This window comes from Priestia sp. YIM B13552 (genome assembly GCF_042787775.1).
GTDB classification, from domain to species: Bacteria; Bacillota; Bacilli; order Bacillales; family Bacillaceae_H; genus Priestia; species Priestia megaterium_E.
Map to the genome: position 1 here is coordinate 1 of NZ_JBHZOU010000007.1, position 57,671 is coordinate 57,671.

At 38.8% G+C, this 57,671-nt stretch carries 50 protein-coding genes, 1 rRNA gene and 1 riboswitch (1 of these 52 running past the window's edge); of the genes, 43 read left to right on the plus strand and 8 right to left on the minus strand.

Features of this window, described 5'->3' with window-relative positions; genetic code table 11:
- Positions 1 to 138: 138 nt before the first annotated feature.
- The 14 genes from rrf (at position 139) to purD (ending at position 13,751) form a co-directional block, all read left to right on the plus strand.
- Positions 139 to 254: ribosomal RNA gene (rrf, locus tag ACFX40_RS22740) — 5S ribosomal RNA — on the plus strand.
- Between the two features lie 167 nt (positions 255 to 421).
- Entirely contained in the window at positions 422 to 622 is a 201-nt protein-coding gene (locus ACFX40_RS22745; protein WP_014461942.1) for an NETI motif-containing protein, read from the plus strand.
- Positions 623 to 706: 84 nt separating this feature from the next.
- Positions 707 to 808, plus strand: a riboswitch (purine riboswitch).
- A gap of 128 nt (positions 809 to 936) precedes the next feature.
- A complete protein-coding gene (gene purE, locus ACFX40_RS22750) occupies positions 937 to 1,425 on the plus strand; it encodes a 5-(carboxyamino)imidazole ribonucleotide mutase (RefSeq protein ID WP_013055034.1) in 489 nt (162 codons plus the stop codon).
- Positions 1,418 to 2,563: a 5-(carboxyamino)imidazole ribonucleotide synthase gene (purK, locus tag ACFX40_RS22755; RefSeq protein WP_028410201.1), complete on the plus strand. Its 1,146-nt coding sequence runs from the start codon at positions 1,418 to 1,420 to the stop codon at positions 2,561 to 2,563. Before purE ends, purK begins: the two co-directional genes overlap by 8 nt.
- Complete coding sequence (gene purB / locus ACFX40_RS22760; protein ID WP_013055036.1) at positions 2,560 to 3,852, plus strand: adenylosuccinate lyase; 1,293 nt, start codon at positions 2,560 to 2,562, stop codon at positions 3,850 to 3,852. Before purK ends, purB begins: the two co-directional genes overlap by 4 nt.
- Positions 3,853 to 3,926: 74 nt before the next feature.
- The gene (gene purC, locus ACFX40_RS22765; protein ID WP_013055037.1) at positions 3,927 to 4,634 is read left to right on the plus strand and encodes a phosphoribosylaminoimidazolesuccinocarboxamide synthase; all 708 of its coding nucleotides are present in this window, start codon (positions 3,927 to 3,929) and stop codon (positions 4,632 to 4,634) included.
- A gap of 7 nt (positions 4,635 to 4,641) precedes the next feature.
- Positions 4,642 to 4,893, plus strand: coding sequence for a phosphoribosylformylglycinamidine synthase subunit PurS (gene purS, locus ACFX40_RS22770; protein WP_013055038.1), 252 nt, complete (start codon positions 4,642 to 4,644; stop codon positions 4,891 to 4,893).
- Complete coding sequence (gene purQ, locus ACFX40_RS22775; protein WP_013055039.1) at positions 4,890 to 5,576, plus strand: phosphoribosylformylglycinamidine synthase subunit PurQ; 687 nt, start codon at positions 4,890 to 4,892, stop codon at positions 5,574 to 5,576. The genes purS and purQ overlap by 4 nt, the downstream gene beginning before the upstream one ends.
- A complete protein-coding gene (purL, locus tag ACFX40_RS22780) occupies positions 5,560 to 7,791 on the plus strand; it encodes a phosphoribosylformylglycinamidine synthase subunit PurL (protein ID WP_028410200.1) in 2,232 nt (743 codons plus the stop codon). The genes purQ and purL overlap by 17 nt, the downstream gene beginning before the upstream one ends.
- On the plus strand, positions 7,767 to 9,182 hold the full coding sequence (gene purF, locus ACFX40_RS22785; RefSeq protein WP_013055041.1) for an amidophosphoribosyltransferase: 1,416 nt from the start codon (positions 7,767 to 7,769) through the stop codon (positions 9,180 to 9,182). The genes purL and purF overlap by 25 nt, the downstream gene beginning before the upstream one ends.
- 26 nt (positions 9,183 to 9,208) lie before the next feature.
- Complete coding sequence (gene purM, locus ACFX40_RS22790; protein ID WP_013081441.1) at positions 9,209 to 10,246, plus strand: phosphoribosylformylglycinamidine cyclo-ligase; 1,038 nt, start codon at positions 9,209 to 9,211, stop codon at positions 10,244 to 10,246.
- A complete protein-coding gene (gene purN, locus ACFX40_RS22795) occupies positions 10,243 to 10,821 on the plus strand; it encodes a phosphoribosylglycinamide formyltransferase (RefSeq protein ID WP_014461934.1) in 579 nt (192 codons plus the stop codon). The genes purM and purN overlap by 4 nt, the downstream gene beginning before the upstream one ends.
- Before the next feature lie 103 nt (positions 10,822 to 10,924).
- Positions 10,925 to 12,463: a bifunctional phosphoribosylaminoimidazolecarboxamide formyltransferase/IMP cyclohydrolase gene (purH, locus tag ACFX40_RS22800; protein ID WP_013081443.1), complete on the plus strand. Its 1,539-nt coding sequence runs from the start codon at positions 10,925 to 10,927 to the stop codon at positions 12,461 to 12,463.
- A 13-nt stretch (positions 12,464 to 12,476) separates the two neighbouring features.
- The gene (gene purD, locus ACFX40_RS22805) at positions 12,477 to 13,751 is read left to right on the plus strand and encodes a phosphoribosylamine--glycine ligase (RefSeq protein WP_263036039.1); all 1,275 of its coding nucleotides are present in this window, start codon (positions 12,477 to 12,479) and stop codon (positions 13,749 to 13,751) included.
- 30 nt (positions 13,752 to 13,781) lie between these two features.
- On the opposite strand, the gene ACFX40_RS22810 is transcribed toward purD, so the two are convergent.
- On the minus strand, positions 13,782 to 14,039 hold the full coding sequence (locus ACFX40_RS22810; protein WP_016762773.1) for a YgaP family membrane protein: 258 nt from the start codon (positions 14,037 to 14,039) through the stop codon (positions 13,782 to 13,784).
- 102 nt (positions 14,040 to 14,141) lie between these two features.
- On the opposite strand from ACFX40_RS22810, the gene ACFX40_RS22815 reads away from it, so the two are divergent.
- Positions 14,142 to 15,890, plus strand: coding sequence for an adenine deaminase C-terminal domain-containing protein (locus ACFX40_RS22815; RefSeq protein WP_377256428.1), 1,749 nt, complete (start codon positions 14,142 to 14,144; stop codon positions 15,888 to 15,890).
- A gap of 147 nt (positions 15,891 to 16,037) precedes the next feature.
- Positions 16,038 to 16,343 carry a YerC/YecD family TrpR-related protein gene (locus ACFX40_RS22820; protein ID WP_013055048.1) on the plus strand — a complete coding sequence of 102 codons (306 nt, stop codon included), beginning with the start codon at positions 16,038 to 16,040 and terminating at the stop codon, positions 16,341 to 16,343.
- Positions 16,344 to 16,380: 37 nt separating this feature from the next.
- On the opposite strand, the gene ACFX40_RS22825 is transcribed toward ACFX40_RS22820, so the two are convergent.
- Positions 16,381 to 17,763, minus strand: a complete 1,383-nt coding sequence (locus tag ACFX40_RS22825) for a glycine--tRNA ligase (RefSeq protein WP_013055049.1) — start codon at positions 17,761 to 17,763, stop codon at positions 16,381 to 16,383.
- 511 nt (positions 17,764 to 18,274) lie between these two features.
- On the opposite strand from ACFX40_RS22825, the gene pcrB reads away from it, so the two are divergent.
- Genes pcrB through ACFX40_RS22845 form a run of 4 tightly spaced genes read left to right on the plus strand, consistent with a single transcriptional unit; the run spans position 18,275 to position 24,485 of the window.
- A complete protein-coding gene (gene pcrB, locus ACFX40_RS22830; protein WP_016762776.1) occupies positions 18,275 to 18,973 on the plus strand; it encodes a heptaprenylglyceryl phosphate synthase in 699 nt (232 codons plus the stop codon).
- A 28-nt stretch (positions 18,974 to 19,001) separates the two neighbouring features.
- Positions 19,002 to 21,251, plus strand: coding sequence for a DNA helicase PcrA (pcrA, locus tag ACFX40_RS22835; RefSeq protein WP_013081449.1), 2,250 nt, complete (start codon positions 19,002 to 19,004; stop codon positions 21,249 to 21,251).
- A 20-nt stretch (positions 21,252 to 21,271) separates the two neighbouring features.
- Positions 21,272 to 23,278 carry an NAD-dependent DNA ligase LigA gene (ligA, locus tag ACFX40_RS22840; protein ID WP_098334522.1) on the plus strand — a complete coding sequence of 669 codons (2,007 nt, stop codon included), beginning with the start codon at positions 21,272 to 21,274 and terminating at the stop codon, positions 23,276 to 23,278.
- Between the two features lie 13 nt (positions 23,279 to 23,291).
- Positions 23,292 to 24,485, plus strand: coding sequence for a CamS family sex pheromone protein (locus ACFX40_RS22845; RefSeq protein ID WP_014461929.1), 1,194 nt, complete (start codon positions 23,292 to 23,294; stop codon positions 24,483 to 24,485).
- A gap of 55 nt (positions 24,486 to 24,540) precedes the next feature.
- Here ACFX40_RS22845 and ACFX40_RS22850 read toward each other — a convergent pair whose 3' ends face one another.
- Entirely contained in the window at positions 24,541 to 25,026 is a 486-nt protein-coding gene (locus ACFX40_RS22850; protein WP_098248761.1) for a DUF3920 family protein, read from the minus strand.
- A gap of 365 nt (positions 25,027 to 25,391) precedes the next feature.
- Here ACFX40_RS22850 and gatC point away from each other — a divergent pair, with 365 nt between their 5' ends.
- The 12 genes from gatC (at position 25,392) to ACFX40_RS22910 (ending at position 41,529) form a co-directional block, all read left to right on the plus strand.
- A complete protein-coding gene (gene gatC / locus ACFX40_RS22855) occupies positions 25,392 to 25,682 on the plus strand; it encodes an Asp-tRNA(Asn)/Glu-tRNA(Gln) amidotransferase subunit GatC (RefSeq protein ID WP_013055055.1) in 291 nt (96 codons plus the stop codon).
- A 16-nt stretch (positions 25,683 to 25,698) separates the two neighbouring features.
- A complete protein-coding gene (gatA, locus tag ACFX40_RS22860; RefSeq protein ID WP_013055056.1) occupies positions 25,699 to 27,156 on the plus strand; it encodes an Asp-tRNA(Asn)/Glu-tRNA(Gln) amidotransferase subunit GatA in 1,458 nt (485 codons plus the stop codon).
- Positions 27,157 to 27,170: 14 nt separating this feature from the next.
- Complete coding sequence (gene gatB, locus ACFX40_RS22865; RefSeq protein WP_013055057.1) at positions 27,171 to 28,601, plus strand: Asp-tRNA(Asn)/Glu-tRNA(Gln) amidotransferase subunit GatB; 1,431 nt, start codon at positions 27,171 to 27,173, stop codon at positions 28,599 to 28,601.
- 234 nt (positions 28,602 to 28,835) lie between these two features.
- The gene (locus ACFX40_RS22870) at positions 28,836 to 29,768 is read left to right on the plus strand and encodes a diacylglycerol kinase (RefSeq protein ID WP_098332816.1); all 933 of its coding nucleotides are present in this window, start codon (positions 28,836 to 28,838) and stop codon (positions 29,766 to 29,768) included.
- A 95-nt stretch (positions 29,769 to 29,863) separates the two neighbouring features.
- Entirely contained in the window at positions 29,864 to 31,237 is a 1,374-nt protein-coding gene (rlmD, locus tag ACFX40_RS22875) for a 23S rRNA (uracil(1939)-C(5))-methyltransferase RlmD (protein ID WP_377256431.1), read from the plus strand.
- A gap of 194 nt (positions 31,238 to 31,431) precedes the next feature.
- A complete protein-coding gene (locus ACFX40_RS22880; protein ID WP_377256434.1) occupies positions 31,432 to 33,603 on the plus strand; it encodes a S8 family serine peptidase in 2,172 nt (723 codons plus the stop codon).
- A gap of 84 nt (positions 33,604 to 33,687) precedes the next feature.
- Entirely contained in the window at positions 33,688 to 34,335 is a 648-nt protein-coding gene (locus ACFX40_RS22885) for a hypothetical protein (protein ID WP_377256437.1), read from the plus strand.
- A gap of 216 nt (positions 34,336 to 34,551) precedes the next feature.
- Positions 34,552 to 35,367 (plus strand): YitT family protein, encoded by an 816-nt coding sequence (locus ACFX40_RS22890; protein WP_013055060.1) that lies wholly within the window; start codon positions 34,552 to 34,554, stop codon positions 35,365 to 35,367.
- Between the two features lie 195 nt (positions 35,368 to 35,562).
- Positions 35,563 to 38,301 carry a GTPase domain-containing protein gene (locus ACFX40_RS22895; RefSeq protein WP_377256440.1) on the plus strand — a complete coding sequence of 913 codons (2,739 nt, stop codon included), beginning with the start codon at positions 35,563 to 35,565 and terminating at the stop codon, positions 38,299 to 38,301.
- Between the two features lie 13 nt (positions 38,302 to 38,314).
- Positions 38,315 to 38,545 (plus strand): helix-turn-helix domain-containing protein, encoded by a 231-nt coding sequence (locus ACFX40_RS22900; protein WP_013055062.1) that lies wholly within the window; start codon positions 38,315 to 38,317, stop codon positions 38,543 to 38,545.
- A 171-nt stretch (positions 38,546 to 38,716) separates the two neighbouring features.
- Positions 38,717 to 39,700: a BMP family ABC transporter substrate-binding protein gene (locus tag ACFX40_RS22905; protein ID WP_377256443.1), complete on the plus strand. Its 984-nt coding sequence runs from the start codon at positions 38,717 to 38,719 to the stop codon at positions 39,698 to 39,700.
- A gap of 23 nt (positions 39,701 to 39,723) precedes the next feature.
- Positions 39,724 to 41,529, plus strand: a complete 1,806-nt coding sequence (locus tag ACFX40_RS22910) for an ATP-binding protein (protein WP_098433735.1) — start codon at positions 39,724 to 39,726, stop codon at positions 41,527 to 41,529.
- A 27-nt stretch (positions 41,530 to 41,556) separates the two neighbouring features.
- Here the strand turns inward: ACFX40_RS22910 and map are convergent, their stop codons facing one another.
- Positions 41,557 to 42,303 carry a type I methionyl aminopeptidase gene (gene map, locus ACFX40_RS22915; protein ID WP_025752900.1) on the minus strand — a complete coding sequence of 249 codons (747 nt, stop codon included), beginning with the start codon at positions 42,301 to 42,303 and terminating at the stop codon, positions 41,557 to 41,559.
- Between the two features lie 333 nt (positions 42,304 to 42,636).
- On the opposite strand from map, the gene ACFX40_RS22920 reads away from it, so the two are divergent.
- From ACFX40_RS22920 to ACFX40_RS22935, 4 genes are all read left to right on the plus strand, one after another.
- Positions 42,637 to 43,701, plus strand: a complete 1,065-nt coding sequence (locus tag ACFX40_RS22920; protein WP_025752899.1) for a lactonase family protein — start codon at positions 42,637 to 42,639, stop codon at positions 43,699 to 43,701.
- Positions 43,702 to 43,952: 251 nt separating this feature from the next.
- Positions 43,953 to 44,966, plus strand: a complete 1,014-nt coding sequence (locus tag ACFX40_RS22925) for a nitronate monooxygenase (RefSeq protein WP_028410190.1) — start codon at positions 43,953 to 43,955, stop codon at positions 44,964 to 44,966.
- Positions 44,967 to 45,029: 63 nt separating this feature from the next.
- Complete coding sequence (locus ACFX40_RS22930; protein ID WP_098248768.1) at positions 45,030 to 45,851, plus strand: MerR family transcriptional regulator; 822 nt, start codon at positions 45,030 to 45,032, stop codon at positions 45,849 to 45,851.
- A 67-nt stretch (positions 45,852 to 45,918) separates the two neighbouring features.
- Positions 45,919 to 47,139, plus strand: coding sequence for a multidrug effflux MFS transporter (locus tag ACFX40_RS22935; protein WP_060746090.1), 1,221 nt, complete (start codon positions 45,919 to 45,921; stop codon positions 47,137 to 47,139).
- A 40-nt stretch (positions 47,140 to 47,179) separates the two neighbouring features.
- Here the strand turns inward: ACFX40_RS22935 and ACFX40_RS22940 are convergent, their stop codons facing one another.
- Complete coding sequence (locus ACFX40_RS22940) at positions 47,180 to 47,974, minus strand: hypothetical protein (protein WP_098433736.1); 795 nt, start codon at positions 47,972 to 47,974, stop codon at positions 47,180 to 47,182.
- A gap of 214 nt (positions 47,975 to 48,188) precedes the next feature.
- On the opposite strand from ACFX40_RS22940, the gene ACFX40_RS22945 reads away from it, so the two are divergent.
- The 7 genes from ACFX40_RS22945 to ACFX40_RS22975 all read left to right on the plus strand — a co-directional run bounded on the left by ACFX40_RS22945 (position 48,189) and on the right by ACFX40_RS22975 (position 55,123).
- The gene (locus tag ACFX40_RS22945; RefSeq protein WP_098433737.1) at positions 48,189 to 48,710 is read left to right on the plus strand and encodes a M15 family metallopeptidase; all 522 of its coding nucleotides are present in this window, start codon (positions 48,189 to 48,191) and stop codon (positions 48,708 to 48,710) included.
- 485 nt (positions 48,711 to 49,195) lie between these two features.
- Positions 49,196 to 49,924 (plus strand): amino acid ABC transporter ATP-binding protein, encoded by a 729-nt coding sequence (locus tag ACFX40_RS22950; protein ID WP_028410185.1) that lies wholly within the window; start codon positions 49,196 to 49,198, stop codon positions 49,922 to 49,924.
- A 21-nt stretch (positions 49,925 to 49,945) separates the two neighbouring features.
- Entirely contained in the window at positions 49,946 to 50,761 is an 816-nt protein-coding gene (locus ACFX40_RS22955; protein WP_028410184.1) for a transporter substrate-binding domain-containing protein, read from the plus strand.
- Positions 50,762 to 50,835: 74 nt separating this feature from the next.
- Positions 50,836 to 51,474 carry an amino acid ABC transporter permease gene (locus tag ACFX40_RS22960; protein ID WP_098248772.1) on the plus strand — a complete coding sequence of 213 codons (639 nt, stop codon included), beginning with the start codon at positions 50,836 to 50,838 and terminating at the stop codon, positions 51,472 to 51,474.
- A gap of 14 nt (positions 51,475 to 51,488) precedes the next feature.
- A complete protein-coding gene (locus tag ACFX40_RS22965; protein ID WP_098248773.1) occupies positions 51,489 to 52,139 on the plus strand; it encodes an amino acid ABC transporter permease in 651 nt (216 codons plus the stop codon).
- Positions 52,140 to 52,362: 223 nt separating this feature from the next.
- Positions 52,363 to 53,718 carry an amino acid permease gene (locus tag ACFX40_RS22970; protein ID WP_013055076.1) on the plus strand — a complete coding sequence of 452 codons (1,356 nt, stop codon included), beginning with the start codon at positions 52,363 to 52,365 and terminating at the stop codon, positions 53,716 to 53,718.
- A 127-nt stretch (positions 53,719 to 53,845) separates the two neighbouring features.
- Complete coding sequence (locus tag ACFX40_RS22975; protein WP_050688447.1) at positions 53,846 to 55,123, plus strand: DUF445 domain-containing protein; 1,278 nt, start codon at positions 53,846 to 53,848, stop codon at positions 55,121 to 55,123.
- A 38-nt stretch (positions 55,124 to 55,161) separates the two neighbouring features.
- Here the strand turns inward: ACFX40_RS22975 and ACFX40_RS22980 are convergent, their stop codons facing one another.
- From ACFX40_RS22980 to ACFX40_RS22990, 3 genes are all read right to left on the minus strand, one after another.
- Positions 55,162 to 55,701, minus strand: coding sequence for a PepSY domain-containing protein (locus tag ACFX40_RS22980; protein WP_050688448.1), 540 nt, complete (start codon positions 55,699 to 55,701; stop codon positions 55,162 to 55,164).
- 133 nt (positions 55,702 to 55,834) lie between these two features.
- Positions 55,835 to 56,410, minus strand: coding sequence for a PepSY domain-containing protein (locus ACFX40_RS22985; RefSeq protein WP_221841207.1), 576 nt, complete (start codon positions 56,408 to 56,410; stop codon positions 55,835 to 55,837).
- A 72-nt stretch (positions 56,411 to 56,482) separates the two neighbouring features.
- Positions 56,483 to 57,671, minus strand: partial view of a HAMP domain-containing sensor histidine kinase gene (locus tag ACFX40_RS22990; protein WP_377256449.1) — the 3' portion only. The gene runs 158 nt beyond the window's last position; only the last 1,189 of its 1,347 coding nucleotides appear in the window; its start codon lies beyond the right edge, outside the window; the stop codon is at positions 56,483 to 56,485.

Sequence of the window (57,671 nt, forward strand, 5' to 3'; positions counted from 1 at the left end):
CAGGTTGATAGGTCAGAGGTGGAAGCGTGGCGACATGTGTAGCTGACTGATACTAATCGATCGAGGACTTAACCAAACTTTAAAAGCGTAAGCTTTACTCAGCAAACTGTTATCTAGTTTTGAGAGAACAATCTCTTGTCTGGTGGCGATAGCGAAGAGGTCACACCCGTTCCCATACCGAACACGGAAGTTAAGCTCTTTAGCGCCAATGGTAGTTGGGACTTTGTCCCTGTGAGAGTAGGACGTTGCCAGGCCAATAAAAAGACTAGTCATTCAATGACTAGTCTTTTTTTGTTTCTAAAAATTACAGCGTGAATTTAACTTTTAAATTATGTTACACTATAGTGGATTCATTTAATTTTTTATTATAAAAGTTCTTTTTGACGTTGTAAGAAACTTCTTTCAAACTGGAGGCTGCATTTTGGGTAAGAAATCAAAAAAAGTACTATACGAATTACAGGAAAATGAAACAATCGCAAGTTGTTTAGATCGGATGAAAAAAGATGGGTATATGCCCGTTCGACGCATGGAAAAGCCTATCTTTGAAGAAAAAGAAATAAATGGTAAAAAAGAGTATGTTCCGGTAAAGCAACAGATTGTTTTCGAAGGGAAAAGTCTCTAAATACGAACATTTTAATGATAAAAATAGTAAACATTCGATTTTTGGGTTGACTTTTTTCTGGTTTGGCTGTTATTATTAAGTTGTCAATTGAGATATCCGAAACCTCATATAATAGTGGGAATATGGCCCACGAGTTTCTACCCGATGACCGTAAATCATTGGACTATGAGGAGAGTACAATTACTAAATAGGTAAACATGATTCCTTTTCAAAAGGAATGTTGATACATGAAACCTAGGGTAGTTGTGGCTTTCCTTTAGTGAGCCATAACGTACCCTAGGTTTTTTTATAACGTGAAAAAGGAGCTTTTATTCATGAATGTAAAAGTTGCTGTTGTAATGGGCAGTCAGTCAGACTGGAGCACTATGAAATATGCGTGTGACATTTTAGATGAATTAAATATTGAATATGAAAAGAAAGTTGTATCAGCACATCGAACGCCGGATTATATGTTTGAGTACGCTGAAACTGCTAAAGAACGAGGGATTAAAGTTATTATTGCTGGCGCTGGTGGCGCTGCTCACTTACCTGGTATGATTGCTGCAAAAACAATTTTACCTGTAATAGGTGTACCGGTTAAATCAAGTAACTTAAACGGTTTAGATTCACTTTTATCGATTGTTCAAATGCCGGGCGGCGTACCGGTAGCTACAGTAGCTATTGGAAAAGCTGGTTCTACGAACGCAGGCCTGCTAGCAGCACAAATCTTAGCAACACAGGATCCAACGTTAAGTGATCAACTTGAAAATCGTAGAGAGTCTATTAAATCATCCGTGTTAGAAAGTAGTGATCAACTTGTCTAATTTACTTATACCTCCTGGTAAAACAATTGGAATCGTAGGCGGTGGACAGCTAGGAAGAATGATTGCACTATCTGCTAAAGAAATGGGTTATTACATTGCAGTGCTTGAACCAACAGAAGATTCTCCTTGCGGTCAAGTAGCAGATATTAAAGTCATTGGCAACTATGATGATAGAAAAGCGGTTGAACAGCTTGCTGAAGTGTCAGATGTCATCACCTATGAATTTGAAAACGTTGATGTTGAGATGATGAAATGGCTAGAAACAAAATGCTACGTGCCACAAGGCAGTCATTTACTAGCCGTTACACAAAATCGTCGTTTAGAAAAAGAAATGATTACAAAGCTTAATCTAGACGTTCCTGATTACGCAATCGTTACGACTGAAGAAGAACTTTTAAAAGCTGTCGAAACAATTGGTTATCCATGTGTCGTAAAAACTTGCCGAGGCGGATATGACGGTAAAGGGCAAGTTCTAGTGAAAAATGAGAATAATATTCGTGAAGCAGCTGAGCTATTATCACAGTCGGAATGCATTGTAGAACAGTGGATGAACTTAGATAAAGAAGTATCAGTTATTGTACACCGCAATGCAAAAGGCGAAACGGTATGTTTACCAGTAGCTGAGAACATTCATAAGCATCATATTTTGCACCAAACGATTGTTCCGGCACGTATTACAGCAGATCAAGAAGCGAAAGCTCTTCAATATGCGCAAGAAATAGCAAAAGGATTAGATTTAGTTGGTACATTAGCAGTTGAGATGTTCCTAACTGAAGAAGGTCAGCTTTATATAAATGAAATGGCACCTAGACCTCATAATTCAGGTCATTATTCAATCAATGCTTGTGATCTTTCTCAATTTCAGCAGCATGTAAGAGCCATTTGTAACTGGACCCTAGCACAGCCGACTTTATTAAAACCTGCTGTTATGGTTAACCTATTAGGGGAACATATTGAGAACACAATGGCAAAAATCGAATGTTTAGATGATATGCACTTGCATTTGTACGGAAAAAAAGTTGCAAAAGAGAAGAGAAAAATGGGACATATCACGGTATTAGCTGATAAGATAGATGAGGCGATAGAAAAAGCCGAATCTCTAGGAATTTGGGAAAGAACGGAGGAAGTAACAACATGATTGAACGTTATACAAGACCAGAAATGGCAGCTATTTGGACAGAAGAAAATAAATTTAAAGCTTGGTTAGAAGTTGAAATTCTAGCTTGCGAAGCATGGTCAGAATTAGGACATATTCCGAAAGAAGATGTGAAGTTAATTCGTCAAAATGCATCTTTTGATATTAACCGCATCAATGAAATTGAATTAGAAACGCGTCATGACGTAGTAGCTTTCACTCGTGCAGTATCTGAAACGCTTGGTGAAGAGCGCAAGTGGGTACACTACGGTTTGACTTCAACTGACGTAGTTGATACAGCTCTATCTTATTTATTAAAGCAAGCTAATGAAATCTTGCTAAGTGACGTAGAGCGCTTTGTAGAAGTACTAAAGGAAAAAGCTCAAGAACATAAGTATACGGTTATGATGGGACGTACGCACGGTGTACACGCTGAGCCAACGACATTTGGTTTGAAAATGGGATTATGGTACGAAGAAATGAAGCGTAACCTAGAGCGTTTAAAACGTGCTGCAGCTGAAGTGGAATTCGGTAAAATGTCAGGAGCAGTTGGAACGTTCGCTAACATCGATCCTTTCGTTGAAAAATACGTATGTGAGAAGTTAGGAATTTCACCAGCACCAATCTCTACGCAAACATTACAGCGTGACCGTCATGCACACTATATGTCAGTACTAGCGTTAATTGCGACATCTATTGAGAAATTTGCAGTAGAAGTTCGCGGTCTTCAAAAGAGTGAAACACGTGAGGTTGAAGAGTACTTTGCAAAAGGTCAAAAAGGATCATCTGCAATGCCTCATAAACGTAATCCAATCGGTTCTGAGAACGTAACGGGACTTGCTCGCTTAATTCGTGGCTATATGGTTACAGCTTATGATAATGTACCGCTTTGGCATGAGCGTGACATCTCTCATTCATCAGCAGAGCGTGTCATCTTACCTGATGCAACGATTGCTTTAAATTACATGTTAAATCGTTTTGCAAACATTGTTAAAAACTTAACAGTATTCCCTGACAATATGAAGCGCAACATGGATCGTACACTAGGATTAATTTACTCACAGCGTGTACTGTTAACACTAATCAATAAAGGCATGGTACGCGAAGAAGCATACGACTTAGTACAGCCAAAAGCAATGGAAGCATGGGAAACGCAAGTTCCTTTCCGTTCTTTAATTGAAGGCGAAGAGCGCATTACTCGCCACTTATCACCAGAAGAGATTGAAGATTGCTTCGATCATAAGCACCATTTAAAAAATGTAGATATGATCTTTGAACGTTTAGGTCTTTAATAAAAAAGGCAAGGCACGTCCTTGCCTTTATCTAAGAAAGTGTATCTGAATATTCTGTATGTAGAGGTGACAGCATGGAAAAGCAAGAGTTACTTTATGAAGGAAAAGCGAAAAAAATTTACGCTACTGATGAGCAAGATGTATTGTGGGTTGCTTATAAAAATGAAGCTACAGCATTCAACGGTCAGAAAAAAGCGGAGATTAGCGGAAAAGCACAGTTGAACAATCAAATTAGTAGTTTACTATTTTCAATGTTACATGAGCAAGGGATTACAACTCACTTTGTGAAGCAGCTTTCAGATCATGAACAAGCGGTTAAGAAAGTAGAAATTGTCCCGCTTGAAGTTGTTGTACGAAATGCTACAGCAGGAAGCCTTGCGAAGCGAATTGGCGTAGAAGAAGGTATTCGTTTTGAACAGCCAATCGTTGAACTTTATTACAAAGACGATGCGCTTGGTGATCCATTAATTCTTGCAGAACATGCGATTTTCCTTAAGGCTGCAACTCAAGAAGAGATTGATAGTTTAAAGGCACAAGCACTTCAAATCAACGAAATATTATCGAAATTTTTCAAAGATAAAGATATTTTCTTAGTAGATTTTAAATTAGAATTCGGCCGTACTTCTCAAGGCGACATTATTTTAGCGGATGAAATTTCACCTGACACTTGCCGCTTCTGGGATGTTCATACGAACGAAAAATTAGATAAAGATGTATTCCGCAGAGATTTAGGCGGTTTAACAGAAGCGTACGAAAAAATCTTACAGCGAATCGGAGGATAACCCAACCATGTATAAAGTAAAAGTATTTGTCACATTAAGAGAAAGTGTATTAGACCCTCAAGGAGTAGCCGTTAAAAATTCATTGCACCGTATGTCTTATGAAGAAGTAGAAGAAGTACGCATCGGTAAATTTTTAGAGCTAACAATCGACAGCACAGATTCATTAGATGAACGCGTAAAAGAAATGTGTGAAAAGCTTTTAGTTAATACAGTAATTGAAGATTACCGTTACGAGGTTGAGGAGGTTGTCGTACAGTGAAATTTGCTGTAATTGTTTTTCCAGGATCAAACTGTGACGTCGATATGTATCATGCTATCAAAGATGAGCTTGGTGAAGAAGTAGATTACGTTTGGCACGATACAGAATCATTAGATCAATATGATGGTATCTTGCTTCCAGGTGGTTTCTCATATGGAGATTACCTTCGTTCAGGTGCTATCGCTCGTTTCTCAAATGTAATGGACGCTGTAAAAAAAGCAGCAAGCCAAGGAAAGCCAGTACTAGGTGTATGTAATGGATTCCAAATTTTATTAGAAGCAGGATTACTGCCAGGTGCTATGCGCCGTAATGAAAACTTAAAATTCATCTGTAAAACAGTGAATTTGAAAGTAGCTAATAACGAAACAATGTTTACAAATGCTTATGGCAAAGATGAAGTAATTGCTATTCCAGTGGCACACGGTGAAGGCAACTACTATTGTGATGAACACACGTTACAAAAATTGATTGAAAACAACCAGATTCTTTTCCAATACGCAGGTGATAATCCAAACGGAAGTCTTCAAGATATTGCAGGGATTACGAACGAAACAGGCAACGTATTAGGAATGATGCCTCACCCAGAAAGAGCGGTAAGCGATCTTTTAGGAAGCGCGGACGGACTTAAATTATTTCAATCAATCGTAAAGCAGTGGAGGGAACAAAATGTCGTTACTTCTTGAACCAAATGTAGAGCAAATTAAAGAACAAAAGTTATATCGAGACATGGGATTAACAGACGAAGAGTTTGCGAATGTAGAGCAGCTGCTTGGTCGTACTCCTAATTATACAGAAACAGGCTTATTCTCTGTTATGTGGTCAGAGCACTGCAGTTATAAAAACTCTAAGCCTGTACTGAAAAAATTCCCTATCACGGGTGAAAAAGTATTACAAGGTCCTGGTGAAGGAGCTGGTATCGTTGATATTGGTGACAACCAAGCCGTTGTATTTAAAATCGAAAGTCATAACCATCCATCAGCGATTGAACCTTATCAAGGAGCAGCAACTGGTGTAGGTGGTATCATTCGTGACGTCTTTTCAATGGGAGCAAGACCGATTGCACTTTTAAACTCTTTGCGTTTTGGTGAATTAACATCTCCAAAGGTTCGTCATTTGTTTGAGGAAGTAGTAGCGGGAATCGCAGGTTATGGTAACTGTGTAGGAATCCCAACAGTAGGCGGAGAAATTCAGTTTGAAGCTTCATATGAAGGAAATCCGCTTGTTAACGCTATGTGTGTGGGTTTAATTAATCACGAAGACATTCAAAAAGGTCAAGCTAAAGGCGTTGGCAACACGGTTATGTACGTAGGAGCAAAAACAGGCCGCGACGGCATCCACGGCGCAACATTTGCTTCTGAAGAACTATCTGATCAGTCAGATGAAAAACGTCCTGCTGTACAAGTAGGAGATCCATTTATGGAAAAACTTCTTCTTGAAGCTTGCTTAGAACTTATCAAGTGTGACGCTTTAGTCGGTATTCAAGATATGGGTGCTGCGGGCTTAACAAGTTCTTCAGCAGAGATGGCAAGTAAAGCGGGTTCTGGTATTGAAATGAACCTTGATCTTGTACCTCAGCGTGAAACAGGTATGACACCATATGAAATGATGCTTTCAGAATCTCAAGAGCGCATGCTTATCGTTGTTGAAAAAGGCCGTGAAAATGAAATCGTAGAAATCGTAGAAAAATATGGATTAGAAGCTGTTTCAGTTGGTCACGTAACCGACGATAAGCGCCTTCGTTTAACTCACAACGGAGAAGTAGTAGCAGATGTTCCTGTAGATGCATTAGCAGAAGATGCACCGGTATACCACAAGCCATCTCAAGAACCAGCATACTATCGTGAGTTCCAAGAGCAGTCAGCATATGCTCCTACTGTTGAAAATCACAGTGATATGTTAGTAACACTTTTAAAACAGCCTACTATTGCAAACAAAGAGTGGGTTTACAACCAATATGACTATCAAGTACGTACAAACACAGTTGTATCTCCTGGATCTGATGCGGCGGTTGTTCGTGTACGTGATACAAATAAAGCATTAGCGATGACAACAGACTGCAACTCTCGCTATTTATACCTAGACCCAGAAGTAGGCGGCCGTATTGCAGTAGCAGAAGCTGCTCGTAACCTTGTATGTTCAGGTGCCCAGCCTCTTGCAATTACAGACTGCTTAAACTTCGGTAACCCTGAAAAACCAGAAATCTTCTGGCAAATTGAAAAAGCAACAGACGGTATGAGTGACGCTTGCCGTGAGCTATCGACTCCGGTTATCGGCGGTAACGTATCTCTTTACAATGAAACAAAAGGTGAAGCAATTTACCCAACTCCTGTTATCGGAATGGTTGGTTTGATCGACGATCTCAACCATATTACAACTCAATATGCGAAGCAAAAAGATGACTTAATCTATGTGATTGGTAAAGCTGAAGCAGAATTCGCAGGTACTGAGCTTCAAAAAGTACTAGAAAACGGTACGGTATTTGGGCATTCACCTAAATTAGATTTAGCAGTTGAAAAAACACGTCAAGATCAGCTTCTTCAAGCAATTCGTGAAGGCGCAGTTCAATCTGCTCACGATATTGCAGAAGGAGGATTCGCGGTAGCACTAGCTGAAAAAGTGATGAACGGCAGCGGATTAGGTGTGGACGTAACGGTAGACGGCGAAGCAACAGCAGAGCTATTCAGTGAAACACAATCGCGTTTTATCGTAACGGTTTCTCCAGAGAATAAAGAAAAATTCGAAATGCTTGTACAAGATGTAACATTAGTAGGACGCGTAACAGAAGACGCAACATTAACTGTTAAACATCAAGAAAATGTTCTTGTTCAATTATCAGTTGAAGAATTAACTACTGCTTGGAAAGGAGCGCTTCCATGCTTGCTGAAATCAAAGGCTTAAACGAAGAATGTGGCGTATTCGGTGTATGGGGACATGAAAATGCAAGCCAGATTGCTTATTACGGTTTGCATAGCTTGCAGCACCGCGGACAAGAAGGCGCTGGTATTGCTGTAACAGACGGAGAAAAAGTGACAGTAATGAAAGGTGTCGGTCTTGTTAACGAAGTATTTGGCCACGGAGAGTTAGAGCAACTAAACGGTAAAGCAGCAATTGGACACGTTCGTTATGCAACAGCTGGAGGCGGAGGGTTTGAAAATGTTCAACCCCTTCACTTCCGCTCTCATAGCGGAAGCCTTGCGTTAGCTCATAATGGAAACTTGGTTAATGCAAATGCATTAAAGCATCAGCTGGAAAACCAAGGGAGTATTTTTCAATCAACATCGGATACAGAAGTACTTGCTCATTTAATTAAACGAAGCGGCTATGAAGATATGAAAGATAAAGTAAAAAATGCTTTATCAATGGTTAAAGGCGCATACGCATTCGTTATCTTAACAGAAGATACGATGATGGTTGCACTTGACCCTCACGGATTGCGTCCGTTATCAATTGGACGATTAGGTGATGCTTATGTAGTAGCTTCTGAAACATGTGCGTTCGATATCGTTGGAGCAGTTCATGAGCGTGATGTAGAGCCGGGTGAATTACTTATTATTAACGATGAAGGTATTCAATCAGAACGTTTCACATTAAATGTAAACCGTGCAATTTGCAGTATGGAATATATTTATTTCTCAAGACCAGATAGCAATATTGATGGAATCAATGTTCACTCTGCTCGTAAAAACCTTGGGAAACAACTTGCAGTTGAGTCACCGATTGAGGCAGACGTTGTAACAGGCGTTCCCGATTCAAGTATTTCAGCAGCGATCGGTTTTGCAGAACAGTCAGGAATTCCATACGAATTAGGTTTAATTAAGAATCGATACGTAGGCCGTACATTCATTCAGCCTTCACAAGAATTGCGTGAACAAGGTGTAAAAATGAAGCTGTCTCCTGTACGTAAAATTGTAGAGGGTAAACGTGTTGTCATGGTAGATGATTCTATCGTTCGCGGCACAACAAGCCGTCGCATTGTTCGTATGCTTCGAGAAGCAGGAGCAACTGAAGTACATGTACGCATCAGTTCACCCCCTATCAAAAATCCATGTTTTTATGGAATTGACACGTCGTCATCCTCTGAGCTAATTGCTGCTACACGCTCTGTTGAAGAAATTCGTGAATTGATTGAAGCTGATTCACTTGTTTTCTTAAGCAACGAAGGGTTAGTAGATGCAATCGGCAGACAGTATGAAGGCAACGGCGGACAGTGTATGGCATGTTTCACTGGAAAGTATCCAACTGAAATTTATCCAGATACTGTACACCCTCATGAAAAGGTAACTTGTTAGTTTTAACGTAAAAAAGGAGTGACAACATGTCATATTCATATAAACAAGCTGGAGTTGACTTAGAAGCAGGATATGAAGCTGTTTCACGTATTAAAAAGCACGTAGAACGCACTGCTCGTGCAGGTATTATGGGAACAGTCGGCGGCTTTGGCGGAATGTTCGATTTATCTACATTGAATTTAAAAGAGCCTGTTCTTGTTTCTGGTACAGATGGAGTAGGAACAAAATTGAAACTTGCTTTTCAAATGGATAAGCATGACACAATCGGTGTGGATGCAGTGGCCATGTGTGTAAACGACGTTTTAGCACAAGGAGCAGAGCCACTTTACTTCTTAGATTATATTGCTTGCGGGAAAGCAGTTCCTGAAAAAATTGAATCGATTGTAAAAGGAATTGCAGACGGCTGTGAACAATCTAACTGTGCGTTAATTGGCGGAGAAACAGCTGAAATGCCAGGTTTATACGAAGAAGATGAATATGATCTTGCAGGGTTTACAGTAGGAGCAGTAGAAAAGTCAGAAATTATTACTGGAGATGAGATTAAAGCTGGACAGCTGTTGATCGGTATTTCATCTAGCGGTATTCACAGCAACGGCTACTCTCTTGTACGTAAAATCGTTGATGATCAAGGATTAAATCTTCAAGAAACTTACGCTGGTTTTAACGAAAAGCTTGGAGTTGAGTTATTAACGCCAACAAAAATATACGTGAAGCCGGTCCTAAAAGCATTACATGCAGCTAAGATTGCAGGTATGGCTCATATTACTGGAGGCGGGTTTGTTGAAAATATACCTCGTATGCTTCCTGAAGGTTTAGGTGTAGAAATCGATTACGGTTCTTGGCCAATTCCATACGTGTTTGATTTCCTTGAAGAGCAAGGCAAGCTAGACCGTAAAGAAATGTTCGAAGTATTCAACATGGGAATCGGATTTGTTTTAGCTGTTGAACCTGAAGATATGAATAAAGTCATTGAAGCAATTGAAAACGAAGGCGAAAAAGCATTTGTTATCGGACGTGTAAAAGAAGGAACAGGTGTTGAATTTGCTGGAGGGACGTTTGCATGATAAATATTGCAGTGTTTGCTTCTGGAAACGGCAGTAACTTTCAATCCATCTACGAAGCAACTCAGTCAGGTCGATTAAAAGCAAATATTGCGCTTGTTGTTTGCAATAAACCCGATGCATACGTAATTGAACGAGCAAAAGCATGTGGAATACCATGCTTTGTTTGTTCGCCTAAAAACTATGAAAATAAAGAAGCGTATGAAGCAGCAATTCTTGCAGAGCTTACATCAGCTAAAGTAGAATTTCTTGTTTTAGCAGGATATATGCGATTAGTTGGTTCGACGTTGCTTAAGCCATACAAAAATCGTATTGTTAATATTCATCCGTCGCTTTTACCTGCATTTCCTGGGATTGATGCTATTGGTCAAGCTTTTGATGCAGGAGTAAAAGTGATTGGAATTACCGTGCATTTTGTAGATGAAGGAATGGATACAGGACCAATTATTGATCAGCAGGCTATTCGCATTGAAAAAGGCGATACAAGAGAAACCGTTGAGGCCCGCATTCATGAAATTGAACATCAATTTTATCCCGCGGTACTAAATGAATTATTTGAACAAGCCGCAGTTAAATAAATAGGATGTAACCTTGTCAAAAAAGTTTTAATCCTTTACTATGGTAGAGTAGTAGTGAAAGAAAGATTTTAAATGAGAGATCGGATCAGGAGGAGTTTACAAAATGACAGCAAAACGCGCACTTATTAGCGTATCTGATAAAGAAGGTATTGTTTCATTTGCACAAGAATTAAAGGACTTAGGAGTAGAAATTATTTCAACTGGCGGTACAAAACGTACGCTAGAAGAAAACGGCATTGACGTTATCGGAATTTCTGAAGTAACTGATTTTCCAGAAATTTTAGACGGTCGTTTAAAAACATTGCATCCTAACGTTCACGGTGCTTTATTAGCGTTACGCGATAATGAAGAGCATCAAGCACAAATGAAAGAGCATAATATCTCGCCAATCGACTTTGTAGTTGTAAACTTATATCCATTTAAAAAGACAATTGAAAAAGAGGATGTAACGCTTGCTGAAGCGATTGAGAATATTGACATCGGTGGACCTACAATGCTTCGTTCAGCTGCGAAAAACTATCGTTCTGTCTCAGTTGTAGTAGATCCAAGCGATTACGCAACCGTAGTAGAAGAGTTAAAAGCTGATGGCAATGTTTCATTTGAAACTAATCAACGATTAGCAGCAAAAGTATTCCGTCACACGGCAGCTTATGATGCATTAATCGCTGAATACTTAACAAACATTACAGGTGAAACAACTCCTGAGAAATTAACAGTAACGTATGAGCGTGTTCAAGGCTTACGATACGGAGAAAATCCGCACCAACAAGCTTCTTTCTATAAAAAGCCGTTAACACAAAAAGGTTCTATTGCAACAGCTACGCAGCTCCATGGAAAAGAGTTATCATACAATAATATCAACGATGCAAATGCAGCTCTTCAAATCGTAAAAGAATTCAAAGAGCCGGCTATCGTAGCGATCAAACATATGAATCCTTGCGGTGTAGGTGTGGGTGAAACAATTGCTCAAGCTTATCAAAAAGCATACGAAGCAGATCCTACATCTATCTTTGGCGGTATCGTAGCAGCTAACCGTCCTATCGACCGTGAAACGGCTATTCAGTTAAAAGAAATTTTCTTAGAAATCATCATTGCTCCTGCGTTCGATCAAGAAGCATTAGATGTATTAACAGCTAAGAAAAACCTTCGTTTACTAACGATCGAACTTGATGAAAAGGCAGAAAAAGAAGCTTTCTTAACATCTGTAAAAGGCGGCGTGCTTGTTCAGGATGAAGATGTATTCGGATTTGATGATGCAACGATTACTGTTCCAACGAAACGTGAGCCAACAGAAAAAGAGTGGGCAGATTTAAAATTAGCATGGAAAGTTGTTAAAAATGTTAAGTCTAATGCTATTGTACTTGCAAAAGATGACATGACAATTGGCGTAGGAGCGGGTCAAATGAATCGCGTAGGCGCTGCAAAAATTGCGATTGAACAAGCTGGTGAAAAAGCACAAGGTTCAGCTTTAGGTTCAGATGCGTTCTTCCCAATGGGGGATACAGTAGAAGCAGCAGCTAAAGCAGGAATCACAGCTATTATTCAGCCAGGCGGATCAATTCGTGATGAAGAGTCAATTGCAAAAGCAGATGAATACGGCATTGCAATGGTATTTACAGGCGTAAGACATTTTAAACATTAATGAGGTGAAGAACGTGAATGTTTTAGTTATTGGAAAAGGCGGAAGAGAGCATACAATTGCATGGAAAGCTTCAAAAAGTCCACTTGTTAACGAAGTGTTTGTAGCACCAGGAAATCCGGGCATGAGAGATGTGGCAACGATTGTACCAATCGATGAAAGCAGCCAAGAAGAACTTGTGCTATTTGCAAAAGAAAACAAGATTGGATTAACAATTGTTGGACCAGAAAATCCGCTAATTGAAGGCATTGTTGATCGATTTGAACAAGAAGGTCTTCCAGTCTTTGGACCGCGCAAACAAGCAGCGATGATTGAAGGAAGCAAAAGCTTTGCAAAAGAGCTCATGAAAAAGTATGATATTCCAACCGCAGCGTATGAAACATTTACGTCTTACGAGGAAGCAAAAGCATATGTGGAAAAGCAAGGCGCTCCAATTGTTATTAAAGCAGACGGCTTAGCGGCTGGTAAAGGTGTAACTGTTGCTTTAACAGTGGAAGAAGCTGTAGATACATTACGTGATTTTCTAGTTGACCAAAAATTTAAAGAAGCAAGTGCAAAAGTAGTTGTAGAAGAATTTTTGGATGGTGAAGAATTTTCATTAATGGCATTTGTACGCGGTACAAATGTATATCCAATGGTAATTGCACAAGATCATAAGCGTGCTTTTGACGGCGATCAAGGTCCAAACACAGGAGGCATGGGGGCTTACTCTCCTGTTCCACAAATCAGTGATGCAGAAGTACAAGAGGCTGTAGAAAACATCTTACTTCCAATGGCTAAAGGATTAGCTGAAGAAGGATGTGAGTATACAGGAATTCTATATGCTGGTCTGATTCAAACACAAAAAGGACCAAAAGTTATCGAATTTAATGCGCGTTTTGGAGATCCTGAAACACAGGTCGTACTGCCGCGTATGAAAAGCGATTTAGTCGACGTGCTTCTTCGCATTTTGAAAGAAGAAAAAGTAGAAATTGAATGGGATGATGAAGCGGCTATCGGAATCGTATTAGCAGCAGCAGGCTACCCAGAAGATTATCAAAAGGGTGCGCCAATTAACGGTTTGGATGCGGTTAGTGAAGACGCGCTTGTTTTCCACGCTGGTACAGCTTTAGAAAACGACACATACGTTTCAAACGGCGGCCGTGTTCTATTAGTAGGTGCTAAAGGAGCAACTCTTCAAGAAGCGCAGCAAGAAGTATACAAGCAAATGGCTCATATCGATGTAGAAAAAGGCTTTTTCTATCGCAAAGACATCGGTCATCGTGCATTAACAAAAGCAGCTTTAAAATAAAAAAGGAGAGCCCAGGCTCTCCTTTTTACCTTATGAAGGATTATACGTTTCTTCATTTCCATTTGGATGGTGTTCATGTTCATCATGTTTTTGACATGAATCATATGCGTACGTAAGGGGGCAAAAACGCGTGATGCCTTCTGCAACTTTTAAAGCTCCCATTAACCCTAAGAAGATGTATGAATCTTTGTACGGTCTGCGAGATAAACGAGATGTTGTCCAAGAAAGAAGGGTAAAGCCCAGTGTAAGTCGAATTAATGCGTTAACAATACCGATATTTGGTTTCATGTTTTATCACCTTTATTCATAAAATTAATAACAGTTTCTGAATGCGTTTACATCACGGATGTGTTACGATAAAAATACATAGTAAATTAGGGGGAATTTAGCATGCCGGAACAAAGATACCGCTGGAAAAGCAAACATATTAGACAGCAGCTCTTAGTATTAAACGGTCAAAAAGCACCAACTATTGTCTTAAAAGATGCAACATATTTGAACGCTCGAATGAAGCAGTGGAAAAAAGCACATATTTGGGTTTACCAAGATCGTATTGTATACGTTGGCTCAGAGATGCCTAAGCACACAGACGCTTCTACAGAGATTATAGACTGCAGTGATAAATATGTGGTTCCTGGGTATATTGAGCCGCATGTTCACCCGTTTCAGTTATATAATCCCCAGACTTTTTCCAAATATGCAGCCAAGCATGGAACAACGACTTTATTTAATGATAATTTAATTCTCGCTTTACAGCTTGAACAAAAAACGGCATTTTCATTGATTGAAGAAATGAAAACGTTACCACAATCGCTGTACTGGTGGTGCAGATTTGATTCCCAGACGGAAATTGATGAAGAGGCTGACATCTTCTCACACACGAACATTACTTCTTGGCTACAAAATGAAGCTGTCTTACAAGGAGGCGAACTGACAAGTTGGCCGAAGCTTTTAGACGGAGATGATTTAATGCTTCACTGGGTTCAAGAGACAAAAAGGATGAGAAAGCACATTGAAGGACATTTCCCGGGGGCATCAGCATTTACCTTGGCAAAAATGAAATTGCTCGGAGCAGACAGCGATCATGAGTCTATGACGGGGGAAGATGTTGTTGCTCGGTTAACACAAGGTTATGACGTTGCTTTACGCCACTCTTCAATTCGGCCGGATTTGCCAAAATTGCTTCAGGAGTTAAAAGAGCTGCAGGTAGATTATTTTGACCATATTACGATGAATACAGACGGTTCTCCGCCTTCTTTTTACCAAAATGGCGTGTCAGATATGTTAATTACATTAGCTATTTCAGAAGGGGTTCCCCTGTTAGATGCTTATAATATGGTGTCTGTAAATATTGCTCGCTATTATAACATGGAACATTTGCACGGGCATGTAGCAACAGGCTGTGTGGCTAATATTAATATTTTAGAAGATCCTATGCGGCCTACTCCAGTCTCTGTGCTAGCAAAAGGAAAGTGGATGAAAAAAGAAGGCAAAGAACAAGCATTAGCCTCAGCAGAATTTCCTTGGGAAAAGTTTGGTTTTTCCCCGTTAAAGTTGGACTTTGATTTAACGATGGACGATTTTCAATTTTCAATGCCAGTAGGCGTAAAAATGAAAAATGCTGTTATTATGGAGCCGTATTCAATTCACTTGAATGTGAGCGGAGATGTATTAGCCTCTGATCATGATGAAAGTTTTTTAGTGCTGGTGGACCGAGAAGGCAAGTGGCGGATCAATACCCTGTTAAAAGGATTTGCGACAAATGTATCGGGACTGGCGAGTTCATTTTCAAATACAGGTGATTTTATTTTAATTGGAAAATCGAAAAAAGATATGATGTGTGCATTTAAACGTATGAAAGAAATTGGAGGGGGTATTGTCATTACCGAAGATGAGAAAGTAGTATACGAACTGGATCTTCCGTTAAAAGGAGTCATGTCGAATCTGCCGATGGAGGAATTAAGTAAACGAGAGGTAGAACTCAAGAAAGTGCTGTGTGAGCGAGGATACAAACACGATGATCCTGTCTATTCACTGCTGTTCTTTTCGTCTACACATTTGCCTTATATTCGTATCACGCCAGTAGGAATTTATGATGTTATGAATAAAAAAGTACTTTTTCCGTCTATAATGCGTTAAAATATAAAAGTATCAAAGGAATTTGAAATTTGTATGAAATTGGCTGTCTTCATACAGAATGAATGTATGTGCAAACAAATATAGAAACTGTATTTTATAGATAGAAACAACCAGTAAAGAAAGCCAATGATAAAGGAGTTCGATACGATGCAAATCAACAAACTACGAGGAAAAGAATTAGATCAGCTATTTCAAGCGATTTTATCATTAGAAAACATTGAAGAATGCTATCAATTTTTTGATGACCTATGTACAGTTAATGAAATTCAATCATTAGCACAGCGCTTAGAAGTGGCAAGAATGCTGAGAGAAGGCAACACGTACCATAAAATTGAGACGGAAACTGGAGCAAGCACAGCGACTATTTCCCGTGTTAAACGCTGCTTGAATTATGGAAGCGATGCGTATCAAATGGTGTTAGAACGCCTTCAAGAAGATTCAAATCAAAAGTAAAGCGTATGGCTGAAGCAGCCATACGCTTATTTTTTAATTAAAACTGAGTTGCTTCTTCAATGATATTTTTAAGGTCGCTAATTGCTACACGTTTTTGTTCCATTGTGTCGCGGTTACGGATTGTTACTTGATTGTCTTCTAATGAATCGAAGTCGAATGTAATACAGAACGGCGTACCGATTTCATCATGGCGACGGTAACGTTTACCGATTGAACCAGCATCATCATAGTCAATCATAAAGTATTTTGCTAAATCTTCAAAGACAGCGCGAGCTTCATTAGAAAGCTTTTTAGAAAGTGGTAATACAGCAGCTTTAAATGGTGCTAAAGCAGGGTGAAGCTGCATAACTGTACGAGAAGATCCATCTTCTAACGTTTCTTCTTCATATGCATCAATCATATAAGCTAATGTTACACGGTCAGCACCTAAAGAAGGCTCGATGCAGTAAGGTACATAGCGTTCGTTTGTTTCTTGATCAACATATTGGAAGTCTTCTCCAGAGTGTTCCATGTGCTGTTTTAAGTCATAGTCTGTACGAGAAGCTACGCCCCATAGTTCGCCCCAGCCGAATGGGAACTTGTATTCAAAGTCTGTTGTTGCATTACTGTAGTGAGAAAGTTCATCATCATCATGGTCGCGAAGACGAACGTTTTCTTCTTTCATACCAAGAGAAAGAAGCCATTTGTTACATGTTTCTTTCCAGTAGTTAAACCACTCTAATTCAGTGCCTGGTTTACAGAAGAATTCAAGTTCCATTTGTTCAAATTCACGCGTACGGAATGTGAAGTTACCAGGTGTAATTTCGTTACGGAAGCTTTTACCCACTTGGCCGATACCGAACGGAAGCTTTTTACGCATTGAGCGCTGAACGTTTTTAAAGTTTACGAAAATACCTTGAGCTGTTTCAGGACGAAGGTAAATTTCATTTGTTGATGTTTCAGTAACACCTTGGTGCGTTTTGAACATTAAGTTAAATTGACGAATTTCAGTGAAGTTAGCTGAACCACACTCAGGACATGTAATTTCATGTTCTTTAATTAAGTCAGCCATTGCATCGAATGAAAGGCCGTCTACGATCATTTCAATGCCTTTTTCTTGAAGTTTTTCTTCAATTAATTTATCGGCACGATGACGGGCTTTACAATCCTTACAGTCGATCATTGGGTCATTAAAGTTTCCTAAGTGACCAGAAGCTTCCCATGTTTTTGGATTCATTAAAATCGCAGCGTCTAAACCAACGTTGTATGGAGATTCTTGAATGAATTTTTTCCACCATGCTTTTTTAATATTGTTTTTTAATTCTACGCCAAGCGGGCCGTAATCCCATGTATTTGCAAGACCGCCGTAAATTTCAGATCCTTGAAATACAAAGCCGCGGTGTTTAGCGTGAGATACGATTTGATCCATTGTTTTTGACATTCTAATTCCTCCTGTAAATGGTAGTGATTCAAGCGAAACAAAAAGAGCGGGTACAAAAAAACTCTCGTCCCTGGGCATATCAACAATATGCCCAGGGACGAGAGTTTTTCCCGCGGTTCCACCCTGGTTGATACAAAATGTATCCACCTTCGTCTGTATATACTCCAGATTGCCTTTTCCTTAAACCATTCTCTAGGCTCCCACCGTCCCTAGTTCGCTTTGTGAAGAGGATTTAAGTACTATTGATCCTTCAGCGTATATCATATGAATTTTAGTAGCTATATATTAGCATATCCTATGCAGAGAAACAATAACCTTGTGCAAAATGGGCTTTTTTTGTGATGTTTTCTTCCGGATTTGAGGGTGAAACCATATCTTTTGTACATATTTTTTGAAAACAAAAAACGTGATGAAAAGTTCGGTTTTCCTTTCATTTCACCCTCTTAGTTTTGTTATAATGAACAAATGGACGAGCGCGAACTTTTAAGTGTAAAGAAATGGAGGAACATATATGTATGATATTAAAGAGTGGAGACATGTCTTTAAATTAGATCCTAATAAAGAGATTTCAGATGCAGATTTGGAGAAAATTTGCGAATCCGGCACGGATGCGGTTCTTGTCGGAGGATCTGATGGAGTGACTCTAGACAATGTACTGCAGCTGTTAATGCGTATTCGCCGCTACACGGTGCCGTGTGCGCTTGAAGTATCAACAATTGACTCTGTAACACCTGGGTTTGATTCTTATTTTATTCCGACCGTTTTAAACAGCAAGGATCCAAAGTGGATTGTTGATTTACATCACGCGGCGATGAAGGAATACGGAGAGATCATGGACTGGGATGAAATTTTTGTAGAAGGATACTGCGTACTTAACCCCGAAGCAAAAGTAGCTGCGCTAACGGAAGCGAAAACAGATTTGGATGCAGAAGACGTTGTAGCGTATGCTCGTATGGCTGAACGCATGTTTCATTTGCCCGTTTTCTATCTAGAATACAGCGGAACGTATGGAGATCCTGAATTAGTGGCAGAAGTGAAAAATTCGCTAAATGAGACGAAGTTATTTTACGGCGGAGGTATTGAGACAAAAGAGCAAGCGAGTGAGATGGGAGAGCTAGCCGATACGGTTATTGTAGGAAATGTTATTTATACAAATTTATCGGAAGCGTTAAAAACTGTAAAAGCAGTAAAAAAGAATATTGCACAGTGAAAAATAAATAAAGTAGAATAGAGAATATATGTTCGATATAGGCGGTGAAAACGTGAATTTTTTAAGTGAAAAATTATTAACAGGATTAAACCCTCAGCAACAAGAGGCAGTTAAAACAACAGACGGACCACTATTACTTATGGCCGGTGCAGGAAGTGGAAAAACACGTGTATTAACGCATCGAATTGCGTTTTTAATGGCAGAAAAAGAAGTTGCACCTTGGAATATTTTAGCCATTACTTTTACAAACAAAGCAGCTCGTGAAATGAGAGAGCGTGTTTCAAATATCGTTGGCGGAGTGGCAGAAGATATCTGGATTTCAACGTTCCACTCGATGTGCGTGCGTATTTTACGAAGAGATATTGATCGTATTGGCTTTAATCGTAACTTTACGATTTTAGATTCAACGGATCAGCTGTCCGTTATTAAAAATATTTTAAAAGATCAAAACATCGATCCGAAAAAATTCGATCCGCGCTCGTTATTAGGAAGCATTAGTTCAGCTAAAAATGAACTGAAAGTAGCGGAAGAATTTGATAAAACAGCAGCGGGACCGTATGAAGAAGTTGTAAGCAAAGTCTACAAAGAGTATGAAAAGCGTTTAAAGAAAAACCAAGCGCTTGATTTTGATGATTTGATTATGACAACGATTCAGCTATTTAAACGAGTTCCTGAAGTGTTAACTTACTATCAGCGCAAGTTTCAATATATTCATGTGGACGAGTATCAAGATACAAACCATGCACAGTATATGCTGGTTCGCTTGCTAGCTGCAAGATTTGAAAATGTATGCGTAGTAGGGGATTCAGATCAGTCTATTTACCGCTGGCGCGGGGCTGATATTACAAATATCTTGTCATTTGAAAAAGATTACCCAAAAGCGAAAACCATTTTGCTTGAACAAAATTATCGTTCAACTAAAACGATTTTGGCTGCGGCAAACGGCGTCATTGCAAACAATATGAATCGTAAAGTGAAAAACTTATGGACGGAAAACGATGAAGGCCAGAAGATTTACCATTACCAAGCAATGAGTGAGCATGATGAGGCACAGTTTGTAGCACGTAAAATTAAAGAAGCAGTAGACAGCGGAAAGCGTAAATACAGTGATTTTGCCATTTTGTATCGTACAAATGCACAGTCTCGTGTGATGGAGGAAGTGCTGTTAAAATCCAATATTAATTATACAATTGTCGGCGGCATTAAGTTCTACGACCGCAAAGAGATTAAAGATTTACTTGCGTACTTGCGCTTAATTGCCAACCAAGATGATGACATTAGCTTAGCTCGTATTGTGAACGTTCCAAAGCGCGGAGTTGGAGCTACTTCAGTCGATAAAGTGGCCAATTACGGAAACGTTCATGACATTTCGATTTTCAAAGCACTGGATGAAGTAGAATTAATGGGGTTAACAGGCAAAGCAACAAAAGCCCTTCGTGATTTCCAATCGATGATTTCGAACTTAGCTCAAATGCAAGACTATATGTCTGTTACAGAGCTTGTGGAACAAGTATTAGAAAGAACAGGATACCGTGAAGCGCTTAAAGTGGAAAAAACAATTGAAGCACAAAGCCGCTTAGAGAATATTGATGAGTTTTTATCTGTCACAAAAACGTTTGAAGAAGCAAGTGAAGATAAAAGCTTAGTAGCATTTTTAACCGATTTAGCACTTGTTGCTGATATCGATAAGCTTGACGACGAGGAAGAAGAAGAGAACGAACAAGTGATTCTGATGACGCTTCACTCGGCAAAAGGTCTAGAGTTCCCGGTTGTTTTTCTAATGGGTATGGAAGAAGGCGTATTCCCTCATAGCCGATCATTATTCGAAGATAATGAAATGGAAGAGGAACGACGCTTAGCCTATGTAGGCATTACGCGTGCTGAACAAGAATTATATTTATTAAATGCTCAAATGCGCACACTATTTGGTAAAACAAACGTTAATCCAAAATCGCGCTTCATTGGAGAAATCCCAAGCGAGCTTGTGGAATCTTTAAATGAAGCAATGCGCAAACCTGCTGCTGGTCGTTCAGGGGCTTCAGCTTCGCCGTTTGCAGCGCGCCGACAAGCGGCCGTGGCAAAAACGAAGCTTGTGTCAACAGGCAGTGAATCAATTGGATGGAGCGTTGGAGACAAGGCCGAGCATAAAAAATGGGGAATTGGTACAGTTGTAAGTGTAAAAGGAGAAGGAGATTCAAAAGAATTAGACATTGCTTTTCCTAGTCCTACAGGTGTAAAAAGACTGCTTGCTAAATTTGCCCCGGTTACGAAAGTGTAATCGTGAAAAGGAGCTAGAATATGGAGTTTGAGACAGCTAAATCACGCGTTCAAGAATTACGCGACTTATTAAATCAATATGGCTATGAATATTATGTGTTAGATCAACCATCTGTTCCAGATGCAGAATACGATAAATTAATGAATGAGTTAATTGAGATAGAAGAATCATTTCCAGAATTAAAAACAGCTGACTCACCTACTCAGCGCATCGGCGGCCAAGTGCTCGATGCGTTTGAGAAGGTTCAGCATCAAACGTCTATGCTAAGTTTGGGAAATGCATTTAATGAAGAAGACCTTCGGGATTTTGATCGCCGAGTGCGCCAAGCCGTTGGAGATGAGTTTTCTTATGTATGCGAACTTAAAATTGACGGCCTTGCTGTATCTCTTCGCTATGAAGATGGATACTTAGTGCTGGGAGCTACGCGCGGAGACGGTACAACTGGTGAAAATATTACTGAAAACTTAAAAACAATTCGCTCTATTCCACTGCGAATTAAAGAACCGTTATCAATGGAAGTTCGCGGAGAAGCATTTATGCCGAGAAAATCATTCGAAGCACTTAATGAAGCAAAAATGGAAAGGGATGAAGTTCCGTTTGCTAACCCGCGTAACGCAGCTGCAGGCTCACTGCGTCAGTTAGATCCTAAAATTGCGGCAAAACGTAATTTAGATATCTTTGTATATGCCATGACTGATACGGGAGAATTAGAAATCGACTCTCACAGCGAAAGTTTGAATTTACTTGATGAGCTTGGGTTTAAAACAAATAAAGAAAGACAGACGTGTGAAACCATTGATGATGTGATTGCTTACATCGAAAGCTGGCAAACGCAACGTCCAGAACTATCTTATGATATTGATGGCATTGTTGTAAAAGTAGATTCATTTGATCAGCAGGCTGAGCTTGGAACAACGGCCAAAAGTCCACGCTGGGCTATTGCTTATAAGTTTCCTGCTGAAGAAGTCGTAACCAAGCTTGTAAATATTGAGCTGACGGTAGGCCGTACAGGTGTCATTACGCCAACAGCTATTTTGGAGCCTGTTCAAGTAGCAGGTACGACGGTACAGCGTGCGTCTCTTCACAATGAAGATTTGATTCGCGAAAAAGACATTCGCATCGGAGATTATGTCGTAGTGAAAAAAGCAGGAGATATTATTCCTGAGGTAGTGAATGTGATTGAAGAGAAGCGAACGGGAGAAGAGCAAGAGTTTACGATGCCTACTCACTGTCCGGAATGTGAAAGTGAACTGGTGCGTTTAGAAGGAGAAGTTGCGCTTCGCTGCATTAATCCAAGCTGTCCTGCTCAAATTCGTGAAGGACTTATTCATTTCGTGTCCCGCAATGCGATGAACATTGATGGACTTGGTGAAAAAGTTATATCGCAATTATTTCGCGAACAGTTAATTAAAGACGTAGCGGATATTTATACGCTGACAAAACAGCAGTTAATCGAGCTTGAGCGCATGGGTGAGAAATCTGCTGATAATTTGATTGCAGCCATCGAAACATCGAAAGAAAATTCGCTTGAGCGTTTGCTTTTTGGTTTGGGTATTCGCCATGTCGGAGCAAAAGCTGCAAAGACGTTGGCTCAGCACTTTGAAACCATAGACAAGTTAACAAAAGCAACGTATGATGAATTAGTGGCAATTAATGAAATTGGTGCCAAAATGGCTGATGCTATTGTCGCTTATTTTACACAAGAAGAGGTTCAAGAACTTATACATGAATTAAAAGAGTATGGAGTAAACCTTACATACAAAGGACCCAAGCTTGTAAGTGTAGAAAATGTAGATTCTGTTTTTGCTGGTAAAACCGTTGTATTAACAGGTAAGCTTGAACAGCTATCTCGCAATGAGGCAAAAGCACAAATTGAAGCACTTGGCGGTAAAGTCACAGGAAGCGTAAGTAAAAAGACAGACCTTGTTGTGGCAGGGGAAGAGGCTGGTTCCAAACTGATAAAAGCTAACGAGCTTGAAATTGAAGTATGGGATGAGGCAAGGCTACTTACGGAATTAAATAAATAAGAGGTGTGTGTAGTTGAAAAAGATATTGTTACTTTCTCTTGCGGTCATGCTTGTAACTTCAGCGTGTGCACCGAATCTTTCGGACGATAAAGAGACTGTTCAACAAACCAACAACAAGAAAGAAAAAGCAGTTATTCCGAAGTATAGTATTTCAGATGATTATTACCGAACAATTCTTCCATTTAAAGCGGGAGTGGCAAGAGGCTTAGTAGCAGCAAACTTAAACAACCGCTTGGATGCGCAAGAATTTGAAACAGGCTTAATGCGCTTATCGACAGATAGCTATTCTCCGAAAAAATATGTGTATCAAGAAGGCCAGTATCTTGATAAAGATACTATTCGCTCATGGTTAAGCCGTAAGCTGAGTGATAAACAGTTTAAAGATCTTCAAAGCAAAACAAAAGATGATACGGCGAAAAAGAAGCTTAAAAACAATGGATTAAACCCAATTGATACAGAAAAAGGCGATTTGAAAACTCGTAATGAAACAAGTCCAATGTACTTAGCAAACATTACTGAGCAAGACTACCTTATTCAAGACGGAGACGACAAGGTAAAACTTGGAGGCGTCACAATTGGCCTGGCGATGAATTCCGTTCATTATTATACAGAAGAAAATGGCTATGCCCGTGAAGTGAAGCTTACAAATAAAGAGATTGAAGCCCAAGGAAAGCAAATGGCAGATGAGATTGTTAAGCGTATGCGCAACATCAAAGGCTTAGAAAATGTGCCAGTTCGAGTAGCATTATTCAAACAAAGTGCTAAGTCCTCTTTAACACCGGGTAACTTTATAGCTGTCGGAAATGCAGGTTCAAATGATACGGCCGTTGGCAGCTGGGATAATTTAGACGAGCAATATTATTTATTCCCATCATCAGATGCAACAAAAGATCACCGAGATGATGCGATGAAATTTGATGAGTTTAAAGCGCAAATCGAAGACTACTTCCCGAACTTTACAAGCGTAGTAGGGAAAGGGTATTACAAAGATGGACAGCTTCAAAAAATGACGATTGATATTCCCGTACAATTTTACGGAAAAGGTGAAATTGTAGGATTTACTCAGTACGTTGCTGGTTTAATGCTTGACCATTTCCCTTCATATATGGAAACGAGTATCTCTATTAACTCAGTAAGCGGACCGGAAGCTCTCATTGTTAGAAAAGCAGATGAAGACAAGCCGTTCGTTCATATTTACGAAGAGTAAGCAAAAACAGACACTGCTTGAGCAGTGTCTGTTTTTAATTCTATGAAATTGCCTCCTATGAAGAAATGGCGTGAGAATTTTGTTTCGTAAACTTAGCAAGATAATAAGCAGCAAATGCAAATGCATCTTGTTCGGTTGTCCGCTCTTCATACGGGCGCTTTTTATCTAGCTCAAATTCTTTCTGATAATAAGGGATGTGATCTTGAATATAGTGGCGCAGCTCGTGAAAGATCGTTTCAATGAGCGGAAGATAGTCATCAAATTTAAAAATAAATATAATGCCTACTTCTCGCCAGTAAACGCCTGATGCAAACTGCAGGTACTCTGTTTCTTCTTCTCCAAGGGCAGAGACAATTTTATTGGCTTCGCACGAATCACAAAAAATGATAGGAATATGAAAGGCTTTATTTAAACAAGCAAAAACATCTTTTTGCAAGGTGGACAAATCCCACTTGAATTCTTCATCTAATACAAACCATCTTCCGCTTTGCTGATACACAGGGCGCTGGTGGATGACTGACTGTATAAGTATTTTATTCAATTTTTATAGCACCTCTTTTACGGTAAAGTAGTTATTCGTTTTCTTTACTTTCCCAAAGACTAGTGAAATTAAAACATAGTGGTGTGTTCATCTAAAGCATGTTTCTCTTTCTATCTATCTTTTCTAAAAAGAAGGTTATTTTATACCTATGCAAGAGAGAAATATTTTATGACGAAGGAAAAGTATGGAATGTTGTTTGAATGAAATAGATTTGGTATAAAATAGAAGTGATAAATGTAAGCCCTGTCTTGTCTGGCGGGGTTTTTAATATTTTAGGAACTAGTCTCAGAAATGTTGCCTGTTGCTAGTGAAGTTTGGTATTATCAGTATATTGTAGTGGGACGAATATTCGGAGGTGAAGGAACATGTCAAGAATTTCTGTTGATCAAGTAAAGCACGTTGCAAACTTAGCGAGACTTGCGGTGACGGATGACGAAGCAGAACTATTTACAAAACAATTAGATGCTATTATTACATATGCAGAACAATTAGATGAGTTAGATACTACAAATGTAAAACCAACTTCTCACGTATTGGATATGAAAAACGTAATGCGTGAAGATAAGCCAGCTAAAGGTTTACCAATTGAAGACGTAGTAAAAAATGCGCCAGACCACAAGGATGGCTACATTCGAGTACCAACTATTTTAGAATAAGGAAGGAGGCTTTACGATGTCTTTATTCGATCGTAAACTTTCAGAACTACATAGCCTTTTACACAAGAAAGAAGTACGTGTACAAGATTTAGTAGACGAATCATACAAACGTATTAATGAAGTAGATGATAAAGTAGGTGCGTTCTTAGCGCTTAATGAAGACAATGCTCGTGCTTATGCAAAAGAGCTTGATGAAGCATTACAAACAAAAGATGAATTTGGCCTATTATTTGGTATGCCAATCGGTGTAAAAGATAATATTGTCACAAAAGATTTACGTACAACTTGCTCTAGTAAAATTCTAGCAAACTTTGATCCGATTTATGATGCAACAGTTGTTCAAAAATTACAGGCAGCTGAAGCGGTAACAATCGGTAAATTAAATATGGATGAATTCGCAATGGGTTCTTCAACTGAAAACTCAGGTCTTCAGTTAACGCGCAACCCATGGAATTTAGATTACGTACCAGGTGGATCTAGCGGTGGTTCAGCTGCAGCTGTGGCAGCAGGCGAAGTTCCGTTTTCTTTAGGTTCTGATACAGGTGGTTCAATTCGTCAGCCAGCTGCTTATTGCGGTGTTGTCGGATTAAAACCAACGTATGGTCGCGTATCTCGTTACGGATTAGTGGCATTTGCATCTTCTTTAGATCAAATCGGACCAATCACAAATTCTGTTGAAGATAATGCATACTTACTTCAAGCAATTTCAGGCGTAGACCCAATGGATTCTACTTCTGCTAATGTTGATGTACCGGATTATGTATCTGCTTTAACAGGTGACGTAAAAGGTCTTAAAATTGCTGTTCCAAAAGAATACTTAGGCGAAGGTGTAGGCGAAGAAGCTCGCCAGTCTGTTTTAGATGCACTAAAAGTGTTAGAAGGACTAGGCGCAACTTGGGAAGAAGTATCGCTTCCACACTCTAAATACGCATTAGCTACGTATTATCTATTATCTTCTTCTGAAGCGTCTGCTAACTTATCTCGTTTTGACGGCGTTCGCTACGGATATCGTACAGATAATGCTGAGAACTTAATCGAAATGTACAAGCAGTCTCGAAGCGAAGGCTTTGGAAACGAAGTAAAACGCCGTATCATGCTTGGAACATTTGCGTTAAGCTCTGGTTATTATGATGCTTACTACAAAAAAGCACAGCAAGTACGTACGTTAATCAAGCAAGACTTTGAGTCTGTATTTGAAAACTATGACGTTATCATTGGACCAACTACACCAACTCCATCATTTAAAATTGGTGAGAAAACAGACGATCCATTAACAATGTATGCAAACGATATTTTAACAATCCCAGTAAACCTTGCTGGAGTACCTGGTATTTCTGTGCCTTGCGGCTTATCAAATGGATTGCCATTAGGGTTACAAATTATCGGTAAGCATTTCGACGAAAGCACAATCTATCGTGTTGCTCATGCATTCGAACAAGCAACTGAGCATCATAAAGCGAAACCAGCACTGTAAGGGGTGAGATAAAGATGAACTTTGAAACGATTATTGGTCTTGAAGTACACGTTGAGCTTAAGACAAAATCTAAAATTTTCTCAGCAAGTCCAAACGCATTTGGTGCGGCTCCAAATGCTAACACAAGTGTAATTGACTTAGGTTATCCTGGCGTATTACCCGTGTTAAACAAAGAAGCAGTTGATTTTGCAATGAAAGCAGCACTTGCGCTAAACTGTGAAATCGCAACAGATACAAAGTTTGATCGTAAAAACTATTTCTATCCGGATAACCCAAAAGCTTATCAAATCTCTCAATTTGATAAACCAATTGGCGAGAACGGCTGGATTGAAGTAGAAGTTAAAGGTGAAACGAAGCGTATTCGTATCAACCGACTTCATTTAGAAGAAGATGCTGGTAAGTTAACGCATACAGGCGATGGCTATTCACTAGTAGACTTCAATCGTCAAGGTACACCTCTAATTGAGATTGTATCAGAAGCAGATATGCGTTCTCCTGAAGAAGCATATGCTTATTTAGAAAAATTAAAATCAATTATTCAATATACAGGCGTATCTGATTGTAAAATGGAAGAAGGTTCACTTCGCTGTGATGCCAATATTTCTTTACGTCCAGTTGGACAAGAAGAATTCGGTACAAAAGCTGAGTTAAAGAACTTAAACTCATTTAACTATGTGCGCCGCGGTCTTGAACACGAAGAAATTCGTCAAGAAAAAGTGTTATTGTCTGGTGGCTTAATCGAGCAAGAAACACGCCGTTTTGACGAGTCTACGGGCGAAACAATTCTAATGCGTGTAAAAGAAGGGTCTGACGATTACCGCTACTTCCCAGAGCCTGACTTATTAGAATTACACATCGACGAAGAGTGGAAAGAACGCGTTCGTGCTTCGATTCCTGAACTTCCAGATGCTCGTAAAAAGCGCTATGTAGAAGAGCTTGGCTTACCTGCTTATGATGCAATGGTATTAACGCTAACAAAAGAAATGTCTGATTTCTTTGAAGCAACACTTGCTGCAGGCGGAGACGCGAAGCTATCTTCTAACTGGTTAATGGGTGAAGTTTCTGCTTACTTAAACTCAAATCAAAAAGAACTTTCAGATGTAGCTTTAACACCTGAAGGCCTAGCTGGTATGATTCAATTAATTCAAGAAGGTACGATTTCGTCTAAAATTGCGAAAAAAGTATTCAAAGAATTAATTGAAAATGGCGGAGATGCAAAGAAAATTGTAAAAGAAAAAGGTCTTGTACAAATTTCTGATGATGCAACTTTACGCAAATTCGTAACAGATGCATTAGATGCAAACCCTCAATCTATTGAAGATTTCAAAAACGGTAAGGATCGTGCCATTGGCTTCTTAGTTGGTCAAATTATGAAAGCTTCAAAAGGCCAAGCGAACCCACCGATGGTTAATAAAATTCTTTTAGAAGAAATTAATAAACGCTAAATTTGATAACTAAATGTGAGGTGGGTTTCCATCTCACATTTATTATGAGTAAGGGCGATCGCGCTGAAGGTATGAATAAAAACCGAAACGTGAATATTGTATATCAAGGTTAATTTCTTTATAATATGTTTGTTCATGCCCCCTCTTGTTGATGATGTAATGTGAGGGGGCATTCTTTCACTGATAAAAGTAGGCAAAGATTTGTGACAAATTATCATTATTAGGATGATGAATATGAAAAGAGCGAGAATTATTTATAACCCGACATCGGGCCGTGAAATTTTTAAGAAAAACTTACCGGAAGTTTTGCAAAAGCTAGAGCAAGCAGGCTATGAAACATCTTGTCATGCTACAACTTGCGCTGGTGATGCAACAGAAGCTGCTAAAGTAGCAGTAGAACGTCGCTTTGACGTTGTAATCGCAGCTGGTGGAGACGGTACCATCAATGAAGTCGTAAACGGTATCGCTGGACAAGACTATCGTCCGCAGCTAGGTATTATTCCTGTTGGAACAACCAATGACTTTGCTCGTGCCATTAATGTGCCGCGTACGATTGAAGGCGCTATTGATGTCATTGTAGAGGGCATAACAAAGCCAATTGATTTAGGCTGTGTAACAAACGACGGAGAAACGCATTACTTTGTAAATATCGCCGGAGGCGGCCGTTTAACTGAACTAACATATGAAGTGCCAAGCAAGTTAAAAACAATGCTTGGACAGCTAGCTTACTATTTAAAAGGCATGGAAATGCTTCCTTCTATTAAACCAACATCTGTTGAAATTGAGTATGACGGAAAATTCTTTGGCGGCGAGATTATGTTCTTCCTCGTTTCCTTAACGAACTCAGTCGGCGGTTTTGAAAAGCTGGCACCAGATTCTTCTTTAGATGACGGCATGTTTGATTTAATTATTTTAAAGAAAGCAAATTTAGCTGAATTTATTCGAATTGCGACACTTGCGCTGCGAGGAGAACATATCAATGATCCTCATATTATTTATACAAAAGCAAACCGTGTTAAAATTCATACAAATGATAAAATGCAGCTAAATCTAGATGGCGAGTACGGAGGGTTATTGCCTGGGGAATTTGTAAACTTATATCGCCATGTAGAAATCTTTGTTCCAAAAGCAACAGCTGAATTGATGGAAAAAAATGAGATCGCCTAATTGCGATCTTTTTTCATGCTTTTCTTTGTTTGGCTTTCGCTCTTATGGTACAATCAGTTCAGCATTTTCAAATGACTAAAAGGATGTAACGATAAATGGAAAAATTAAAACCACCTGTAGAAAAAAATGAATATATAGATGTTGCGTTTGAAGATTTAACGCATGACGGAGCGGGTGTAGCGAAAGTGAACGGATTTCCTATTTTTGTTCAAAATGCGCTGCCCGGCGAAAGCGGCCAAGTAAAAGTCATTAAAGTAAAAAAAGGCTATGCGTTTGGCAAGCTTATCAAGCACCATACCATTAGTGAGCAGCGTGTTGAAGCACCCTGTCCGGTCTACAAGCAGTGCGGAGGCTGTCAGTTGCAGCATGTAAGCTATGAAGGACAGCTGCAATTTAAACAAAAGCAAGTAAAAGACGTCATGGCGCGAATTGGCCATTTGCCTGACGTTCCGGTACATTCGACGCTAGGAATGAACGATCCTTGGCGCTATCGAAACAAAGCTCAAGTTCCCGTAGCAGAACGAGAAGGCGGTTTGGTCGCTGGATTTTATCAGCAGCGAAGCCACGACATCATTAACATGGATGCCTGTTTGATTCAGCAGCAGGCAAATGATGATGTTGTTCAAGCTGTCAAATCAATCTGTGAAAAGCATGGCGTTTCTGCTTATCAAGAACAAAAACATAAAGGCTCACTTCGTCATATCATGGCGCGCTACGGACTTGTAACGGGTGAAATTATGGTTGTCATTGTAACTCGTACAGCTGAGCTGCCAAACAAAAAGCGTATTATAGAAGACATTATCGAAGCCGTGCCGAACGTGAAATCAATTGTTCAAAACGTAAACAGCAAGCGCACAAACGTCATTTTAGGGAACCAAACGAACGTACTTTGGGGAGAAGAATATATTTACGACTATATCGGCGACGTTAAATTTGCCATTTCAGCAAAATCATTTTACCAAGTAAACCCTGAGCAAACGAAAGTGCTTTATGACAAAGCGCTTGAGTATGCAAATTTAACAGGAGAAGAAACGGTAATTGACGCCTACTGTGGAATCGGAACAATCTCGTTATTTCTCGCTCAAAAAGCGAAAAAAGTATATGGCGTTGAAATCGTGCCTGAAGCGATTGAAGATGCAAAGCGCAACGCTGAGCTAAACGGTATTCACAACGCTGAATTTGAAGTAGGCGAAGCAGAAGTCGTCATTCCAAACTGGTACAAACAAGGCATAAAAGCGGACGTCATCGTCGTAGATCCGCCGCGAAAAGGATGCGATGAAGCTCTATTGAATACCATCATTGACATGAAGCCGAAAAAAGTTGTCTATGTTTCATGCGGACCAGCAACTCTCGCACGTGACCTAGCTATTTTAGAAAAAGGCGGATATGAGACGGTTGAAGTTCAGCCTGTTGATATGTTTCCGCATACGACACATGTGGAGAATGTGGCGGTGCTTACATTAAAATAAGAGGATAAATACGTAGATCGCTATCAATGAAATGATAGCGATTTTTTATTTTTCTTATAAATAAAAGGTGAAAGTAAATAAATTTATAGTTCTTTTGTCGTAAAATGTCTAAAAGTAAATAGTTATATTTTCTTAAAATGCTGATATTATAGGTCTGTAGTATTATTTTTAGAATATCGATAAGGGGGACCTATATGAAAAAGTCTTTAAGTGCTTTATTGGGAGTAAGTTTATTAGTGTCTGGATTAACGCTAGGCGCGGAGTCAAGTTATGCAGAATCAGGTACTAATTCTAATGTGAAAAAGGCTACGCAACAGTTGAATCCTACTATCCAAATTCCTGCTAGTAAAGTGAAGAAAAAAGAAAAGAATTTATTTAGCGGTAGCTCTAAAAAGGAAACTAGAAGAGGAAAGATAACTGAAGCGGATGCAAAAAGAGGATACATAAAAGACGAAATTATTGTTAAGTTTAAAACGAATAAGTCTATTAGTAGTCTAGGAGATAAAACAAAGGTAAAAGGGTTAAAGTTAAATAAAACGTTAGATAAGAAACTGGGAATTCAAACGTTAAAGTTTGATACGAATGTATCAACTATGAAAGAAATCTTAAAGAGCTTAAATGCTTCCAACGCTGTGGAATATGCTGAACCTAACTATATTTATAAACCAGCAGCTGTTTCAGAGCCATATTATCAATATATGTGGGGATTAAAAAATACAGGTCAGTATATAGATGGAGTGGCAGGGAAAAAAGGTATTGATATAAACGCTGAAAGCGCTTGGGTGAAAACAAAAGGAAGCGCTAGCACTACGGTAGCTTTAATTGATACCGGTGTAGATATTTATCACCCGGATTTAAAGGATAATATTTGGAAAAACACTGGAGAAATTCCTGGTGACGGAGTAGATAATGATCATAATGGTTATGTAGACGATGTGAACGGCTGGAATTTTTATGATGGAAACGAAGATGTTTATTATGACGAAACCGAAGATGATCATGGTACTCATGTAGCTGGAACAATCGCAGCTAAGGAAAATTCAGTGGGTGTAATGGGTGTAGCACCTAACGTCAAAGTCATGCCTTTAAAATTTATTGGTCCTGATGGCGGTAGCACAGATGATGCCATTGCTGCAATTAATTATGCAAAATCAAAAGGTATTAAAATATCTAATAATTCGTGGGGAGGCGGACAGTACTCTCAGGCTTTATATGATGTTATTAAAAACTCAAACTCTACGTTCATAGCGGCGGCTGGAAACGATGGTGACAACATTGATTATTATGCCGCTTATCCAGCTGCTTTTGACTTACCTAATATCGTTTCTGTAGCAGCGGTAGATAACCAAGGTAATCTAGGCTATTTTTCGAATTATGGAAGTGAAAATGTAGATATAGCTGCACCGGGTGTTTCTATTTTGAGCACGCTTCCTGAGAATAGTTATGGCTATTTCAGTGGAACATCTATGGCTGCTCCGCATGTAACGGGTGTAGCATCATTGGTTTTAGCAGCAAATCCATCTTTCAGTTCTGCACAACTAAAAGATACATTGATGAAAAGTACCACAAAACTGTCATCTTTAACAGGAAAAGTTGCAAGCGGCGGTCTAGTTAACGCTGGATTAGCGGTATCAGCTGATATAGATGGAGAAATACCAGGAGTGTCTTTAAATGGAAATAGCATAAGCTCTACCTTGAACGCCTCCACGGATAAAGATGATGTATATTCAGTAAAGTTAACAAAAGGCGAAAAGTTTACAGTTTCGTTATCAGGAGCTGCGGGGACAGATTTCGATTTGTATTTGTATAATCAAAATGCAAAAACTGTAAACTCTAGCGATGGTATCGTAGCTTACTCAGAAAAGTTGAATACTTCAAGTGAAACTTTAACTTTTGTAGCATCGGCTGACGGAGTTTATTATTTAGATGTATACGCTTATAAAGGAAGCGGAAGCTATAAAGTAGATGTGAAGTACGGAGCAACTGCCGGGGTATACGAAGATACTAGTACAAATTTGGCTTATACAGGAAACTGGAGTAAAGTGTCAAACAGCAGTTCATCAGGAGGATCATACAAAGCTGTAAATGAAGCAAATGCTGGCATGCAGTTTGTATTTAATGGAACTGAGGTATCTTTAAATACGCTTAAGGATAATACCCAAGGGCAAGCAAAAGTAACACTAGACGGCACCGCTTATTGGGTTGATTTGTACGCTGATAAGCCACAGTATAAAGCTACAGTGTTTAACAAAAAAGGATTAAAAGCAGGAAAACATACTCTCAAAGTTGAATGGTCTGGAAAAGTTCACCCTGGAGCTAAAAAGACTGTAACAAAAATTACGCTAGATTCTATTACAGTTAAATAATAATCTAAATATGTTTGTTGAGTAAGGGCAGCTTTCATTTGAGGATGCTGCCTCTTTTTAAGTGAAAAAGAGGAGAAATATTTCATGGAAAAGCAATACTTTAATTTAATGTCATTCTTTAACGGTTATGTACGGAGCTATCGAAGAATGAATTTATCAAGTCTACATAACCGATCCATGTTCACAAAACGAGAAATTGATTATTTTGCTCATGTAGGGGAGCTGTTAGGTTTTGATGCCTTTATTGAAGACTCTAAGTTTGATTGCTTGAAAGGTCGTTCTAGACCAATGGATTTATCTTGGTGGAAATGGGATGCTCGATTTGATGACGAATACTTTTTATATCTGGCCTTACATTTAGAACGAGAAAATGTTTGTGAAAAAGATGTCGATACCATTCAAAAGTTATTTTCACAAACGAAAGAAGAATATATTCCTCATAATGTAATAGGAATTCAGTTCGTAGAGTCTTTTGAAAGGATACAATATCTAAATGAATTGATTCTTCGAAAAAATGCCATTCAAAAGTCTAATGCTTTAATGATTTATCGATATTATGACGCTGAGATTAATTCAGAAAGAATTTATGCGTGCAGCTTTACTCCAAAAGGTATGAGTGAAGTAAGAAGAGCTATATGTGCTCAGGATCAGACTGGGTATTGGTTTATGGTATTTGAAGAAGAATATCAACAAGCTGATTTTGATAACGAGAAAATTAGTATAGAAAGATAAATGGGAAATTCGCTACATGAAAAATCAACCTATTTGAATTTAAAGCGAAAGAGGACACCGCTAAGGTTTTTTCTTTCGCTTTTTTACATTTGTCCACCCCAACAACACAGCAAATTTCTGAATATACTTTTTTTAAGGTTTTCAATATTTTAGGAATTATAATAAAGAAGCAATAAATGAAAACATTATATTTGTGGTAAGAGGTGAAGGGACATCATGTATAGAGCAATTGCTATTATAGCAGGTTCTGTGTTAATTGGATTTGCATACAATTGGTTTTTAATCCCCCATAAAGTGCTAAGCAGCGGTATTAGCGGTATTGCTATGATTATAGGAATTTTAACGCCTGCAAGCACGGGAACAATGAATTTTTTGTTGAATTTACCCCTTTTAATTATTGGTTTTATGAAGTTAGGAAAGCGGTTTGTTTTACATACGCTGCTGTCCGTTGTGGCTTTATCAATTGCTTTATACGTGATTCCCTTGAGAGCTGTGAGTACAGATCCTATTCTGTCAGCTGTTTTTGGAGGAGTTTTGACTGGAATTGGCGTAGGATTTGTTTTTCGTCAGTCAGCTTCGACAGGTGGATTTGATATTATTGCGATGCTTCTTACGCATAAAAAAGAATTTCCGCTTGGCGCTATATTATCAGCGATGAATGCCGTGGTTGTATTTGTTTCAGGTTTTTTTGTGAATTGGGACGCGGCTTTATATACGATGCTTTCGATTTTCGTCACAGGAAAAGTAGTGGATGCGATTCATACTCGCCACATTAAGCTCACGTTAACAATTATTACAAGAAAAGGCGAAGAAATGAAGCAGCAGCTTCTTACGAATTTGGTGCGCGGCGTGACGTTAATGAACGGTGAAGGAGCTTATTCAAGAGAAGACCGTAAAATATTAATGACGGTGATTTCACGCTATGAGCTTGCAAACCTCAAGCAGTTAATTCAATCGGTGGATCCTGAAGCTTTCGTAAATATTACGGAAACGGTAGAAGTAATGGGGCTGTTTCGACGGGATGCCTATTAATATATTTGTTATTTCAGCTCCCATTTATGATAAATAGCCATTTTTATAGTATAAAAGTTATAAAAAAAGCCTTAAGAGTAGTTCTTGAGGCTTTTTTTGCGTAAAATATGAGTAAGAAAATATCGTGTATGAAAAGTATAAAAAAGGGAATTTGATAGAGTACATAAAATATTGACATCAAAAAGGAGAGACTATATGACGGTAGAATATCAGTTAACGAAAAAGAAATATTATGAAACGTTTATGCAAGAAAATGAAAATCAGCCGCCTGTAAAGGTCCTTGGACAAGCTTATTACGAAGAGCAGCAAAAAGAGTGGTACGACTTATCGCTCGTTCGCTTAGCCCAGGGAGAAGTGTACTTCCATAATCAAGATTTTGAGTCTGCGATTTTTAAGTGGGAGAATGTAAATGGCGAGTTTAAGCTGTGGGCGAAGAAAAATACGGCCGACGCGCATTATGAATTGGGGTTGTCTACGCTAGCTGAAGAGCTTTACCTATCCATCGAAACGGATTCAAAAGTATTAAAAGCTGAAATAGCGCTAAAGCTATTTTCGCTTTATACGGACCATAACAATATTGAACGAGCTTATGAAGTCATTAACGAGCTGGTTGCTTCTCAGCCGGATTATCCAAACGTCACGGCGATTGCACGCAGATTTTATGAAGAGCAAGAAGACTTTAACAGTGCAGTGGAGCTTGCGGTAGATGAGTGTATTCGGACAGAATCGTTAAATTGGTTTGCGGTATTAAAGACTTACGTAGATAAAGGATATACAGCAAACTTTATCCCTAACTATTTTTATCAAGTGATGATTGCATTTTATAAAGTGGATCAAGTGTATTTCAAACAGCTTGTCTCAGCTTTATGGAAACAATATAAGAGTCAGCCTCCTTATCTTGCTTGGATTAAAACCATCAATGATATTTTCTTGAATATTGAAGTGGGCCTCTATGATTATTGGCAAGAGATTTCAACTCTTTATCAAGAGACGTACACCGACTTGATGGAAAGTGATCATTCTGTAAAGGAATTGCATGAAGTCATTCCGAACGTATTAACAAACTGGCTTAAAATTACCAACAAGTCACGTGCGTTATTTCCGTCTGCGGCCGTGCTTTCATGGAATGAAAAGTTTCCGTCAACTATTGATACCATTACAATCGAAAATGCAGGCAGATTAATTTTTGAGGCGCGTAACGACATTGATGGTCTTGAATATCACTACAAGCTTTGCCATGGCATTATTAAATGGGCTAATGAAAATGGTTTAGAAGTGGGGCACATCTTTAAATGGTGGGTAGACTTTTTATTAGATGCTCATACGACACACTTATTAATCACAGGAACAAATGCTGCAACGTCTTCATTTGTGGGATCGATTACAGAAGAAAAGGTACCGCAAAATCACGAAACAACCTTTGTGTTCATTCATGATGAAGAAGAATCTATTCAGCAAATCGCTGATCAAGAAATCATTCCTATGGAAACGATTGACGGAGCGGAGCAATCTTCTCACCAGGCGCTTGTAGAAGTGAAAAAACCTTTTGCGTTCCTTGATAAGCATAATTGTTCATGCATTGTTACGCCAAGCTTTACAGAACAAGAGGCGCGTGAGCAGGATGCATTTAAATATGCTCCTTTAGCAGATGGTTTACTGTTTGTGCTTGATGCAAAAGAATCGCTGCTTGATGAAGAAAGAGAATTATTGCTGGAGATCAAAGAGCATGCGCCAAATACGCCCGTTCATTTTGTGATCAACAATATGGACAGTCTTTATAATCAAGCAACGATTGAGCGAATTACAAAAGAATTTGAGGCAAGCATTGGAGCAGATTTCCCGCAGGCGCATGTATTAGCCTATACGCCTCACTACGTATCGAGTCAGCACCACGGAGACTTGGCTCAGTTTATTAAAGCTAATTTCTATTACGATCCAAACAACGTTGGAGTAGAAGAGCGTGCGCGCAGACTGCTGTTCTTTATTCAAAGCATGCTAAAGGGCTTAGTGGAGAAGAGAAATCAAACAGAAAATCATTTGATTGAAAGCATTAAATGGAACGAAGATATGCTTGTGCGATTAAATGGCTTCTTGCATCGAGTAGATGACTTAGAACAAGAAAAAGCGAGTAGTATTGTTTCGGCTTATCACGGCATCAAAGAGGATATTAGCAAAAAGTTAAAAAATAAAATTCCTCGTTTACTCAAAAAGTCTTCAGAATTAGTGAAGGAAGACAGTGATTTTAGCACGGTTCATATTGAGCTGAATAAACAAATGAATATGCGCGTGGAAGAGCACTTGCAGCAAGATGTCCTACCTAAGTTCCGTATTTCTTTAAAGGACTGGATTGCTACATCAAATGAAGAGCTGATTGCGAGTCAAGTAGATATTGAAGAAGTAGCAGAGTCATTAAATAAGATGTACAATGAGCAAAAATTAACGTTAGCCTGCGATTTTAAAGTGCTGGATGACTGGCGCCGCGACGTTAATCGTATGGCTAATCGGGTTCAGCTGGATGAAGAAAATATTTTACTTCGCGTTAATCCAACGCAGCTCTTGTTAAAAGGAGCAGGAAAGCTGTTTTCTTCCATTCTTCAAAATCAAACGCTGCTTTATAATCAATATAAAAAGTACATTGAAAGTCAAGACTATCAAGATATCACAGAATCTATGCTGGCGAAGTTTTTTATGCAATTTAATTTATTTGAGAAAAATTTAGAAGTTGATATTGAACTATTCTTTGAAAAGCCAAAAGAGGTTTTAAAAGAAACGATTGAAGAAACACAGGCGCATATTAATGAAAATCAAGACGTTTTAAGTCATATGAAAGCCAATCCTGAAGCTTACTATGATCCGTTAACATTATTCCAGCTTCGCTTGCGTCAGTATGAGTTAATGGTTAAAGCTACAGAAGAAGTACACTATAACGTATAAAAGGTGGAGCAGGATGTATTTAACGATAAAAGAAGCAGCAGAGTATCTATCTTTTCCTGAAGAATATGTACAGAAGTTGATTCAAGAAGGAAAAGTACGGGCTATATTTGATGGTGAAAACTACTTATTAAATAAAGAGCAGTTTAACACCCATTTAGAGCAAATGGAAAAGTACAAAAAACAAATTGAAGAATACTTAAATGAGCCAATCCCTGAAGATATGGACGTAAAAGATGAAGATTGAAGGCAGAAGCAGAAAACAGATGTTTTCTGCTTTTTCTTTTGGAGTGAAAGTATTAAAAAAGGTAAGATATGAAAGAAATGTCGAAAAAAGTTGGAATTTCGTTAAAGATGTAGTCTTTTTAGATGCTTTTTTTATATAATGAAAGTATGCTAAACAAAAAGGAGAAGGTCTATGCAACGATCAAGACAGTTAAGGCTGATTTTATTGCTTGCCCTGATTGTTGTCGCTTCGTTTTTAATTATTATTGTTTCGAAAACACAAGGGATTATAAGTCAGCAAACGACAAAAAAAGTAGAAAATACAAGCGTTGCAATTCTCACCTCTGATGTACTGACAGATCAAAGCTGGGGCAGTCTAGCTTATAAAGGAAAAATCAACATCGAGCAGCAGTACCCTGTTTCGGCTCAAGTTATTAGCGAAGTAAATACGAACCAAAAAATGAAGGAAGCTGCTGAAAAAGTTATTCAAAATGGAACAAAAGTCGTAATTGGACATGGAAGAGAATTTTCTACCGTTTTTACAGAACTCGCTCCTAAGTATCCTCATGTTCATTTCGTCACCATTCACGGTACTTCAACTTATAAAAACCAAACGGCATATACATTTGATCAAACCAAAATAGAGTATCTGGCAGGTACGGCAGCTGCCATGAAGACACAAACGAAAAAAATTGGATTAATTGATACATTTGCCAAAGAAAAGAATCTAGGATTTGAACAAGGAATCAAAGCGTATAATCCATCGATTGCTTTTTATTATCGAGTTGTAAACAGCCGAGACGATGGAGCAAAAGCAGTAAAGCTGCTCCGTGAGTTAAAAGGTGAAGGCGTCGATATCGTCTATGCTAAAGGAAATTCGTATAATCAAGAAGTTATTCAAGAAGCGAAAGTACAAGGAATGTACGTAATAGGATATTTAGATGATCAGGCGTACATGGGTAGGTCTGTTATTTTAACAAGTGTGATCAATGATGTTCCTCAAGCTTACAACGTGATTATGAAAGACTATTTCAGTAAAAAGGGTCTTCCAATTGGAGAAGTCAAACTTGACGCCAGAGACGGTGTTTATAAGCTTGCGCCTTTTGGACCGATGTACAGTAAACGGGAAAAACAAATTTTATATTCGAAAGTTAGAATGTCTACACAGCCGAAGTAACTATGAAAAAGAAAGAGATGATTATGAATCAATTATTTCGCAACATGTCATTCCGTAGCCAAATATTAACGATTCTTCTTTTGATTACATTCATGTTAAGCGGGTTCTCTTTAGTTTTAGTGCATGCCGTTGATAAAATGAATCATGTAAGCAACGAAATTAAAGATGAAGATGTTCCTCAAATGGTGTGGCTTTCTTATTGGGAAGAGCAGCTGAACATAAAAGAATACATTGTGAAAAATAATCTAAAGAACCCCACTGTCTCTTTGATAGAAGAATATCAATCATATGATACACGAGTTATCGAAAATAATGAAAGATATAAGCAGCCTGTGCCAAAATCGTTGATTCCACTGAAAGAAAAAATTGAGCTGCTGGATTTTAAGATCTCTAATAACGTGCAAGGACTGCTGAAGTATGGAGATATAGAGGGAGCGAAAGAGTATCTTAAGGGAAATTATTTGCCGGATTTGCATCAGATAAAAAAAGATATTAATAGTTCAAAAGAGGAGACGGTTGATTCACTTGATACACTATCAGATACACTGTCTGTCATTATTAAGGATTCATTAATTTTATTATTAATTTTAACAGTAAGTGCTATTGTGGCTTCTCTCTATGCTTCATATCGCATGAGTGCGAGTCTTACGAAACCAATTGAACAAATGATTGAAAAAGTGAATGACATTGCAGACGGAGAATACGGTCTTGTTCTTCAAGACACAAAGCAAATTGAGCTGAAGCAGCTTTCGGCTTCTATCAATCAAATGTCGGTTAGTTTAGAAGATTCATTTTGGAAAATCATTAAAGATAAAGCGTATCGCCAGCAGATCTTAAATTCACTGCCTGTTGGAATTATTACAATGGAAGATGAGACAAATAGTATATTTGCCAATACCTCAGCAAAGCAGTTTTTAGATCTCGATGAAAAGGATATTTGCGGGTACATGGAGGAATGTCCTGAATATAATACTGAGTTTTGGAGAATGTTGAATTCGGGAGAAATTCACGAAAATAAAAAAGTATTATTTGGAACAAAAAAGACGTGCTATTGCTTTTTAGCCTCTCAAACGCAGCTGTTTAACGAGAAGAACGAGAGCATTGGAAGGATTTTTTATTTCATTGATATATCGGATACCGAAGAATTAGAAAAGCGAATGCATCAGTCTGAGAAACTTGCCCTGGTTGGAGAAGTGGCAGCCGGAGCTGCTCATGAGATTCGTAATCCTCTTGCCGTGATTCATGGATTTATATCTCTTATGAATCAGTCTCTTTCTGATGAGGAGAAAAAGCGTTTTTACCTGCCTCTACTTATGAAAGAGCTAGAGAGGATTAATTACATCATTGAAGAAATGCTGTTGTTATCAAAACCAGGGACTCCGGTGATGAAAAAAGTCAGCATGCAGGAGATTATTAATGAGCTATTGCCTTTGATTACTCACTCAAGCAAATTTACAGAAAAAGATAAGCTTATCTTCGATGTGAAACTGCAGCCGCATATACTAAAGGTAGATGAAAAACAAATCAAACAAGTTCTTCATAATTTAATTCGAAACAGTATGGAAGCCATGGATGGAGAAGGAGTCATTACAATCTACTCGCAGGTTCATGAAGATAGCTACTGTCTATACATTGAAGATACTGGAAAAGGCATTCCTTTGCATATGCAGCAGTCGCTGTACCAGCCTTTTTCCACTTCAAAAGATAGCGGAACAGGTCTTGGTCTGCCCATTGCTCAGCGTATTCTAGAAAGCCACGGAGGACAGATTAAATTATTATCTACTTCTTCCCGCGGCACCGTTTTTGTTATTAAATTTCCTCTACATTAAAAAAACAGCCTCAAAAGGGCTGTTTTTTTAATGTGCTGTTAAAATAAGAGGACCGTTTTTCGTAATCGCAAGCGTATGTTCAAATTGAGCGGATAATTTACCGTCTGTTGTACGAGCCGTCCAACCGTTTTTATCCATTTTAGAATGCCATGTACCAGCGTTTACCATTGGCTCAATTGTAATCACCATGCCTTCTTTTAAACGTGTACCTTTGCCAGCTTTTCCGTAGTGAAGAATGGTAGGTGCTTCGTGCATAGTATTTCCAATTCCGTGTCCTGTGAAGTCGCGTACCACAGAGAATTTTTCGCCTTCTACATAGCTTTGAATAGCGTGGCCGATGTCACCTGTGCGATTTCCTGGCTGTGCTTGCTCGATTCCTTTCAAAAGCGCTTCGTATGTAACATCTACTAGACGCTGTGCTTCGTCTGAAATGTCTCCAACGGTATGAGTCCATGCTGAATCTGCTAAGCCTCCGTTTAAATTTACAACCATATCAATGGTTACGATATCACCGTCTTTTAACGGTTTAGTTGTTGGAAAACCGTGGCAAATTTCATCATTTAAAGAAGCGCACGTTGCATATTGATATCCTTTGTATCCTTTTTGTTCCGGTGTTGCTCCGTGCTTTGCTAAGTACTCTTCAACAAATTTATCAATTTGCATTGTTGTTATGCCTGGTTTGATCATTTTAGCGATTTCTTTATGACAAGAAGCTAATAATTTACCTGCTTCGTGCATTAAATTAATTTCGCGTTCACTTTTTAATGTGATCATTGTTGTTCACTCCTTTTTTGATGTAACTTTACGAAAAAAGTTGAGCAGCGGTTATAGCCATGAAAGTCGACTATTCATCAGTTCATTTTTCTTTATTTGAAAATCCAAGAAATACAGAAGCCGTCTGCTATGGGGCGATATAAAATCATCCTTAATCATAACGCCCAATGGTAGGAAAATGCAAGATGCAGGCTTAAAAAGGAAGGGTTTGACGATAGGCATGTAGGGAAAACTGATAAATGAACGTTGAATTGGAGCATTCTCTATAACAAATGCGGTATGATATAGTAAAATAAATGAAACAAAACAATTCTTTAGGAGGGGTATAGGAAAATGAGTGAACATGGAAAATTTATTGGATTTGCAGGTACATATACAAAAGCAGGCAGTGAAGGTGTCTATACATTTACGTTAGATACAAAGGCTAAAAAGATTGTAGAAGTAAAAGCCGTGGCTAAAATTGAAAATCCTACATACTTAAATGCAAGCAAAGACAACGAACATCTTTATACAGTTATTAAAGAAGGAGAAAAAGGCGGAGTAGCTGCTTTTAAGATTGATCCAAACACGGGGCAACTAAAGTTTGTAAACAAACAGCTGCTAGACGGCGCACCTCCTTGCTATGTTTCAGTGAATGAAGATAATACGCTTGTTTTATCTGCTAACTTTCATAAAGGGAGCGTTGAGACGTATTCTGTTAATGAAGAAACAGGGGAAATTGAATATGTAGCATCCGTAGTGGAACATCCTCATTCAGACCTCAAAAAAGGACAAAAAGGAAAACCACACGTACACTATGCCGATTTTACTCCTGGAGAAAAGCACGTGGCTGTTGTGGACTTAGGTATCGATGAAATCGTGACATATGAAGTGGAAGAGAATAAATTGAAGGAAGTCAACAGTCTTTCTACATCTGTTGGTTCGGGCCCTAGACATTTAACGTTCCATCCAAATGGCCGCTATGCCTATGCAATGACAGAATTCAGCTCTGAAGTTTTATTTTTAACTTATGACGAAAGCAAAGGAAGCTTTACTCAACAACAAGCTACTTTAGCGATCCCGGCTGATTTTACAGAAAATAATCAAGGGAGTGCGATCCATATTTCTTCAGATGGCCGCTTTGTCTATGCAGGAAACCGCGGACATAACTCGATTGCAACATTCAAAGTAGATCAGGATTCTGGACAGTTAACATTCGTAGAATGGACAGGTACTGAAGGCGACTGGCCGCGCGATTTTGTTTTGGATCCAACGGAACAATTTATTGTAGCGTCTAATCAAGAAACAGGAAACTTGGTGCTGTTTGAAAGAGACCAAGAAAGTGGAAAGCTAACGCTTCTTCAATCTAACGTTACGGTTCCAGAAGCTGTATGCGTAAAGTTCCTCCACTATAAGTAATCGATGTAGAAAACCAGACCTGATCAAAGAACAATCAGGTCTGGCTTTCAAATCTAAGCGGATGTCACTTCCCTTGCGGGGTTAGTGCCATCCGCATAGGTGAATCTTTGAGGGAATAGTCAGGTAGTGTGCGTTCCTTAGCATCATTTATAATCTATCTATATATGGAAGAAAAGCCCTTTTGGAGGGCTTTTTTTTCTGGGATTATAGTAGAATGAAGAGAGAACGCATGAAAGGCTGAGGTGATAAGTGTGGAAAATATATGTGAGTATCCAATTGTACAAGCTCCCATGGCAGGAGGAGTTTCGACGCCTAAACTAGCTGCAGCAGTATCTAATAGCGGAGGGCTAGGGTTTTTAGCTGCGGGATATAAAAGTGCGCGTGAATTGGAGCAGGAAATTATAGAGATGCACTCACTTACGAAAAAACCTTTTGGAGTGAATCTGTTTGTTCCGACAAATGAAAAAGTAGCAGTTGATGCACTTGATTGTTATCAAAAAGAACTGTCAAAAGCAGCTGGATATTTGGAGTGTCAAGTTGGTATACCAAAGAATGATGATGATGAATGGAGTGCCAAGCTCGACATCATTCAAAAACATCGAGTACCTGCTGTGAGCTTTACATTTGGGTGCCCGGATCGAGAGATTGTAGCAAGTTTAAAAGGAATTGGAAGCCTTGTTTTCATTACGATTACAACACCTCAAGAAGCCGAAGTGGCTTTGAAAGCAGGAGCGGATGCGCTATGTTTGCAAGGCATTGAAGCCGGCGGCCATAGATCTACTTTTTTAGAGAGTTCGGTGGATTACCCGCTTATGAAGTTGCTGAAAGAAGTTCGCTCAATCACCAAAAAGCCATTGATTGCTGCGGGAGGGTTGATGACGGGGTCTGACATTAAACGTGTGTTACAAGAAGGAGCTTCTGCTGCTCAGTTAGGTACGGCTTTTATTTGTTGTTCAGAAAGCGGAGCGAGTGCTCTTCATAAAGAATGCATTCTTCAAAAGCGTTTTAATGAAACAGGTGTCACCCGAGCTTTTACAGGGAAACGCGCTAGAGGATTTGTGAATGCCTTTTTTATTTCCTATGATAAATCAGCACCATCCGCCTACCCTCATATTCATTACATGACAAAGCCTATTCGCTCAAAAGCTACACAAATGAAGAATCCAGAGTATGCATCTTTGTGGGCAGGAACTGGATTTACGCTGGCAAAAGAACTCCCTGCACATCTTATTGTGGAAGAGCTTGTACAAGAACTAAATGAATGATGAGAATTAAGGCGTTGCTTGCTTTAAGCGCAAGCAGCTTTACATAAAGAAGGTGAACTTATAGTGCAAAACAAATTTACGATTGGACAAATGGCCAGACTGCATGATATTCCGGTTAAAACACTTCGCTATTATGATGAAATTGGCCTGTTCGAGCCTTACGAAGTTGATCCGCAAACCGGTTATCGATATTATACGTTAGAACAATTTAAGAAATTAGATATCATTGTCTATTTAAAGCTGATGGGAGTTCCGTTAAAAGAAATTAAAAGAAAGATGGAACACAGCAGCTTGGATGAATTTATTGAAACTTTAGCGGAATATCAGCAGGTAACAAAAGAAAAAATTCGTCACCTTCAAAGAGTGAATGCGCAGTTAACAACTCGAATGAAGGAATTAGAACAGACGAGACATATTAACCAAATAGGAGCCCCGTTCATCAAACACCTTTCTTCTCGTGAGGTTGTTCAAGTAAAAGCGGAGGTAGGCACGTTAGACGGGACTGAAAGTGTTCTGCGTGATTTAAAAAAGAAAATCAGCCATATTACCCCGATTATGATTGGGAAAGTAGGATTTATGTTATCGGTAGAAAACACGAAAAAACAACAATTTACAGATTACGATGGCATTTTTTTATTGGTCGAAAGCGATGTTTCTTTTAAGCATGAACTCGTTACGTTAATACCTGAAGGCGATTACGCATCTATTTATATGAGAGAAAAGAGAGATACCACAGGAGTCTATTACGATGCGTTACTGAACTTTATTAAAGCCGAAGGATACAAAGCAGAAGGTCCTTTCTTAATTCGGCGGATTGTAGATTCCTTTATTTCTCATCATGAAGAAGAGCGGCTGACGGAAATTCAAATTCGAATTACGTCTTGACTATCCAGTAGCTGGAGGGTTTAAGATGAGACTATTGTAAAACTGCTGAAGGGAGAGACAACAATAGATGAATCAGCAAAGTATTTCCCAAGGAATGTCTTTAAGCCGAGGAAATCGCATTTTATTTATTTTAATTTTGGGTTCACTAAGCGCATTTGGACCATTATCAATTGATATGTATTTGCCAGCGCTGCCGACGCTTGCGAAAGAATTGCATACTTCCGCTTCTTTAGCGCAGGTCAGCCTGACAGCTTGCTTATTGGGCTTAGCATTTGGGCAAGTGGTCATGGGGCCATTCAGTGATATTCGCGGAAGAAAAAAGCCGCTTGTAGCAGCATTAATCACCTATGCAGTTGCATCTGTTTTATGCGTGTTTGCACCGTCTATTTGGATTTTTATCGTTTTGCGATTCATTCAAGGTATGGCAGGAGCAGCAGGAATGGTTATTTCAAGAGCGAGCGTGCGAGACTTGTTTTCAGGTTCGGATTTAACAAAGTTTTTCTCCATGCTCATGCTTGTAAATGGATTAGCTCCTATTTTAGCTCCGGTTGCTGGTGGACAGCTGCTGACGGTTATGTCGTGGCGAGGAGTATTTGGTGTGCTAGCAGTGATTGGTGCACTAATGTTTTTTGCCGTTTTATTTGGTTTAAAAGAAACGCTTCCGCTCGAACGCCGTAAAGAAGGTGGATTAACAGAAGTACTGCGTACGTTTGGCGTATTGCTAAAAGATGGTGTCTTTGTGGGATATGCGCTGGCGCAAGGTTTTATTATGAGTGCCATGTTTGCTTATATTTCAGGTTCTACATTTGTCCTTCAAGACATTTATGGCCTGTCTCCGCAGATGTTCAGCTTTGTTTTTGCGATTAACGGTTTTGGACTCATTATAGCTACTCAAGTGACAGGACGTTTAGCGGGTAAAATAAAAGAAGCTACTCTTCTTATGTATGGATTGCTTCAAGCAGCCGTCGGAAGCGTGCTTTTAGTGGCCGTGATTGCTACTCACATGTCCGTTATTTTGGTCTGCATCTTGCTTTTCTTTGTAGTATCGAGCGTAGGAATTGTGAACACAACCGTTTTTTCACTCGCTATGGAAAATCAAGCTTCGAACGCGGGAAGTGCTTCAGCGCTTCTAGGGTTGCTTCCGTTCTTGCTCGGAGCAGCCGTAGCTCCTCTTGTTGGTCTTGGAGGAGGGCAAAATGCTCTGCCGATGGGCATTGTGATTATGGTCTGTGATTTATTAGCATTAGGTGTGTACATGACGTTAGTGAGAAGGAAAACTGCATCATAAAAAAGCTACTTGGCTTTCAATAGCCAAGTAGCTTTTTTTGTTATTGAGCTTTGTGCTCATGATTTTCAAACGGCATTGTAACGCCAAGCTTTTGAATTTCTTTTTTTGCATTTTCCAAAATGGTTTCAGCTTTCGCTTTTGTTTCAGCATCTACCCCGCTTAGAAAATCTTTCTTTTTAGCAGGAAAATTCACGCCCAGTTCTTTTAATTTGGCTTCCGCTTGTTCTTTAGTCAGGGTGCCGTCGCGAAGCTGATCCATAATAGCTTTCGCTTTTTTCTTTGTAGCCGCATCTAAATTGTTAAAAGGACCGCTTTTATGTTCAGGAAAATTCACGCCCAGTTCTTTTAATTTGGCTTCCGCTTGTTCCTTAGTCAGGGTGCCGTCGCGCAGCTGATCCATAATAGCTTTCGCTTTTTTCTTTGTAGCCGCATCTAAATTGTTAAAAGGACCGCCTTTATGTTCAGGCAAGTTCACGCCCAGTTCTTTTAATTTGGCTTCCGCTTGTTCCTTAGTCAGGGTGCCGTCGCGCAGCTGATTCATGATAGCTTTCGCTTTTTCTTTAGTAGCTGCATCTAGATTGCTGAAAGGGCCTTCTTTGTGCTGAGGCAAGCTTACGCCGAGCTTCTGTAATTTTTCCTGTGCTTTTTTCATAATATCATCAACTTTTTGTTGTGTTGCATCATCCGTATTTGTTGTACTGCCATTTGTTCGCTCTACAACTGTTGAAGAGCTTGTTTCATCTTTGCTTGCTGCAAATGCCGTGGAATTTGCAGCGGCCATAACTCCTAGTGTTAAACCGCTTGCCATGATATAACCGAATAGTTTCTTTTTCATGCTGTTGTCACTCCTTAAAAGTTATAGGGGTGTGGTACAGAGCTGTCCACAATTGTTAATGTAACCACCAATAGTGAAAAAATGGTGAAAATAGATAAAAAACGAAAAAATATAGACGTTTGTTGAACAATACAGCTCTTTTATTGGATAACAAAATGAAATTCGATATGATTTTATCTAAACAGCAGCAAAAAAGAATGGAGACTTTATATAGATGAACGTTCTTAAAAAATTGGCAATAGCTTTGATAGTTGTAATAGCGGTAAGCCTGGTATTTTTGTTTCGCGATGAGTTAAAGCCTGGTCCAAGGCTAGAAGATTTTTCAGGAGCAACTGAGTTGCATCCTGTCGTAGAAGAAAAGAAAAATAAACTTGTTCAACAAGCAAGTGAACAAGGAATCTCGATTGTCATTACGGAAGGTTTCCGTTCAAAAGAAGAACAAGATAAGCTTTATGCAAAAGGCAGGACGGAAGAAGGCAACATTGTTACCTATTCAAAGGGAGGCCAGTCTTATCATAATTACGGATTAGCTATTGATTTTGCTATTCAGTTAAAAGAGGGACAAGTTATTTGGGACATGAAATATGACGGTAATAACAACAATCAGTCTGATTGGATGGAAGTTGTAGACATTGCAAAAAATTTAGGATTCGAATGGGGAGGAGATTGGCAAGGTTTTAAAGACTATCCGCATTTTCAAATGAGTCCGGAAAATATAAAAGACCACACACGTTAACAAAACGTGTGTTTTTTTAGAAGGATAATATAATTTTACTATATCTATGTCAGAACCTCTAACACGAATAGAAGCTTGTAATTTCTTTTTTTATTAATTTACTGTTAAGAGAATTATATATACTAATATAATAAAAATATAGACGGATAATTAGAAAAAGGGGTGATTAGAGAGAACTGCCCCCTAAAAATGAAAGACAATTCGTATAAAGATATGCGTTAACTAATATAATCTATTGATTAAGCTTATACAAGTACCTTCAGCCTAGCGAACGTATCCTTACATATCGGCAAATGCCAACAAAGCCTTTTATTTTTCTAGCATATTTTATTTGAAGATAGTTCATTTAGATTACAAAAAAGAGATAATTTGTCAACTATTGACTTTGCTTTAAGGGTAAGAATATAATTTTTAACATATTTTAAATATTTTAAAAATTTAAATATTTAAATATTTATTGTTGTTCGCAGATTAGGAGGGGGAAAATGATTGTTTTTGACGGAGTGAATAAATATTACGGTGACTTTCACGTATTAAAAGATATCAATTTAACGATTAAAAAAGGGGAAGTTGTCGTCGTAATTGGACCGTCGGGTTCGGGGAAAAGCACGATGCTGCGATGCATAAATTATTTAGAAACAATATCTAACGGACAGTTAACGGTAAATAATATATTGGTCGCGGATAAAAAAACAAATATTAATAAACTGCGCCGCAATATAGGTATGGTGTTTCAGCATTTTTATTTATATCCGCACAAAACGGTTTTAGAAAATATCACGTTAGCACCTATGAAAGTATTGGGACAGTCGTCAGAAGAAGCTAAGAAAACAGCTCTATACTATTTAGATAAAGTCGGAATCGGTGAAAAAGCTAACGCCTACCCGTCCCAGCTTTCAGGCGGCCAGCAGCAGCGTGTAGCTATTGCGAGGGGACTCGCGATGAAGCCAGAAATTATGCTTTTTGATGAGCCTACTTCTGCTCTTGATCCAGAAATGATTGGAGAAGTGCTGGATGTCATGAAAACATTGGCTAAAGAAGGAATGACCATGGTAGTTGTAACTCATGAAATGGGGTTTGCAAAAGAAGTAGCGGACCGCATTGTATTTATGGATCAAGGAAAAATCTTGGAAGAGGCAACTCCGGCTGAGTTTTACGAAAACCCGCAAGAAGAAAGGGCACGTTTATTTCTTAGCCGTATTTTAAATCATTAATTGTTTAATAGGGGGAGTAATATGAAAAAATCAAAAACGTTTTTAAAGGCAGCTGTGCTTTCATTAGCAGCGGTTATGATGTTAGCAGCTTGTGGAGGGAAAAGTGAAGAAACGAGTGGATCGTCAGCTAAAAAAGATGCGCTCACTGAAATCAAAGACCGAGGGAAGATCGTCATTGGAGTTAAAAATGATACGCGGTTGTTCGGATTAAAAAATCCGAAGACGGGTGAAGTGGAAGGTTTTGATGTTGATATTTCTAAGCAGCTGGCTAAAGAGATTTTAGGCGATGAAAACAAGGTAGAATTTAAAGAAGTTACGTCTAAAACAAGGGTTCCTCTTCTTCAAAAAGGAGATATTGATGCTGTTGTTGCGACAATGACTATTACAGATGAACGTAAAAAAGAAGTAGACTTTACGGATGTATATTTCCAAGCTGGACAGTCTCTGCTTGTGAAAAAAGGCAGTAAAATTAAAAGCGTTGATGATTTGAAGAAAGGTACTAAAGTGTTGGCTGTTAAAGGATCAACTTCAGCTATTAATATTCGCGAAAAAGCACCAGAGACAACGGTATTAGAGTTTGAAAACTATGCAGAAGCATTTACAGCTTTAAAATCTAAGCAAGGGGATGCTTTAACAACTGATGATGCGATTCTTTATGGAATGGCTGATGAAGATCCTTCTTATGAATTGGTAGGAAAGCCGTTCACAGAAGAGCCTTATGGCATTGCTGTGAAAAAAGGAAACAAAGAGCTGGTAGATGCATTAAACGATGCGCTTAAAAAGATAAAAGACTCTGGAAAATATGATGAAATTCACGACAAGTGGATCAAACAATAAGCGTACAGTTTTCTTTTCTCAGGATGAGCAGCATTATGCTCATCCTGCTTGTTTAGTTGAAAGGAGGAAGAAAATTGTTGGATTTTTCAATTCTGACGAACAATATGGATCTTTATTTAGAAGGTTTTAAGTACACCATTATCGCCAGTCTGATTGCTTTAGTGGCCAGTTTTGCACTCGGTACGATCATTGCGGTAATGCGAATAGCCCCTCTCAAAATAGTAAATGTAATTGGTACGGTCTATGTAGAGTTCATTCGAAATATTCCCCTTGTGGTTATCGTCTTTTTTATTTTTATTGTAGCGGGAATCAGCGGTACAGCGGCCGGAGTGCTGGGACTAACTATTTATACGGCAGCTTTTATCGCCGAAGCCATACGAGCGGGAATTATGGCAGTTCCAAAAGGGCAGCTTGAAGCGGCACGTTCATCCGGCCTTACGTACGGTCAGGCGATGCGATTCATTATATTGCCTCAAGCGATTAAAATCGTCATTCCTCCTCTTGGGAATCAATTTATTAATTTAGTGAAAAACTCATCCGTGTTAGGGATTGTTGCTGGTTTTGATTTAATGTATCAGGCAGATCTTGTTTCTTCTCAAACTTACGTAGTGTTTGATGTGTATATTTTTGTGGCTCTGTTCTATTTAGTTCTAACCATTCCGTTAAGCTTAGGAGTTGGTTATCTTGAGAAACGTCTTGGTAAAACAAGCTGAAAGGAGTGAAAGTGATGGATTTTATGGGTGCTTATTCTCTTGATCACCTTTCTTTCTTAATGGAAGGATTTTGGGTCACTTTAAAAGTAGCATTCATTTCGATTGTATTAAGTTTTCTTATTGGAAGTATAGTAGGTATTTTAAGGTATGCCCGCATTCCAGTTCTGTCTCATGTACTTGCTTTTATCGTAGAAATTATCCGGAATTTGCCGCTGCTTTTAATCATCTTTTTTACATACTTTGCTTTACCTGAAATCGGAATTGATATGGAAATTACGTCAGCAGCGATTGTGGCCCTCACTGTATTTGAATCTGCTATGATTTCAGAGATTATCCGAAGCGGATTAAAATCAATTGAAAAAGGACAAATCGAAGCGGCGCGATCATCAGGTTTAAACTATTATCAAACGCTTCGTTTCGTTGTGCTGCCCCAAGCTTTGCGGAGAATGGTGCCTCCTTTAGTTAGTCAATTTATTTCCTTATTAAAAGATACGTCGCTTGCAGTAGTGATCGCACTTCCTGATTTGCTGCATAACGCTCAAATCATTTACGGACAGAAACAAAGCTACGTAGTCCCAATGTTTTTGATCATCGCGATGATGTATTTTATTGTAAACTATGCTTTATCTATCATTGCAAGAAGACTAGAAGTCAAAAGGGTGTAGATACTCTTTTGACTTTATTTTTGGAAAATAAATAACATTGACAATGTATTGATTCAACGCATAAAATGACTAAAGTAACAGTGGTAAAATCAGATCATTTTCATTCATCATAGAGAAGAAAAACAGTGTTGGTTCACCCCCTACTGAATATCCGGTAGGGGTTTTTGCGCAAGAAGTGATTTGGTTAAACTAACACGTAAAATGAACAGAAGGGACGGGCATCATGGAAAAACAAGATCAAAATTTAAAAAAAGGTCTGTTGCCTCGTCATGTGCAGCTCATTGCGCTTGCCGGTATGATTGGGACAGGCATTTTTAAAGGCAGTGCTGATACGCTAGGTATTGCAGGACCAAGTGTTGTACTGGCGTATTTGTTTGGCGGTCTTATCTTATTTATTGTAATGACAGCATTGGCAGAGATGGCAATTGTCTATCCGAATATGAACGTACAAAATTTAGTGCATAAGGCATTCGGTACGCAAACCTCTTTTATTGTAGGGTGGCTGTACTGGGTGAACTGGATTGTCGTGACAGTTGTTGAACTGCTTGCGGGAGGAAGCTTTTTGAAGTTTTGGTTCCCTTCTGTACCTCTTTGGCTCTTAAGCTTTCTCTGTGCAGTGCTGATTGTAGGGATGAATTTATTTCAAGTGAAGTATTACGGAGAAATTGAGTTTTGGTTTGCCGGTATTAAAGTAATTGCTCTTACTGCTTTTATCATTTTGGGAGCTTTCATTTTATTCGGTGTGATTCCAAGTGATGTGCAAAACCCCTGGGCAAATTATACGGCTCATGGAGGCTTTTTTCCTCACGGCATGAGCGGTGTGCTGAGTGCCTTTTTAATTGTGATGTTCTCTTACGGCGGAGCTGAATTAATTGGTGTGGCCGTAACGGAAACAAAAGATGTGAAAAACGTGTTACCGAAAGTGATCAAAGGCACAGTATGGCGAGTGATTGGCTTTTACATTTTGCCTATTTTAATTATTTGCGGCCTTATGCCCTGGAATTCTGTATCAGGACAAGACAGTCCATTTGTCCAAGTGTTTAGTATCACAGGACTGCCGGGTGCGGCTCATATTATGAACTTCGTTTTATTAACGGCCGTTTTATCAGCAGCGAATTCAGGGATGTATGCAACTTCGCGTACGCTCTATGCTATGGCTCAAAGCGGAGAAGCATCAAAGCGCTTCTTAAAAGTTTCAAAAAACGGTATTCCGATTAATGGTTTAATGATTACGGCTGTTTGTATTTTAATGGGTGTGTTTTTAGCTTATAAAACACCGGATAATGTAATTAGTTATTTAATGACCATTCCGGGCTTCACGATTATTCTTATTTGGGTAAGCATTTGTTTAGCTCAATTAAAGCTGCGTAAAGGGTATAAAGAAAAGCCGTTTTTCGCATTAAAGTGGTTTCCTTATACAACGCTTTTTGCAACAGCAGCACTGCTTGTTATTTTTGTATCATTTATGTTTAATAAAAACAATGTGATTGGATCCAGCGTATGTGCGGTTATTCTCGTCGTACTCCTCATTTTTTCATTTATTAATAAAAGTCGAAAAGAAAAAAAGTTTGAAGTATAGCAAAAAGGCAATATACTAGAAAGACGAGGGTAAAAGCTTGTCTTTCTTTTTTTGCGGAAATTTCTGTATCACGTTACATATTTCTAGATGAAATGTTTAGTTAAATAAATAAAGGATGAGGACTACAATGGAATCAAATAATGTATTTACAACAAACCCAAAGAAGAAATCAAAGCACTTAGCCGTGATTTCTTTGGCGATTATGGGAGTGGGCTTCGTTGCCACAATGCCTTTTGGTGATTCAATTTGGGGTCGGTTGCTTCAAGGTGGGTTCGAAGCTGGGTTAGTCGGCGGATTAGCGGATTGGTTTGCCGTTACGGCTCTTTTTCGTCACCCTTTAGGCATTCCTATTCCACACACTGCGCTGCTTCCTAAAAACAGACAGCGTATTACAAGAGGGCTAGTCTCAACGCTTGAAAACGACTGGCTGTCAAAAGAAAGTATTCAAGAAAAAGTAAAAAGAATTGCATTTACAAAGCGTTTGCTTCCGATTGTTCGAAAAGGTGTTCATTCGGAAACAATTCAACAAAAAGGAACAGCACTGCTTGTTGATGCGATTAATCGTGTGGATACAGAGAAAGTCGTTCCTATTATTGAAAAAGAGCTCAAGTCATCACTTTCAGCAATAGAGTTAAAGCCTATTGTGCATTCGATTGTTGGAGAAGTGGTAAAAAATCAGTATGATGAAAAAGCCCTTGATGTTCTTTTAAATAAAGGGGAGAGCTGGATTAAAAAAGAAGAAACGCAGTATCAGCTCGGAAGTATTGCTAAAAATGCGCTTGATAATATTGAGCTTGATGGTATTTTACAATTTGCTCTCAAATCATTTCAAAGCATGATTAATGAAGAGAAGCTAGGGTCTATTTTGCAAAATTTATTGCTTTCTATTACAGGGCGTCTTCGTAAAGAAGATGATGAATACCGCCTTGCTTTGGTAAATGGAATTAGAAAAGAGCTGCAAGGCTTGGAGCAGAATGAAGAACTTCTTGAAAAATTAGAAGCATGGAAACAAAAAACGATTCATGAATTAAATGTAACGAATAAATTAACAGAAATCGTCGATAAAATGAAAGTGAAAGTGACAGCATTCATTGAAAGCCCTGAATTTATGAAAAGCTACGCCGTTCCTTACGTAGAGAGCTGGCTGAATGCTCTTGAAGAGGATGCACAGCGTCAAGAAGCAATTGATACGGCTATTCAAAAGCAAATCATGAGCTTTGTAGAAGAGAATCATTCAAAAATTGGACAGCTTGTTCAAGAAAACTTAGATAAATTAGATGATGAAACGCTTGTGGATATGATGGAAAACAATGTCGGAAAAGATTTGCAGTGGATTCGAGTGAACGGAGCCCTATGTGGATTCTTGATTGGTATTGTATTAACGGTTATTAAATTAGCGGTATAAAAAAAGAAGCACGCTCCTTTTGGAGTGTGCTTTTTCTATTAATCATCTATTTCTACACTGATCACGCCGCCGTTTTTGGCATCTACTGAAACAGTTGCTTCACGTTTATCGGCTGTGTCAATTTCAATTTCATATACTAAACGGTTGTTTTCTTGGTCTAGATCCGTTTCATTGACCGTTCCTTTAGCACTCTTTAAAGCTGTTTTTATCGCTTGATCTAATGAAATAGCAGGGGAAACGTTTTGAAGTTTCTCTTCTTTCTCATCTTCATCGTCTTTTTGTTCTTCATCAAATTCAATGATTTTACCGCTGCTGCTGTCAATGTCTACATCGTATTCTTTATTACCTTTTGTGATGTCTACTTCATATTGTTTAACGCCATCATCTATGGCTAATTGGATATTTGTAATGTCGCCGCCGTCTGTTTTTTGAAGGGCAATGTCTTTTGCCTTTGCTTCTTCAATCGTTGTGGTTTGCTTCTTATCATTGCTTTTGGACTGGTCTGTCATTGCATATGCGCTTGCACCTAATCCACCGACTAGTACTGCACTGGCTAAAACGGTTGTAATAACTTTCATATGTTATGGCCTCCTCGATTTGTTGTTAAGATTATTTTAGCCAATGAACTTTAAAGGAAAAGAAGAAGAAGTTTAAAATTTTCTTAGAAATAAATAAAAATGGATAAAAAAAGCACAGCTTTCCGCTGTACTCTTAATCATCGTCATTTTCATAGGTGATGGAATCTACATGTCCAGAGTAAGCATTGATCATCACTTTAGCTTCTCTTGTTTTAGACTGATCAATTTCGACTTCGTAGAAGGTTTGGCCTTCTTCCTCTTCTATTTCAACTGAGGAAAACGTTCCTTTTACTTTTTGTAAAGCAATGTCTCTTGCTTGTTCCATTGAAATGAGAGGCTCGTCGGATGTAGGAGAAACTGGTGGCTGCTCGCTCTTTTTTTGCTCTTCTTCTATATTATTTTTAGTTTGAGTAGACGTTTGTTTCTTTACTTTTTGTTTGATTAATGACTGGACTTCTCCATTTTCTCCATTTACTGTGATGTGGTATGGAATATCATTTTTAAGCAAAGTGATTCGATAAATCGGTTCATCATCTTTTTGAGAAAAGCTTGCATTTTCAATAGTGCCGCCATATTTTTGCTGAATCATACTGCTGACGTCCGATTCCGATAAAATTGTATCAGGCCGATTCACTGCTTTTGCTATTCCGTAAAAGCAAGCTGAACCAACAGCAAGAAAAATAAGTATAAAAAGCACCGTTTTCTTCATACATTCACCCCCAGTATCTTAAAAAGTAGTATAGCAGGCAATTCTTAAAAATCTCTAAGAAAAGGCGAGAAATCAAAGAGGAAAGCAAACTGTTACTGATGTCCCTTTTCCTTCTTGGCTGTTAATCTCAATACGCCCGCTATGAGCTTCTACAATCTTTCGAGCAATGGATAATCCAAGTCCCGAACCACCGGTTTCTCGATTTCTTGCTTTATCTACGCGAAAAAAGCGTTCATACACGTTTGATAAGTCTTCTTTTGGAATACCAATTCCTTGATCTGTGACCGTAATCATAAAGTTTTCGCTTCTTGTTATGGTTACCTCTACCGCTTTTTCACTATATTTAATGGCATTATCTAAGAGGATGTACAGCAGCTGCTTTAAGCGTTTTTCATCCGCTGTTACGACGGGATGATTCGTTTTTATATTTAAATAAATGGTTCGTTCAAAGGCTTGTTCTAGATGTTTGATTGTTTGTCTGCAGATGGCCGCCGCATCTACGTGTTCCATGTGAAGCTCTCGTTGCGACTCATCTTTCGCAAGCACCAGCATTTGAGACGTAAGCTGTTTCATGCGTAAAGACTCAGAGTGAATGGCTTCGATGGCTTCTTCTAAAATATCAGGCCGCTTCATTCCCCATCGTTTTAGCATATTGGCATAGCTTTCTACAACGGTCAGGGGCGTTTTTAATTCATGAGAAGCATCGGATACGAACTGCTCTTGCTTTTTATAGTTTTCCTCTAATAAATCCATCATATTATTGAAGGTGTTGGCCATTTGATCTAACTCATCTTTAGAAGAAGAAGAGAGGTCAATTTTTTTAAATGTGCGAGACACTTGAATTTCTTCCATGGTTTGAATAAGAGACTTGATAGGCCGCAAAATAATTTTACTTAAAATCCGTCCAGCAAATATGGTTGGAATTAATATAACAAGAGAGGCAATGAGCAAGATAAATTTTAATGTCTGCAGAGATTGTTCCACATCTGTCAGTTGTTCCGTGACTTCCAAAGAAACAACTTCACCGTTCGTCCAAATGACAGGGGTGTGTGAAATCGCGTATAGATGGCCGTCATCTTCTTTGATGCTTGTTTGTTCATTTGAATAATAGGAATAAGGTAAGTCCTGAAGCTCTTTCGTTTGATCCGTAACGGATACAACTAAAGGACTGCCGAATTTGGGTAAAATACGAATCATTCCGTTAGGAGGCAAATAGGCACGAAGCAAGTTGGCTTGTTTAACCGTCGCACTCGTTTGCTTT

Excerpts from the sequence above, each read along its gene's own strand:
- rlmD (WP_377256431.1), top strand. The coding sequence starts at position 29,864 with ATGGAAAAATTAAAACCACCTGTAGAAAAAAATGAATATATAGATGTT.
- ACFX40_RS22870 (WP_098332816.1), top strand. The coding sequence starts at position 28,836 with ATGAAAAGAGCGAGAATTATTTATAACCCGACATCGGGCCGTGAAATT.
- gatB (WP_013055057.1), top strand. The coding sequence starts at position 27,171 with ATGAACTTTGAAACGATTATTGGTCTTGAAGTACACGTTGAGCTTAAG.
- purF (WP_013055041.1), top strand. The coding sequence starts at position 7,767 with ATGCTTGCTGAAATCAAAGGCTTAAACGAAGAATGTGGCGTATTCGGT.
- ACFX40_RS22885 (WP_377256437.1), top strand. The coding sequence starts at position 33,688 with ATGGAAAAGCAATACTTTAATTTAATGTCATTCTTTAACGGTTATGTA.
- ACFX40_RS22905 (WP_377256443.1), top strand. The coding sequence starts at position 38,717 with ATGCAACGATCAAGACAGTTAAGGCTGATTTTATTGCTTGCCCTGATT.
- ACFX40_RS22955 (WP_028410184.1), top strand. The coding sequence starts at position 49,946 with ATGAAAAAATCAAAAACGTTTTTAAAGGCAGCTGTGCTTTCATTAGCA.
- purE (WP_013055034.1), top strand. The coding sequence starts at position 937 with ATGAATGTAAAAGTTGCTGTTGTAATGGGCAGTCAGTCAGACTGGAGC.
- ACFX40_RS22895 (WP_377256440.1), top strand. The coding sequence starts at position 35,563 with ATGACGGTAGAATATCAGTTAACGAAAAAGAAATATTATGAAACGTTT.
- ligA (WP_098334522.1), top strand. The coding sequence starts at position 21,272 with ATGGAGTTTGAGACAGCTAAATCACGCGTTCAAGAATTACGCGACTTA.
- purB (WP_013055036.1), top strand. The coding sequence starts at position 2,560 with ATGATTGAACGTTATACAAGACCAGAAATGGCAGCTATTTGGACAGAA.
- ACFX40_RS22965 (WP_098248773.1), top strand. The coding sequence starts at position 51,489 with ATGGATTTTATGGGTGCTTATTCTCTTGATCACCTTTCTTTCTTAATG.
- purN (WP_014461934.1), top strand. The coding sequence starts at position 10,243 with ATGATAAATATTGCAGTGTTTGCTTCTGGAAACGGCAGTAACTTTCAA.
- ACFX40_RS22975 (WP_050688447.1), top strand. The coding sequence starts at position 53,846 with ATGGAATCAAATAATGTATTTACAACAAACCCAAAGAAGAAATCAAAG.
- ACFX40_RS22945 (WP_098433737.1), top strand. The coding sequence starts at position 48,189 with ATGAACGTTCTTAAAAAATTGGCAATAGCTTTGATAGTTGTAATAGCG.
- ACFX40_RS22900 (WP_013055062.1), top strand. The coding sequence starts at position 38,315 with ATGTATTTAACGATAAAAGAAGCAGCAGAGTATCTATCTTTTCCTGAA.
- pcrA (WP_013081449.1), top strand. The coding sequence starts at position 19,002 with ATGTTCGATATAGGCGGTGAAAACGTGAATTTTTTAAGTGAAAAATTA.
- ACFX40_RS22940 (WP_098433736.1), bottom strand. The coding sequence starts at position 47,974 with ATGAAAAAGAAACTATTCGGTTATATCATGGCAAGCGGTTTAACACTA.
- map (WP_025752900.1), bottom strand. The coding sequence starts at position 42,303 with ATGATCACATTAAAAAGTGAACGCGAAATTAATTTAATGCACGAAGCA.
- ACFX40_RS22815 (WP_377256428.1), top strand. The coding sequence starts at position 14,142 with ATGCCGGAACAAAGATACCGCTGGAAAAGCAAACATATTAGACAGCAG.
- ACFX40_RS22935 (WP_060746090.1), top strand. The coding sequence starts at position 45,919 with ATGAATCAGCAAAGTATTTCCCAAGGAATGTCTTTAAGCCGAGGAAAT.
- ACFX40_RS22880 (WP_377256434.1), top strand. The coding sequence starts at position 31,432 with ATGAAAAAGTCTTTAAGTGCTTTATTGGGAGTAAGTTTATTAGTGTCT.
- ACFX40_RS22970 (WP_013055076.1), top strand. The coding sequence starts at position 52,363 with ATGGAAAAACAAGATCAAAATTTAAAAAAAGGTCTGTTGCCTCGTCAT.
- ACFX40_RS22825 (WP_013055049.1), bottom strand. The coding sequence starts at position 17,763 with ATGTCAAAAACAATGGATCAAATCGTATCTCACGCTAAACACCGCGGC.
- purM (WP_013081441.1), top strand. The coding sequence starts at position 9,209 with ATGTCATATTCATATAAACAAGCTGGAGTTGACTTAGAAGCAGGATAT.
- ACFX40_RS22820 (WP_013055048.1), top strand. The coding sequence starts at position 16,038 with ATGCAAATCAACAAACTACGAGGAAAAGAATTAGATCAGCTATTTCAA.
- purL (WP_028410200.1), top strand. The coding sequence starts at position 5,560 with ATGTCGTTACTTCTTGAACCAAATGTAGAGCAAATTAAAGAACAAAAG.
- purC (WP_013055037.1), top strand. The coding sequence starts at position 3,927 with ATGGAAAAGCAAGAGTTACTTTATGAAGGAAAAGCGAAAAAAATTTAC.
- ACFX40_RS22890 (WP_013055060.1), top strand. The coding sequence starts at position 34,552 with ATGTATAGAGCAATTGCTATTATAGCAGGTTCTGTGTTAATTGGATTT.
- purH (WP_013081443.1), top strand. The coding sequence starts at position 10,925 with ATGACAGCAAAACGCGCACTTATTAGCGTATCTGATAAAGAAGGTATT.
- ACFX40_RS22810 (WP_016762773.1), bottom strand. The coding sequence starts at position 14,039 with ATGAAACCAAATATCGGTATTGTTAACGCATTAATTCGACTTACACTG.
- ACFX40_RS22980 (WP_050688448.1), bottom strand. The coding sequence starts at position 55,701 with ATGAAAGTTATTACAACCGTTTTAGCCAGTGCAGTACTAGTCGGTGGA.
- gatC (WP_013055055.1), top strand. The coding sequence starts at position 25,392 with ATGTCAAGAATTTCTGTTGATCAAGTAAAGCACGTTGCAAACTTAGCG.
- purS (WP_013055038.1), top strand. The coding sequence starts at position 4,642 with ATGTATAAAGTAAAAGTATTTGTCACATTAAGAGAAAGTGTATTAGAC.
- pcrB (WP_016762776.1), top strand. The coding sequence starts at position 18,275 with ATGTATGATATTAAAGAGTGGAGACATGTCTTTAAATTAGATCCTAAT.
- ACFX40_RS22920 (WP_025752899.1), top strand. The coding sequence starts at position 42,637 with ATGAGTGAACATGGAAAATTTATTGGATTTGCAGGTACATATACAAAA.
- ACFX40_RS22910 (WP_098433735.1), top strand. The coding sequence starts at position 39,724 with ATGAATCAATTATTTCGCAACATGTCATTCCGTAGCCAAATATTAACG.
- gatA (WP_013055056.1), top strand. The coding sequence starts at position 25,699 with ATGTCTTTATTCGATCGTAAACTTTCAGAACTACATAGCCTTTTACAC.
- ACFX40_RS22985 (WP_221841207.1), bottom strand. The coding sequence starts at position 56,410 with ATGAAGAAAACGGTGCTTTTTATACTTATTTTTCTTGCTGTTGGTTCA.
- ACFX40_RS22950 (WP_028410185.1), top strand. The coding sequence starts at position 49,196 with ATGATTGTTTTTGACGGAGTGAATAAATATTACGGTGACTTTCACGTA.